Origin of the sequence: Rugamonas fusca, from assembly GCF_014042365.1 — a bacterium.
GTDB classification, from domain to species: Bacteria; Pseudomonadota; Gammaproteobacteria; order Burkholderiales; family Burkholderiaceae_D; genus Rugamonas; species Rugamonas fusca.
On the sequence record NZ_JACEZS010000029.1, the window covers coordinates 1 to 57,671 of the forward strand.

A 57,671-nucleotide genomic window follows, 5' to 3' on the forward strand; every position below is an offset into this window, starting at 1 on the left:
CGGCCGAGCACACCAGGATCGCGCCGTCCATCTGGGCCGCACCGGTAATCATGTTCTTGATGTAGTCGGCGTGGCCTGGGCAGTCAACGTGCGCGTAGTGACGGGTAGCCGTTTCGTACTCGACGTGGGCGGTGTTGATGGTGATGCCGCGTGCTTTTTCTTCAGGCGCAGCGTCGATCTGGTCGTAGGCTTTCGCTTCGCCGCCGAATTTCTTCGACAGTACGGTTGCGATCGCAGCGGTCAGGGTGGTCTTGCCGTGGTCAACGTGGCCAATGGTGCCGACGTTCACGTGCGGCTTGGTCCGTTCGAATTTCTCTTTTGCCATTTTATTCTTCCTTAAAACAATGTGTTAAAGGGGCCGGAGGATCTCCCCGGCCACCGATCTTTAAAATTACTTGGCTTTCGCGGTGACGATCGCGTCGATCACATGCTTAGGCGCTTCGGAGTAGTGCTTGAATTCCATCGTGTAGGTCGCGCGGCCTTGCGTTGCGGAACGCAGGGTGGTCGAGTAACCAAACATTTCCGACAGCGGTACTTCGGCTTTGATGATCTTGCCGCCGCCGCCCGGGATTTCGTCCATGCCCTGCACCATACCGCGGCGGGACGACAGGTCGCCCATCACGGTACCGGCGTAGTCTTCCGGCGTTTCCACTTCCACGGCCATCATAGGCTCCAGGATGACGGGGTTGGCGCGCTTGCAGCCTTCCTTGAACGCCATCGAACCGGCCATACGGAACGCGTTTTCGTTCGAGTCCACGTCGTGGTACGAACCGAAGGTCAGGGTGACTTTCACGTCAACCACTGGGTAGCCGGCCAGCACACCGTTCTGCAGGGTTTCGCGCACGCCTTTTTCCACCGCAGGGATGTATTCGCGAGGAACCACACCGCCCTTGATGGCGTCGACGAATTCGAAGCCCTTGCCTTGTTCCTGCGGTTCCACCGTCAGCACGGCGTGGCCGTACTGGCCGCGACCACCGGACTGCTTGACGAACTTGCCTTCCACGTCCGACACCGACTTGCGGATCGTTTCGCGGTACGCCACTTGTGGCTTGCCGACGGTCGCTTCCACGCCGAATTCGCGCTTCATACGGTCGACGATAATTTCCAGGTGCAGCTCGCCCATACCACCGATGATGGTCTGGCCCGACTCTTCATCGGTCTTGACGCGGAACGAAGGATCTTCCTGTGCCAGGCGGTTCAGGGCCAGGCCCATCTTTTCCTGGTCAGCCTTGGTCTTAGGCTCGACGGCCTGCTGGATCACAGGCTCAGGGAACACCATCTTTTCCAGGGTGATGATGGACGCTGGATCGCACAGGGTTTCACCGGTGGTCACGTCTTTCAGGCCCACGGCGGCGGCGATGTCGCCGGCGCGCACTTCCTTGATCTCTTCACGCTGGTTGGCGTGCATCTGCAGAATACGGCCCAGGCGTTCCTTGCGGCCCTTGACCGAGTTGTAGACGGTGTCGCCGGCGTTGATCACGCCCGAGTACACGCGGAAGAAGGCCAGCTGGCCGACGAACGGGTCGGTCATGATCTTGAAGGCCAGTGCCGAGAACTTCTCGTCGTCAGCCGCTTTACGGGTGGCTGGCTCTTCGTGCTCGTCGGTGCCCGACACGGCAGCGATGTCCACTGGCGATGGCAGGAACTCGATCACGGCGTCCAGCATGGCTTGCACGCCCTTGTTCTTGAACGCGGTACCGCACATCATCGGCACGATTTCGGAAGCGATGGTACGCTCGCGCAGTGCTTTCTTGATGTCGGCTTCGGACAGGTCGCCCTCTTCCAGGTACTTGTTCATCAGCTCTTCGCTCGCTTCAGCGGCGGCTTCGACCATCTTCTCGCGCCATTCGGCGGCCGAATCGGCCAGCTCGGCTGGGATGTCGACGTAGTCGAACTTCATGCCCTGGGAAGCGTCGTCCCAGATGATGGCTTTCATCTTGACCAGGTCGATCACGCCCTTGAAGTTTTCTTCGGCGCCGATCGGAATCTGGATCAGGACCGGGTTGGCCTTCAGGCGCGCGCGCATCTGGTCGTAGACCTTGAAGAAGTTGGCGCCGGTACGGTCCATCTTGTTGACGAAGGCCAGACGTGGCACTTTGTACTTGTTAGCCTGACGCCACACGGTTTCCGACTGTGGCTGCACGCCGCCCACGGCGCAGTAAACCATGCAAGCGCCGTCCAGCACGCGCATCGAACGCTCCACCTCGATGGTGAAGTCGACGTGGCCCGGGGTGTCGATGATGTTGATGTGGTGTTCTGGGAAGTTGTTGGCCATGCCTTTCCAGAAGCAGGTGGTCGCCGCGGAGGTAATGGTGATACCGCGCTCTTGTTCCTGCTCCATCCAGTCCATGGTGGCGGCGCCGTCGTGCACTTCACCAATCTTGTGGTTCACGCCGGTGTAGAACAGCACGCGCTCAGTGGTGGTGGTCTTACCTGCGTCGATGTGAGCGGAAATACCGATGTTGCGGTAGCGCTCAATGGGGGTCTTGCGGGCCATAATTAATCCTAAATCTTTGAATGGACAAAACCGAGCACCATTTTTTAGCTAAAAAAAATGAGCCCGGCCTCGAACAACAGATAACAGCCGGACCGCACAGGGTCCGGCCGGTTTTATTAGAAGCGGAAGTGCGAGAACGCCTTGTTCGCTTCTGCCATGCGGTGCACTTCATCGCGCTTCTTCATCGCACCGCCGCGGCCTTCAGCCGCTTCCATCAGCTCGCCGCCCAGGCGCTGTGGCATGGACTTCTCGCTGCGCTTGTTGGCAGCTTCACGCAGCCAGCGCATCGACAGGGCCATACGGCGCACCGGACGCACTTCGACTGGCACCTGGTAGTTGGCGCCGCCGACGCGGCGGGATTTCACCTCAACCAGCGGCTTGGCGTTGTTGATGGCGGTGGCGAACACTTCCAGCGGGTCCTTGCCCGACTTGGCGGCGATGTGCTCGAAAGCACCGTAGATGATGTTTTCTGCGACCGATTTTTTACCGGACAGCATCAGCACGTTAACGAACTTGGCGACATCCGTGTTGCCGAATTTAGGATCTGGCAAGATTTCGCGCTTGGGTACTTCACGACGACGTGGCATATCAATTCCTTTCAATCTTCAGTTGAGGTGCGCAGATATGGGTTCGCACTCTCACGGAAGGCCATCATAGCCATCCACTTACTCGACCCGTTGCGGTCGATTACATTCACTTAGCTCTTACTGCCACTGAGCGAAACTTGGGGGTTTACTTCTTACCGGCCTTGGCACGCTTGGTACCGTACTTCGAGCGGGCTTGCTTACGGTCTTTCACGCCTTGGGTATCCAACGCGCCGCGGACCATGTGGTAACGCACACCTGGCAAGTCTTTGACACGACCGCCGCGCAGCAGCACAACGCTGTGCTCTTGCAGGTTGTGGCCTTCACCGCCGATGTACGAAATGACTTCGAAACCGTTGGTCAGACGCACTTTGGCGACCTTACGCAAAGCCGAGTTAGGCTTCTTAGGAGTGGTGGTGTACACACGGGTGCAAACGCCACGTTTTTGCGGGCTGTTTTCCAGCGCCGGCGACTTGCTCTTCACGGTCGAAGCGACGCGTGGGTTGCGAATCAGTTGATTGATGGTTGGCATCGTTCTAAATCCAACAAAGTTACAACGTTGATAACCCGGGCAGTTGCCCGGGGGCGAAAACTGAGTCCCATTCACACGGACAGCGGAGGCGCGAAAAGCCACTCACAACAGGAGCGGCTACCAGAGCGTATACGATGTGCAGAATAAAATGAGAACTCGCGAGTATAGACGTGGTCTTGGGGCCAGTCAATCTATTTCGCGGCAGGGGCGGTTGGCGTGCGCCACGCGCAGCGCGCGCGCCGGGCCAGCAAAAACTACCTGTATGATCAGGAAACACTTGATAATAGCAGACATTTTTTCCGCTCTTCCCTTTATGTCATCCCTGTTGCGTCCCGCCAACCTGTTCCTGCTCGTCACCTATCTGCTGCTGTCGGCCGTGCCCTATGTGCCCTGGCTGCTGGGCAAACCCGTGGAGCAGGCGTGGCAGATCGCGGCCGTCGAGGCGCTGGGCTGGCTCGCGGCGTGGACCGTGTTCAAGCGCCCGGCCTGGTTCCACTGGCTGCTGCTGCCCGCGTTCGTGGCGCTGCCAGCCGAGCTCTACCTGTTCGTGTTCTATGGCCAGGGCATCTCCACCCACCACCTGGGCATCATCGCCGAGACCAGCCCGCGCGAGGCGATGGAATTTCTGGGCCAGAAAGTGTGGCTGCTGGGCGGCGCCATGGCCGCCGTGCTGGCCTGGTGGCTGGCGGCCCAGGTGGTGGCCGTGCGCTGCCGCGCGCTGGACTTCGCCGGCCGCGGCCGCCACGGCGCGCTGGCGGCCCTGCTGGTGTTGGGCGGCGTGGGTGGCTGGGGCTATGAATTCGGGATCCAGGCCAAGCCGTCCGCATCGGCCAGGACAGCGCCCAAGGCGTCGCTCCGGCCGGCGCCGGCGGCCAGCGCGTCGGCCGCGCCAGGCTCGGGCAGCGTGGCCGCCTCCGGCTTTGGCGACGGCGCCAGCGACGACGAGGAGGAGGACGCCGACGAGGACAGCGGCCCGTCGCTGCCGGCCGTGCCGGCGGCCGGCCACCTGGGCTGGAAGCTGGCCGCCCTGCCCTACTGGGCCCGCTCGCCGGTCGATGGCGACGCCTTCACGGCCAGCTGGCCATTCGGCCTGGCGGCCCGCTTCGCCGACTTCTGGAAGGAGCGCCGCTACCTGAGCGAACTGGGCGAGCGCAGCCGCAGCTTCCGCTTCCAGGCGCACCAGGCCACGCCGGGCCAGGAACGGGAGATCGTGGTGCTGGTGATCGGCGAATCGTCGCGCTACGACCGCTGGAGCCTGAACGGCTACCCGCGCGACACCAACCCGCTGCTCAAGCAGGAAACCAACCTGGTGACGCTGCCGGACGTGATCACGGCCGTGTCGGCCACGCGGCTGTCGGTGCCGGTGATCATTTCGCGCAAGCCCGCCACGCAAAGCCTCAAGGATGGCTTCTCGGAGAAATCATTCCTGACGGCCTACAAGGAAGCCGGTTTCAAGACGTGGTGGCTGTCGAACCAGGTCTCGTTCGGGCAGTTCGACACGCCCGTGTCCGTGTTCGCCAGGGAGGCCGACGTGATCCAGTTCCTCAACCTGGGCGGCTTTACCAACCGTTCCAACTTCGACGCCGTGCTGCTGGAACCGCTGCAGCGGGCCATCGACGACCCGGCGCCGAAAAAGCTGATCGTGCTGCACTCGCTGGGCAACCACTGGAACTACAGCCAGCGCTATCCGAAGACGTTCGACAAGTGGCAGCCGTCGCTGTTCGGGGTCGACAAGCCCGTCTACACGGACACCAAGATCAAGCCGCAGCTCAACAACAGCTATGACAATTCCATCCTGTACACGGACTGGTTCCTGTCGCAGGCGATCGACACGCTCAAGCAGACGCACCAGCTGGGCGCGCTGGTGTACGTGGCCGACCATGGCCAGACCCTGTACGATGGCAGCTGCAACCTGGCCTTCCACGGCCACAACACGCAGTTCGAATTCCACATCCCGGCCTTCGTCTGGTATTCCGACCAGTACCGCGAGCGCTATCCGGACAAAGTGCGGCAACTGCTGCGCCACCGCAAGGCCAGGCTGGCCACGGAAAACATGTTCCACACGCTGCTGGACCTGGGCGACATCGCCTACCCGGGCGAGCGGCTCGACTGGAGCTTCGTCAACGCCCACTTCAAGCAACACAAGCGCTACGTGGACAGCTACGGCTGGACCAACTACGACAACGCCATCATCAAGGGCGATTGCCGCGAAGTGATCGACAAGGACAAGCCGCTCAGGCAGGAGAAGTGAGCCGTTGCGCGCCCGGCGGACGGTGCGAGGACCACACCGCCGCCGATTTCAAAACAGCAATCTGTTGTTTTTTGCACCGCCGCGCGATCTTCAACGGGTTTCATAGCCCCCCCTCATGAGCTCACGCCCCGCGTTTAGTCGCAGGCTATGGCTCAAGGATTCCGATTAAAAAATAGCGAATTGACATCATTTTGTGTCCCTTGTAACTTGGTTCTCAGCACTCGGATCTCACCGGGTGTTTTTTGCCATAGGGGATTAAAATGAAACTAAGATCACTACTCTTGGCGGCGATGTTAGCCGCATCGACTGGCACAGCACTGGCCGAAGACCTCACCCAAAACGTGGCCTTGTCCACCGTTTCGGCCGGCAGCTACACCGCCCACTACGGCGCCACGCACAACGTGGCAGGGCTGTTCACCGACACGTTCACCTTCAATCCGGCGGTCGGCCCCAGCATGGCGAACGCCGTCATCCAATCGATCTCATTGTTTGGCAACAACGATCTGAATTTGACCTCGGCGTCATTGAATGGCCATGCACTGACCTTGATCCCGAGCGGCGGCTACGAATTCGGCCTGCTGTCGCCGGTCGCAGTGTCCGGCACGTTGACGCTGACCGTCATGGGTAACGTCCTCACCCCCTCGGCCAGCTATTCGGGCGACATCAACGTGGCCGCCGTCCCTGAACCAGAAACCTACGGCATGCTGCTGGCCGGCCTGGGCATCGTCGGCTTCCTGGCACGTCGCCGCAACGCCAGCTGATGTTTGACGTACTGCCCCACACGATGGGGCGACACCGTACCGCCGACCATATCGGCCAGCCCCGGTCAGCCAGAAGCGCACCGGGGCTATGAGAGGCGCACCCGCGTCTCTTTTTTTGCCCGCTCACTTCTTTGAAACCCCGCCACTCCGGCTGGTAAACTAGCGGGATGAAACCTGCCGCCTCCCCCACCATCGCCGCCACCGGCCTGCGCTTCGACCAGCCCGGCCACCCACCCGCCACCATCACGGAATTCCAGGGCGTGCGCAGCCTGCACCTGGGCACCTCCTGGGTACAGGGCGCCATGCGCCTGGCGCGCCCGGACGCGATCGAACTCGAATACGTGCAAATGATGATGATGTGGCTGCTGTTCGTGCCGCGTCCGCGCCACGTGGTGCAACTGGGCCTGGGCAGCGCCGCGCTGACCAAGTTCTGCTACCGCCGCCTGCCCGACACGCGCGTGACGGCCGTCGAACTCAATCCCAACGTGATCGCCATCTGCCGCTCGCTGTTCGGCCTGCCCGACGACGACGCCCGGCTGCAAGTGCGCGAGATGGACGCGCTCGACTTCGTGCTCGACCCGGCCAACCATGGCACGGTGGACGCGCTGCAGGTCGACCTGTACGACGAGGAGGCGCGCGGCCCCGTGCTCGACACGCCCGAGTTCTACCAAGCCTGCTACGACTGCCTGGGCGAGGATGGCGTGATGACCACCAATGTGTTCGGCGAGTTCAGCAATTACGACAAGAACCTGCTGGCCATGGAACAGGTGTTCGACGCCGTCGTGTGGCTGCCCGAGGTGCACGACGCCAATATCGTCGTGATCGCGTTCAAGCGTGCGCCCGTGCTGGACTTCAGCGTGCTGTACGAGCGGGCCGGCGCCATCAAGAAGGAATGGAATTTGCCGGCCAAGTCGTGGGTCAACGGCCTCAAGGCATGGATGCGCGACCACCAGTGAGCCTGGCCAGGGCGGCCGGCCGGCGGTGCGAAAAACGACAGAAACTTGCCGCGCCGAAATGAAAAAGGCGTTGCCGATCGACAAGCGTACGCGAAATTCCCTTATAAAGCACGCACTATTGCACGGGCTGCTCATTATGCAACATCTTGGTGCATGCAAGTTTGTCTAGACCAATTGTGCACTGTAGTATTTTCTCGGTGGTGAATACCCTTCGCCAGCATGCAGGAAAGCCGTCACCCCTCGGCTGTTTGTTCAGATAAAAACCACACGAGAGAATGACCTATGAAGAGAGCCCCCGGCAGTACCCGCATCCGTCCCGCCCACTCCACCCAAGTACCCCATTTCCAACGCACCCTGCTCGCCAGCGCCCTGCTGCTGGCCGCCGGCGCCAGCTACGCGCAGACGGCCGCGCCGGATGCGCCCGCCGAACAAACGGTGGTGGTGCTCGGTTCCCGTTCCGCCGCCAAGACGGCGCTCGACACGTCGGCCCCGGTCGGCCTGATCAGCCTGAAGGACATGCAGACGGCCGGCCCGCTGGAGCTGGGCAAGCTGCTGCAGACGCTGGACCCTTCGTTCAACTTCTCCACCACCTTCGTCAGCGACGGCACCGACAGCATCCGCCCGGCCACGCTGCGTTCGCTCGGCCCTGACCAGGTGCTGGTGCTCGTGAACGGCAAGCGCCGCCACCAGCAGGCGCTGGTGAACGTGCAGCAAACCGTGGGCCGCGGCTCGGCCGGTACCGACATCAACGCCATTCCGCTGGCGGCCATCCACCACATCGAAGTGCTGCGCGACGGCGCGGCCGCCCAGTACGGTTCGGACGCCATCGCCGGCGTGATCAACATCGTGCTCAAGAGCCAGGTCAAGGAAACCACCGTCAGCGGCACCGTGGGCACCACCTCCGAAGGCGACGGCGACCTGTACTCGGGCAGCGCCAACACCGGCTTCGCGCTGGGCCAGGACGGCGGCTTCATCAACCTGACGGCCGAAGCGCGCAAGCGCGGCGAAACCAACCGCGCCGGCCCCGACACGCTGCGCGTGAACCCGCCCCGCGTGACCCAGCACATCGGCGACGGCGAGGCCAAGGATGGCTACCTGTGGTGGAACGCGGCCCTGCCGGTGGACAAGAATGGCGAATTCTATGCGTTCGGCGGCCTGTCCAAGCGCAAGGGCAATTCCTACGGCTTCTTCCGCTCGGCCGGCGACGACCGCACCGTGCCGGAAGTGTACCCGAACGGCTTCCTGCCCAACATCCAGACCACCATCAAGGACAATTCGTTCGCCTTCGGCTACCGCCGCGACCTGGCCAACGACTGGAAGGCTGACCTGTCGATCAACCACGGCGAAAGCGAACTGGACTTCCACGAAGCCCACTCCATCAACACCAGCTACTGGTACGAGCCGAAACCGGGCGGCGGCATCTACGCCGAATCGCCGCGCGAAGCGGACACGGGTAACCTGAAATTCACCCAGACCACCATCAACGCCGACCTCAAGGGTCCGCTGGCGGTGGGCGCCGGCAGCGTGTTCCTGGCCACGGGCTTCGAATACCGCGCCGACAACTACCAGATCGAAGCGGGCGACCCCGTGTCCTACCAGTACGGCCGCACCAACAACCCGGCCATCGCCATCCTGAACCAGAATGGCGGCACGGCCGCCGCCGGCATCCAGGGCTTCCCCGGCTACACGCCAGGCACGGCCGTCGATTCGGGCCGCCACAACATCGCCCTGTATGTGGACGCCGAGCACAAGCCGGTCGACAACCTGACGCTGGCCGGCGCCGTGCGCTGGGAAAAATACTCGGACTTCGGCAGCACCACCACCGGCAAGCTGAGCGCGCGCTGGGATCCGAGCAAGCAAGTGGGCCTGCGCGCCAGTGTCTCGACCGGCTTCCGCGCCCCCAGCGTGCAGCAAGAGTTCTACAGCTCCGTGTCGACCAACCTGAACAATGGCGTGCTGACGGAAACCCTGACGGCCCGCCAGGGCAGCCCGGTGACCCAGGCGTTCGGCATCGCCCCGCTGAAAGAGGAAACCTCGACCAGTGGCAGCGTCGGCATGGTGCTGCGCCCGGCCAAGAACATGTCGCTGACGGTGGACGCCTACCAGATCAAGATCAAGGACCGCATCGTGTTCTCGAGCGAGATCGGGCCTGAGGCCAACGGCGGTCCGATCGCCAACATCCTCAAGCCGCTGGGCGTGGGCCAGGCCCAGTTCTTCACCAACGCCGTCGACACCCGCACCCGCGGCCTGGACATCGTGGCCGACCACACGACGCACTTCTCGAACGCCAAGCTGGTGCTGTCTGGCCAGTTGGGCTTCAACAAGACGGAAGTGACGGGCCGCCATTCGTCGTCGGCCGTGCTGACGGGCGAACAGCTGTTCGACCAGTCGCAAGTGACGCTGCTCGAGCATGGCCAGCCACGCCAGCACCACGTGATCGGTGCCGACGTGACCACCGGCCCATGGGACGTGAACGTGCGCGCCAACTACTTTGGCGAAGTGAAGGCCGAGAACTTCAGCCCGCTGCAAACGTGGGGCGCCAAGTGGCTGGTGGACACCTCGGTGCGCTACGCGTTCACCCAGCGCACCTTCCTGAGCGTGGGCGTGAACAATATGTTCAACACTCTGCCTGACGAATGGACCAACGGCGGCGTGTTCCCGAAACTGGGCTTCACCCGTTGCTGGGAAACCTGCCCGATCGGCGTGAACGGCCGCTCGATGTACGTGCGCGTCGATTCGGCGTTCTAAGCCTGCATACGGCACCGCCGGACAGCCCGGCGGTGTGAGGCAAGCGATGGGGTCAGACTTTCGGGTCTGGCCCTTTTTTCATGTTGCGGCCGCCATGCGCATACGCGGCCAGATGCAGCAGCGCCGCCAATTGCCTGACCAGCTCATCCATCCGCTCGGCCGGCACTTGCGCATAGCCCAGCATCAAGCCCTGCCAGCCTGACTGCCCCTGCACCGCGTGTTCGCTGAGCGGCCGCGCGACGATGCCGTGCGCGCGCGCCTGGGCGCTGAGGGCCGTATCCGACAAGGTGGGATCGGTGACGCGCAGCGCCAGGTGCATGCCGGCCGAACCGCCATGCACCGTGGCCACCGAACCCATGTGCTGTTCCAGCGCCGCCACCAGCGCGTCGCGCCGCTGCCGGTACAGGCGGCGCATGCGCCGCAGGTGCAGCGCGAACTGGCCACTGCGCAAAAATTCCGCCAGCGCCAGCTGGTCGGCCACGCGCCCGCGCGCGCTGGCCTGGCCGCGCACGCTGGCCAGGGCTGCCGCCAGTCCCGGCGGCACGACGACGAAGCCGATCCGCAGCGACGGGAACATGGTCTTGCTGAACGTGCCCAGGTACAGCACGGGCGCGTCCGGCTCCAGCCCCTGCATGGCCGACAGCGGCGCGCCGTCGTGGCGGAACTCGCTGTCATAGTCGTCCTCGATGATCAGGGCGCCGGCCGCGCGCGCTGCCGCCAGCAGCGCCAGCCGGCGGCGCAGGCTCAACACGGAGCCGGTCGGGTACTGGTGCGACGGCGTCGTGTACACCAGCCGCGGCGGCCGGTCGCGCCAGTCGGCCACCTGCGGCGCCATGCCTTCCTCGTCCACGGGGATGCCCTGCACGTCGAGCCCGGCCGCGCGGAACGCGGCCAGCGCGCCCGCGTAGCCGGGATGCTCGTGCCATACCGTGTCGCCCTCGTCGGCGAAGGCGCGCGCGCACAGGTCCAGGCTGCTCTGGGTGCCATCCGTGATGAACACCTGATTGGCCTCGCACACGACGCCGCGCGCGGCCCGCAGATGGTCGGCGATGGCGCTCCGCAAGGCCGGTTCACCGGCCGGATCGGCGTAGTTGAGCTGCGCCACCGTCAGGCCGCGCCAGGCCCGTTCCAGCATACGGCGCCACAAGCTGAGCGGAAACTGGTCCAGCGCCGGCACACCGGGCACGAAGGCGCCCGATTCGTCGCTGGCCGGCGCCACGGGCAGCTGGCGCATGCGGCGCGCCAGGCCCGCGCGCGCGGCCGGCACGGCAGCAACAGGCGGGCGTTCCGGCGCCACGGCCGCCACCACGGTGCCGCGCCGGTCCGTGTGCAGATAGCCTTCGCTGGCCAGTTGCTCGTAGGCGTACAGCACGGTGTTGCGGGCCACGCCCAGTTCCTCGGCCAGCGCGCGCGTGGCCACCAGCCGGGTGCCGGCGGCCAAGGTGCCATCGCGGATGGCGGCCCGCAGGCATTCGTGCAGCAGGCGCTGGCGCGGCCAGCCATGCTGGCGGTGCCGTTCCGTATAGCGGGCGATCAGGCGGGCGTAATCCATCGGTGGCTCCATGAAATTGCGTGACGCTGGACCTGTTGTCAGGGCCAGCACGCCATTATATTGAGTACTCAACAATTTTTCCGGATATGCCCCGATGAAAGACTCCGCCGCCCCTGTCCCGCCCAGCGACCGCACCCGCGTGCGCCGCATCGCGGAAAACGCCCGCTACGATGAAGCCACGCTGCATGCGATCGTCGACGATGCCTACCTGTGCCACATCGCCTTCAGCGACGACCATGGCGCGCACTGCATTCCCACGGCCTGCTGGCGCAGCGGCGGCCACCTGTACATCCACGGCTCGAACGGCAGCCGCTTGCTCAAGCAGCTGGTGCGGCAGACGTGCTGCGTCACCATCAGCCACCTCGATGGCCTGGTGCTGGCCCGCTCGGCCTTCAACCATTCGATGAACTACCGCTCGGCCATGGTGTATGGCCGCTTCGAGGCGGTGGACGATGAGGCGGGCAAGCACGCGGCGCTGGAGGCGTTGATGGACAAGCTGGCGCCGGGCCGCCAGGCCGAGATCCGTCCCGGCAACGACAAGGAATACGCGGCCACCACGGTGCTGCGCATCAGCCTGGCCGAAGCGGCGTGCAAGGTGCGCGCGGGCGGCCCCAACGACGATGCGCAAGACCTGGCCTGGCCGGCCTGGGCCGGCGTGCTGCCGTTCACCCACGCGCGCGTGGCGCCGGTGGCCGATCCCACTTGCGCCGTGGCGGCGCCGGCCTATGTGCGGGACTGGCCGACCCGGCAGGAGGAGCTGGCGCCGATCTACTAGAAGTGGGTGAAATGCGCCTCGTCCGGTCCGCTGGCCACGGCCAGCGCGGCGCCGGGCTTGGCGGTGGTCGCGGGCCGGCGCGCGGCGCCCGGCTTGAGCGTCACGGGACGGCGCGGCCCGCCACGGCGCATGGGGTCGGCCGAGGCGTACTGCTTGAACACGGCCATCAGCTGGTCGAGCTGCTCGGCCTGGGCGCTCATTTCCTCGGCCGTGGCGGCCAGTTCCTCGGAGCTGGCCGCGTTGACCTGGGTGGTCTGGCTCAACTGGCCCACGGCGCTGTTAATCTGGCGCACGCCCGACGATTGCTCCTCGGACGCGGCCGCGATCTCCTGCACCAGGTCGGATGTCTTGCGGATGTTGGGCGCCATCTGGTCGAACATCTGGCCGGCCTGCTCAGCCAGCTCCACGCTGTCGGCCGCCACCTTGCCGATCTCCTGGGCCGCCACCTGGCTGCGCTCGGCCAGCTTGCGCACCTCGGCCGCCACCACGGCGAAGCCCTTGCCATGCTCGTGCGCACGGGCCGCCTCGATGGCCGCGTTCAACGCCAGCAAATTGGTCTGGTAAGCGATGTCGTCGATGATGCCGATCTTGTCGGCGATCTGCTTCATGGCCGTGGCCGTCGCCTTGACGGCGTCGCCGCCGCGCGTGACGTCGTGCGCGGCCTGGGTCGCCATGCCGTCCGTGATCTTGGCGTTCTCCGCGTTCTGCGCGATCGAGGCCGTCATCTGCTCGATCGAGGCGCTGGTTTCCTCGACCCCGGCGGCCTGTTCGCTGGCCGCCTGCGACAGCGACTGGGCCGTCGCGTTCACTTCCTGCGCCGCCGCGCCCAGCGTGCCCACCACCCCCTGCACGTCGCGCACGATGGCCGACAGGCTGCGTGAGATCCACACGGCCAGCGTGCAGCCCAGCACGGCGATGACGACGTCGAACGACATGATCCACACCTTGGCCTGGTTGGCCACCGAGCTCATGTGGGCCGAAGCGGCCTTGGTATCGGCCTCGTTCAGCTGCGCCAGTTTCTCGGTGGCGGTGGAGATGGCCGTGGCGGCGCCCTTGACGGCCTTGTCCAGCTCGGCGACGCTGGCGCCCTTCTCACGCAGGGCCTCGAGCTGGGTCATGGCATCGTTGTAGGCACGGGTGGCGGCCTGCAAGGCGTCGAGCTGCAGCAACTCGTCGCGGCCCGGCTCGCCGGCCGCGCGGTACGCCGCCACATGCTTGTCGATGGCGGCCAGGTCGTTGCGGAATTCGGTCGCGGCGTTCCCGCCGCGCAGGATGTAATTCTTGAAGTCCTGCATCGCGTCGCCGTTCCATTTGGTGATGCCCAGCACCGCGTCCTTGCGCACCAGCGTGACATTTTCGACATTGCCCCACGTGCCTTGCAGGGCCGACAGGTTGGTGAACGCGACCAGGCCCAGCGCGATCACCAGCACCACGATCGCGCCCATGCCGAAGTGCAGCCGGGTTTCCATTTTCATGTTCTTGAGCATGCTTTACTCCTGCTCGCCGGGCGGCCAGCGCACGGCGCGGTAAAGTTGGTTGGGCCGGCCCGGCGGCGCGGCCGCGGGGCTGATGGACGTGGCCCGCGATGGCGCGCGGTGGAGCGACGCGCCGGGGCTTGCGGCCTATTGTGACGGATTAAATCGCCCCAATACTCACAGATTCTTGCCTTGCAGGACGCAAGGCAGCGCTGTTCAGGACCGCATCAGGCCAGCGCCGGCGCCAGCCCGGCCATGGCGCCGATGTCGCTGGCCGACACCACGTGCTGCACGTTGAGCAGCAGCACGAAGCGGCCCTGCACCTTGCCGATGCCTTGCAACAGGTCGGCCCGCACCTGGGCGCCGAAGGCGGGCGCCGGCTCGATGTCGTCCGCCGCGATGTCGAGCACGGCGTTGACGGCATCGACCAGGATGCCGATCACGAACGGCCCGTCGTCGGCGTCCACTTCCACCACGATGATGCAAGTGCGCTTGCCCACTGGCGACGGGGTGCGTTCGAGCCGGCGCGCCAGGTCCATGACGGGCACGGCCGTGCCGCGCAGGTTGATCACGCCGCTGATGCAGGCCGGCATTTGCGGCACGCTCGTCACCCCCTCGTACTCGATGATTTCCTTGATGGCCAGGATGCCGATGGCGAACATGTCGCCGCCCAGCATGAAGGTGAGAAACTGGGCCGGGCCGGCATCGGCCGGCGCGTTGGAAGTGACCGACAGTGCGCTCATGGCAAGCTCCCCTCTTCAGAATTTGACGAAGTGCGATTCATCGGGATCGCTCATCTCGCTCATCTGGCGCGCGCCACTGAAACCGCGCCCCAGCTTGATGGACGGCTTACCCGTCTTGCGCGCGGCGCCCGGCTGGTAGCGGTTGCCACCCTGGAGCTTGAAGAACGACATGGTCTGCTGCAACTGCTCGGCCTGGCCGCTCATCTCCTCGGCCGTGGCGGCCAGTTCCTCGGAACTGGAGGCGTTCTGCTGGGTGGTCTGCGACAGCTGGGTGACGGCCGAGTTGATCTGGCCCACGCCCGACGATTGCTCCTCCGAGGCGGCCGTGATCTCCTGCACCAGGTTGGAGGTGCGGCGGATGTTGGGCACCATCTCGTCGAGCAGCTTGCCGGCCTTTTCGGCCAGTTCCACGCTGCTGCTGGCCACCTGCTCGATCTCCTGGGCCGCCACCTGGCTGCGCTCGGCCAGCTTGCGCACTTCGGCCGCCACCACGGCGAAACCCTTGCCGTGCTCGCCCGCGCGGGCCGCCTCGATGGCCGCGTTCAGGGCCAGCAGATTGGTCTGGTAGGCGATGTCGTCGATGATGCTGATCTTGCGCGCGATCTGCTGCATGGCCGCCACCGTGGAGCGCACCGCCTCGCCGCCTTCGGCCGCCTCCTGGGCCGCCTTGCTGGCGATACCGTCGGTAACCTTGGCGTTCTCCGTGTTCTGCGAAATGGAGGCCGTCATTTGCTCCACCGAGGCCGAGGTCTGCTCGGTGCCGGCAGCCTGCTCGCTGGCCGCTTGCGACAGCGACTGGGCCGTGGCCGACACTTCCTCGGAGGCGCTGGCCAGCGCCTCGGCGCCATTGTTCACTTCCTGCACCACGTGCGACAGCTTCTCGATCATGCCCTTCATGGCCGCCAGCAGGCTGGTGGTGTCGCCGGCCTTCAGCTCCACTTCGGCCGTCAGGTCGCCATCGGCCACGCGGCGCACGATCTCGGCCGCGTAGCCGGGGTCGCCGCCCAGCTGGCGCAGGATGCCGCGCAGGATCAGCAAGCCCAGGCCCAGCAGCAGCACCAGCGCGACGGCCGAGGCCATGTACATCTGGCTGGTGGCGCGGGCCGAGGCGGCGTCCGCTTCCTTGACGGCGTCGTCGCCGTATTGCACGTTCAGCTCCACCAGCTTGGTCAAGCTGGCCTCGGCCGCCGAGAAGCGGTCCTTGTTGTCGAGCACGGCGCGGTGCAGGTCGTCAAACAGGGCCTTCTTCCTGGCCGCCCCGTCGGCGCTGCCGATCTGGGCGGCGATCTGGTCCACCTTGGCGTCGCCTTCCTTCCACGCGCCCCACTCCTTGACGAACTGGTTCCACACCCGTTCCTCTTCCTGCGTCTGCGGCAGCGGTTCGTAGATCTTCCAGCCCTTGTCGACGCGCGCCCAGATGTTGGCCTTGCGCTTGAGGATTTCGCCCACCTCGGCCCACTGCTCGGGATAAGGCGCCAGCGCCTCGATGCCACGGTCGGACGAGCGCAGCGCCGTCTGCCCCTCGTTCACCATCTGCAAGCCCTGCACGGACGGCATGCGGTTGCGCCCCACCTCGGCCAGCATCTCGCTCTGCTTCTTCAAGCCCATGAAGGCCACCATCATCACGGCCACCAGCGCCAGCACGGCCACGGCCAGCAAAGCGCCGATCTTGGCCTTCACCGTCATATTTGCAAACATGCTCACCTCCCCAGTTCTGGACTTACGTCCTGTTATCGTATTTTTTGCTGGCCAGCCACCGCGTTCAACCCGTGTTTCCATGGCCTTCCGCCAGCGCCCGCAAGCGCCGCCGCTCGGTGCGCATCCACGTCACCAGCGCGTCGGCCGGCATGGGGCGGGCCAGCAGGTAGCCTTGCGCCAGGTCGCACCCGAGCGCGCGCAGCAACTGCCAGTCGGCCTCCGTCTCCACGCCCTCGGCCACGGTGGCCACGCCCAGCCGCTGGCCCAGCTCCAGCGCGCTTTTCAGCACCACGTGACGGTTCGGCCACTGGGCCGCGCCGTTGACGAAGGCGCGGTCTATCTTCAATTCCGTAAACGGGCAGCGGGCGAACTGCTGCATGGACGAATAGCCGATGCCAAAGTCGTCCATCGCCAGCCCGAAACCCATCAGGCGCAAGCGCCCCAGGTTGGTCAGCGCCTGCGACAGCTGGCGCATCACGCTCGTTTCCGTCACTTCCCACACCAGCGAGGCGGGCGCCACGCCGGCCGCCTGCACGGCCGATGCCAGCAAGTCGACGAAGGCGCGGTCGGCCAGGTTGTCAGCCGACAGGTTGACCGACACCGACAGCGGCGGCAAGCCGGCCCGCTGCCACTCGGTCAGCTGGGCCAGCACCTGGCGCACCAGCGCCAGCGTGAATTGGGCCATCAGCGGCGTGCCTTCCAGCGCCGGGATGAAATGCTGGGGCGACAGCAGGCCGCGCGCCGGATGCTGCCAGCGCGCCAGCGCCTCCAGCCCTTTCAGGTGGCCGCTCTGCATGGTGACCTTGGGCTGGTAGTGCAGCAGGAACTGGCCCCCGGCCAGCGCCTGCTCCAGCTCGCCGGCGGCCGGCAGCGCGTGCTCGGGCAGCGCGGCCTGGGCCGCCTCGCCGCGTCCGGCCCGGGCCAGCAACGCTTCCAGCGCGTCGCGCTGGACCGGCTTGAGCAGCGTGCCCAGCAGGCCGATGGCCGCATCCTCCGAGCCCATGTTCTCGATGATTTCCAGCAGCCGCGGGTCGCGCGCGCTGACCACGATCAGGTGCCGGGCCAGGCGCCGTTCGCGCAACTGGCAGGTCAGTTCGATGCCATCCATGCCCGGCATCTCGAGGTCGGTCAGCACCAGGAACAAGGGCACCCCCTGTTCCCCCTCCAGCAGGCGCAAGGCCTCGTTGCCATCGGCCGCCTCCAGGATGGCGCCGCAGCCGAGGTCGCGCAGCAGACTCACCAGGTAGCTGCGCTGGACGGCGCTGTCGTCCACCACCATCACGCGCTGGCCATGCCACGGCGCGCCCGGCTGGATGGCCGCTGGCGCGCTGAGTTCGTTGGTGGTGGCGGTCATGGCGGCACCGTCAGTTACCGAATCCAGCCAGCTGGGCCAGGATGTCGCGGTAGATCAGGTTCAGCGGCACGGATTTCTCCACCCCGCCCCGTTTCACGGCTTCCTTGGGCATGCCGTACACGACGCAGCTGGCCTCGTCCTGGGCCACGGTGCGGGCGCCAGCCTTGAGCATTTCCAGCAGGCCGGCCGCGCCATCGTCGCCCATGCCCGTCATGATCACGCCCAGCGCGTTGGCGCCGGCGCAGCGGGCCACTGAACGAAACAGCACATCCACCGAGGGCCGGTGGCGGTTCACCAGCGGGCCGTCCACCACTTCCACGTAATACTGGGCGCCCGTGCGGCGCAGCAGCATGTGCTTGCCGCCGGGCGCGATCAGGGCCTGGCCCTGCAGCACGCGGTCGTTGTTGGCCGCCTCCTTGACGCGGATCTGGCACACGCTGTCGAGCCGGGCGGCGAAGGCAGCCGTGAATTTCTCCGGCATGTGCTGCACGATCACCATGCCCGGCGTCACACGGGGCAAGGCCGTCAAGACTTCCTCCAGGGCCTGGGTGCCGCCGGTGGAGGTGCCGATGGCCACCACCCGCTCCGTGGTCTGCACCATGGCGCGCGTGTGCTCGGCCGGCGGCAGGATCACGTCGGCGTTGTGCTTGACGGTGGGATGGGCTGGCGCGGCCGCGCGCCCGGCCAGGCGGCGCACGTTGGCGCCGGCCGCGGCCCGCACGGCCGACACCAGTTCCTCGGCGCTGTCGTGCAGGAATTGCTTGAGGTCCAGGCGCGGCTTGGTGATGATGGCCACGGCGCCGGCGCCCAGCGCCTCGACCGAGGTCTGGGCCCCCTTCTCCGTCAGCGTGGAGCAGATCACCACGGGCGTGGGGCGCTCGGCCATGATCTTGCGCAGGAAAGTGATGCCGTCCATGCGCGGCATTTCCACGTCCAGCACGATCACGTCCGGCCACTGGCTCTTCATGCGCTCCATGGCCAGGATGGGATTGGCCACGGCATGGGTAACGGTGATGCCGGGCGCCGCGTTGAGCAGCGCGCTCAGCACCTGGCGCACCACGGCCGAATCATCCACGATCATCACTTCGATGGCCTTCATGCCTGCTCCTTGTTGCGCGGGTTCACAGCGAACTCCGGCGGCACCTGGCGGCTCAGCACTTCGCCGGTGCGGATGGTGAATATCAATTGCCGGTGGCCTTCGCCAAACAGGCTCTCGGAGACGATGCGGATGCCGTGCTCGTGCATCAGGGTGCGCGCGCAATCGCCATTCTGCATGCCGATGTCCTTGACGCGCGCGTGGCGCGGGAACATGGCGCCGCCGCCGAAGATCTTGCCCTCGCACTGGGCCAGCGGCACCCCGCGCCGGGCCAGCTCGGCCAGCAGGTAATCCATGGCGTCCACGCCATAGGTACCGGCCGCCGCACCGGGCCGGTCGCGCTGGCGGCCCGTGCCCGGCAGCAGGAAGTGCGACATGGCCCCCACCCGCAGCCGCGGATGCCACAGCGTGATGGAGACGCAGGAGCCGACCAGCGTGCGCACCCGGTACTGCTCATCGCCGACGAAGCAGTCGCCGGGCATGAGGAAGATATCGATGCACTTCTGATCGGGCATGGTCAGCTCTTGCGGTAGATCGACGGCGCCACGGCCTGCACCGTGTCGCAGATATCGTTCAGGGTTTCCGAATGGCCGATCAACAGGTGGCCGCCCGGCTTGAGCTGGTTGAGCAGGCGCGCCACCACCTGGCGCTTGGTCTCCAGGTTGAAATAGATCATCACGTTGCGCAGGAAGATCACGTCGAAGCTGCCCAGCTTGGGCAGCGGTTCGTTCAGGTTCAGGTGCTGGAACTGGACCCGTGCCCGCAAGGCGCGCTCGATCAGCAGCGTGCCCGCCTCGCGCTGCTGGCCCTTGAGGCAGAAACGCTTGAGATAGGCTTGCGGCAGCTGGCTGGCCCGCTCCATCGGATAGTGGCCGCAGCGGGCCCGCTCCAGCACCCGGGTGCTGATGTCCGTGCCCAGCACTTCCCAGGCGCCGTCGCCCAGCACGTCGGCCAGCACCATGGCGATGCTGTACGGCTCCTCGCCGCTGGAACAGGCCGCGCTCCACACGCGCAGCGCGCGGCCCCTGGCGCGGGCCTCCTGCGCCAGCTCGGCCAGCAGCTTGAAGTGCTTGGGCTCGCGGAAGAAATAGGTCTCGTTGGTGGTCAACAGGTCGACGGCCACCTGCAGTTCGGCGGGCTGGGTCCGGCTTTCGAGCAGGCGCAGGTAATCGCTGTAGCTGGCCAGCTGGTAGTGCGCCAGGCGCTTGGCCAGGCGGCCGCTGACGAGCGCCTGCTTGCCGTTGGCCATGAAGATGCCGGCCGCCTCGTAGATGAAGCGCTGGAACTGGCTGAATTCGCGATCGGTGATCGTGATGAGCGACATGGGCGGGCCCCGGGACTGGCGTTTCAGTTGCGGCTGGCCAGGTTCTGGCGCGCCAGTTCCACGATCTCGCCGGAGGACAGCACGCGCTCGATGGCCAGCAGGCTGACGAACTTGCCGTTGACCTTGCCGATGCCGGCGATGAAATCGGGCCGGATCCGGGTGCCGAACGCGGGCGCCGCTTCGATGTCGGCCGCCGCGATGTCGACCACGGCGTTGACGGCGTCCACCAGCATGCCCAGCACCTGCTGGCCCTCGCCCTCGGCCTCCTGCACTTCGACGATGACGATGCAGCTGCGCTTGGTGATCGGGCTGGCCGGGCGGCCGAAGCGGGCCGCCAGGTCCATCACGGGCACCACGGCGCCGCGCAGGTTGATCACGCCGCGCACGCACTCGGGCATCATGGGCACGCCGGCCAGGCTGCCGTATTCGATGATTTCCTTGATGCCCAGGATGCCGACGGCGAACTGCTCCTCGCCCAGCATGAAGGTCAGGTACTGGCTGGGCAGCGGGGCCGCGCCCTGCTGCAGCGCCACCACGGCGCGGCCACCGGCGGCGGCCGGGTTGCGATCGACGACTTGGTTCATGGTTTGCTCTCCGATGGTGGGCGGCGGCTGGCGTCAGGCGGCCAGCTGCGCCAGGCCCTTGCCGGTGACGGTGGCCATCAGCGCGGCCACGTCCAGGATCAGGGCCACGTCGCCGCTGCCCAGGATGGTGGAACCGCTGATGCACTTGACTTCGCTGAACATGGGGCTGAGCGGCTTGATCACGGTCTGGAACTCGCCCAGCAGCGTGTCGACCACCAGGCCGGCGCGCTGGTTGCCGTACTTGAGCACGACGATGCTCTCGCGCCGGGTGGCCGTGCCGGGCAGGCGGAACAGGTCGCGCAGCCGGATGAAGGGCAGCACCTGGCCCCGCAGGTTGCAATAGTCCTGGCCCGGCTCGGCCGCGTATTCGATGCATTCCTCGATCATGTCGAGCGGGATCACGAACACGGAACCGCTCAGCTGCACCAGGAAGCCGTCGATGATGGCCAGCGTCAGCGGCAAGCGCACGGTGACGGTGGTGCCGGCGCCGGCCACGCTGCCCACGTCCACGCTGCCGCGCAGGGCCGAGATGTTGCGCTTGACCACGTCCATGCCCACCCCGCGGCCCGACAGGTTGGTGATCTTGTCGGCCGTCGAGAAGCCGGCCTCGAAGATCAGGTTGTAGATTTCCGCGTCGCTGAGCTTGCGCTCGGGATCGACCAGGCCCCGCTCGATGGCCTTGGCCAGGATTTTTTCCTTGCGCAAGCCGCCGCCGTCGTCGCTGACCTCGATCACGATGTTGCCCGACTCGTGGAAGGCGTTCAGCTTGATCATGCCCTTGGCCGGCTTGCCGGCCGCCAGCCGCACCTCGGCCGGCTCGATGCCGTGGTCCATGGCGTTGCGCACCAGGTGCATCAGCGGGTCGCCGATCTTCTCGACCACGGTCTTGTCCAGTTCGGCGTCCTCGCCATCGACGATCAGGCCGATGTCCTTGCCCAGCTCGCGCGCCACGTCGTGCACCACGCGCTGGAAGCGGTTGAAGGTGGCGCCGATCTTGACCATGCGCAGCTCGAGCGCCGCGTCGCGCACTTCCTCCACCAGGTTCGACAGCACGCCCGTGCATTCGAGCAGTTCCGCGTTGTGGATCTGCTGGCCGATCATGTTGGCGCGCGCGCCGGCGATGATCAATTCGCCCACCAGGTCGATCAGGCGGTCCAGCTTGTCCGAATCGATGCGGATCGAGCGGCTCTCCTGGGCCTTCTGTTCCGACACCTGCTTTTGCTTGGCCAGCGCCGCTTCCACCACCACGGGCGGCACATTGCCCCCTTCCACCAGGATGGAGCCCAGCTGCTGCGGCTCGCTGCTGGCCTGCTGGTTCAGGGCGCTGTCGAGTTCGCGGGCCGTCACGCTGCCGCAGCGCACCAGGATTTCACCGAGGCGCGCGTCGCGCTCGGGCAGGGCGCGGATCAGGTCCACGTATTCGGACACCTTGCTGTGCGGCGGCAGGATGCGGATCTCGCAATCGTCCTGCACGAACTCGAACACGCCTTCGATGGCAGCCTTGTCGGCCGTGGTGTCGAAGGCGATCTCGAAGCCCAGGTAGCACAGCTCGGCGTCCATCTGGTCCGGGTTGGCCGGCAGCGCGTCGGGCACGGTGGCGATGCCGACGATGGTGCCCAGCCTGGCCAGGTAGCGCAGGAAGGCGATCGGGTCCATGCCATTGCGCAGCACCTCGCGCCCGAAGCGCAGCGAGATGTGCCAGTGGTCGCGCGCGTCCGTGGCCGCGCCGATGCGCTCGACGGCCGGCTCCACCGTCGCCAGCGGGGCCGCCTGCGCCTCGGCCGGTGGCGGCGTGCCGTCGCCATGGGAGGCGGCATCCATGTGGCGCTTGAGCTGGGCCACCAGCGCCTCGCCCTCGGGCGCGCTGTCCGGGTCCGCCTCGAGCTGGCCGGCCGCCAGCGCCTCCGTCATGCCCGACAGGAAGTCGCAGCACGACAGCAGCAGCACGATCATCTCGTCGGTCAGCACCACGCGGCCGTCACGCACTTCGTCGAGCAAGCTTTCCACCACGTGGGTGAAGGCGACGATGTGGTCCAGGCTGAACAGGCCGGCCGAGCCCTTGATGGTGTGGGCGGCGCGGAAGATGGCGTTGATGGCCTCGCCCTGGTCGCCCGCCAGGTCGACGTTGAGCAGCGCGTTCTCCATCTCTTCGAGCAGTTCGCGGCTTTCCGCGATAAACGTTTGCAACGCTTGGTCCAGGTTCATGGCGTGGCCCCCAGGGTTGGATACATGGTTAGATGCGCCAGGTTCAGGCGGTGGCGTGGATCAGCAGGGCGTCGCCGAAATAGCCGCCCAGGTCCAGCATTTCGAACACGTCCACCACGGCCGGGCTGTGGCCCACCAGCCGCAGTTCGCGGCCGTCGGCGGCGGCCACCTGCTTGGCCAGCATCAGCACTTGCAGGCCGGCCGTGTCCAGTTCCGTCACGCCGGACAAGTCCACTTCCAGCAAGGCGGCCTGGCGCAGCGCGTCGAGCAACTGGGTTTTCAGGTCGGCGGCGCGGTAGATCGTCAGCTCGCCCGCGATGGCGAAGCGCACGGGCAAGGCGGTGGCGGAGGATGCGGACATGGTGACTCTCCCGGTGGGCGGTGGGCGGCGCGGGGCGGCGGCCATAGGCCGGCCGCCGCGCGCCAGGAAACGATCAGGGCAGGACCAGCTTGGCCACGGCGCCCAGCAACACTTCCGGCTTGAACGGCTTGGTGACCCAGGCCTTGGCGCCGGCCGCCTGGCCTTCGCGCTTCTTCTCTTCCTGCGACTCGGTGGTGAGCATGATGACGGGCGTGAAGCGGTAATTGGCCAGCGCCTTGAATTGCTTGACGAAGGTGATGCCGTCCATATTGGGCATGTTGACGTCGCACACGACCAGGTGAATCTTCTGGCCCGTGCACTTGGCCAGCGCGTCCACGCCATCGCGTCCTTCGATGACGTCATAGCCGGCGCCCTTGAGCGCGATGCCGACCACTTGCCGCAACGAGGCGGAGTCGTCCACTACCATGATGGTCTTTGCCATAGTGATCCCTTAGAAGAACGTGATTTCGTCGGCCGCCGCCGGCTGTTGCTGGCGGGTGGTCATTGCGCCGCCATGGACGGCGTGCTCGTCCGCCATGGCATAGGTCTTTTGCAATTCGGCCAGCAGCGGCGCCGCCTGCAGCGGCTGCAGCGCCTGGTCCTGCTCGTAGTGGGCGCGGTTGTCGCGCAGGATGGCGGGCAGGCGTTCCATGTTCTCGCGCACGTGGGTCATGACCTGGCTGACGCGGTCCTGGAACTGCAGTTGCACCAGCGCCTCGCCGACCTCGCTCTGGATGGCCACCGATTCCTGCTTGAGCAGTTCGGACGATTGCAGCAGCGCGTCGGTGACGTGGCGGAAGTCGCGCAGCACTGATTCGATCATGCCTTCGGCCGACAGCATGGAGGCGTCCTCGGCCGCGCTGGATTGTTCGGCCGCCGCGCTGGCCGACAGGATGGCGGCGCTGATCTGGCCGACGCGGTCGGCGATGTTGCGGCCCGTCTCGGCCGAGCGGTTCGACAGGTTGCGCACTTCCTGCGCCACCACGGCGAAGCCGCGCCCGGCCGGGCCGGCGCGGGCCGCCTCGATGGCCGCGTTCAGCGCCAGCAGGTTGGTCTGGGCCGCGATGCTGGCCACGCCTTCGGCCATGTCGCGCAATTCGCGCGTGAAGCGTTCCAGCTGCTGGATCTGTTCGAGCATGGTCTGCTTGGAGGCCATGGCCGACTTCATGGACGCCACCACGGAACCGAGCTGGTTCTCGCTGCTGGCGAACACGTCGATCAGGGCCGGGCCGCCGCCGCCCTGCTGGTCCAGGCTGGACACGTGCAGTGCGTTGTCGAGCTTGTCGACGATGTTGGAGAAGCGCCCGGCCAGGTCGGCCACGGCTTCCTCCATCTGGCTGCGCGACGATTCGATGTGGCGGCACCAGATCGGCAGCACGGCGTCGCCGAACTGTTCGCGCCCGTCGAGGTAGCGCGCTATCATGCGCTGGCGCGCCGCCTCGGCCGCGCCCAGCTGGCGCGCGGCCAGCGCGCCGGCCGCCAGCAGCAGCACGGCGAACAGGACGGCAACCAGGCCGGCGCCGCCGGCGATCAAGGTCGCCGCCGCGCCGGCCAGCGCCAACCCCAGCGGAAGAACTGTCGTGCTGCGCAAACCGGACAATCGATTCATTGGACCCCACCGGAAAATAGTCAGTCGGTACCGCCGCGACGCGACGCGTCGTCGTCGTCAAACTGTATCGCAAAATGCGGGTCCGTTGCTCACATGTTTTAAATAAAATACTGCCCGCCGCCCCTCTGGTGCCGCCGGTCAATTCTAGCGGGGCGCACCGCCAGCGCTGTTCAAATTGATTCATGCGCGAAACAATTAGATGCGCAAAAAACAGTGCGCCATCCGCCCACGTTGTGAAACTGCAACTTCACGGCCGCGGCCGCCACGGTGGACTTTTCAGTTCACGCAAGGTAAATTGCCAACGTTGCTTAGCAGCTAATTCAATCGCGGCCCGCGGGCCGCACCTCTGTAAAGGAATCACATGAAAGCATATGGCGCGGAATTCTTTGGAACCTTCTGGCTGGTGCTGGGCGGCTGCGGCAGCGCCGTGCTGGCGGCGGCCTTCCCCGGCGTGGGCATCGGCCTGCTGGGCGTGGCGCTGGCGTTCGGCCTGACGGTGCTGACCATGGCCTACGCCATCGGCCACATCTCCGGCTGCCACCTCAATCCGGCCGTCTCGATCGGCCTGTGGGCCGGCGGCCGCTTCCCCGCCGCCAAGCTGCTGCCCTACATCGTGGCGCAGGTGCTGGGCGCGATCGCGGCCGGCGGCGTGCTGTACCTGATCGCCAGCGGCAAGAGCGGCTTTGAACTGGCCGCCGGGTTCGCCTCGAACGGCTACGGCGCCCATTCGCCGGGCGGCTACTCGCTGACGGCCGCGCTGGTGACGGAAGTGGTGATGACGATGATGTTCCTCTTGATCATCCTGGGCGCCACCGACGCGCGCGCGCCGGCCGGCTTCGCGCCGCTGCCGATCGGCCTGGGCCTGACCCTGATCCACCTGATCAGCATCCCGGTCACCAACACCTCCGTCAATCCGGCCCGCAGCACGGGCGTGGCGCTGTACGTGGGTGACTGGGCCACCAGCCAGCTGTGGCTGTTCTGGGTGGCGCCGATCGCCGGCGCCCTGCTGGGCGCGGCCGTGTACCGCGTCATCGGCAGCAAGGACTGAGCGGCACTGGCAGGGCGGTCCCGCCGCCGGCGGCCGCCCTGCCATGCACGACGCGCTTACGCGGCCAGCCGGCGCGCGTGCGCTACGGATGGAGATGGGCCGGCCGCGCGGGCCTGGCCGTCCACGCCGTCGAGCTTGAACACACTGACGGCCTGGGCCAGCCGGACGGCCTGCTCCTGCATGGCCTCGGCCGCCGCCGCGGCCTGCTCCACCAGCGAGGCGTTCTGCTGCGTGACCGTGTCCATCTGGGCGATGGCGTCGTTGATCTGCTCGATGCCCTCGGTCTGGGCGCCGCTGGCCGCACTGATCTCGGCCATGATGGCCGTGACCCGGCCGATGGCCGCCACCACCTCCTCCATCGTGCTGCCGGCCTGGTCCACCAGGCGCGTGCCGGCCGCCACCTTGCCGACGGAATCGTCGATCAGCTGCTTGATCTCCTTGGCCGCCGCGGCCGAGCGCTGGGCCAGCCCCCGCACCTCGGACGCCACCACCGCGAAGCCACGGCCCTGCTCGCCCGCGCGGGCCGCTTCCACGGCCGCGTTCAAGGCCAGGATGTTGGTCTGGAACGCGATGCCATCGATGACGCCGATGATGTCGACGATCTTGCGCGAGGAGGCGTCGATCGAGGCCATGGTCTGCACCACGTCCGACACCACGGCGCCGCCGCGCTGGGCCACGTCCGAGGCCGAGGCGGCCAGCGTGTTGGCCTGGCGCGCGTGCTCGGCGTTCTGCTTGACGGTGGCCGTCAGCTGCTCCATCGAGGACGCCGTCTGCTCCAGCGAACTGGCTTGCTGCTCGGTGCGGGTGGACAGGTCCAGGTTGCCGCTGGCGATCTCGCCGGAGGCGGTGGCGATGGTTTCCGTGCCCTGGCGCACTTCGCGCACGATGCGCTCGAGGTTGCCCGACATGCGGTGCAAGGCCTGCAGCAAACGGCCCGGCTCGTCGCGCGCGAACTGGCGCGTGACGCCGGCGGCCGACAGCTGGCCCTCGGCCACGCGCTGGGCCACCCCCACCGCCTCCTTGATGGGGCCGGTGATGCCGCGCGTGAGCCACCACGCGAACACGACGCCAAAGCTGACCACGAGCAGCGCCAGCAACAGCAACTGGTTGCGGCTGCGCTCGGCCACCTGGTCGATGGCGCGCGCCGCGCCGTCGATCGCCTGGCGCTGGTGCTCCAGCATCTGTTGCAGCTTGGCTTCATAGTCGCGCGAGGCGGGCAGGTATTGCTGTTCCAGGATGGTGTGCGCGCCTTGCGCGTCGCCGCCCGCCTTGGCCTTGGAGACGGCGTCGCGCGCGGCCATGTAGCGGGCCCGCACTTGCTTCATCTGGGTGATCAGGGCCTGGTCATCGGCGCCGGCCAGCGCCTCGATCTGCTTGACCAGCGCCTGGGCGCTGCGGGTGGAGCTGGCGATGTCGTCGGCGAAGAAGGCCACCAGGGCCGGGTCGTCGCTGCGCGCGATGGCCGACGTGCGGCGGATGCCGGCGAACACCAGCCGGTACCAGTCGGCGATCATGCGCTCCTTGGCCAGCGGCACCTCCATCATGGTGCGGGTGGCGGCGGCCACGCCCTGCAGCCGGTAGATGCCCAACCCCGTGTTGACGATCAGGATGGCCAGCACCACCGCGAACCCCAGCGCCAGCCGCTGCCCTATGCCCAGATTAGCCATCTTCATGCACCATTCTCCCCGTTGTTGGTATGCGATCTGGCGCAGCGGCGCCAGCCGCCCGCTGTGCGCAGGGCAAACCATGCGCGCGGGCCGTGCCATGGTAGCTTGAATCGAGGGCAATAGAACAGCGTGGATGGGGCGCCTGCGAGCGGGCCCAGCAGTATAGGAACAATCGCGCGTAAGCGGGTTCACTTACTTTAAGTTTGAAATAAAATTACAAAAACAATTCCAAATTGCAACACATTGCACCAATGGGCAATTGTTTTCGCGATTTCATTCAATTATATTGCTTATCAGCTTGTTACTGGATGTAGCAAAAAGACAATTAATTGACCACCCGCGCCGCCGGGTTCAGCACGCACAATCATGAGACACGGATTCCTGGAACAACGAGAGAAATACAAAGCGCTGGTGATGCGCCACTACGGCGTTACCGAACAGATGTATGACGCCATCAACCACCTGATCGCGCCGCTGGTCGTTCCCATCAGCGCGCGCAAGGGCGAGGTGCTGCAGCGCAGCGGCGAGGTGGCGCAATCGTTCCACTGGATCTACAGCGGGGTGGCGCGGGCCGGCTTCGTGACGGAAGGCGGCACGGAGGTGACGCTGCGCTTCTGGTGCGAAGGCGAAACGGTGGCGTCGCACGAGGACTTGCTGCGCGCGCGCGATGGCTTGCCGGCGCGCCAGTTCGTGGTGGCCGAAACGGCGCTGCACGGCTTTCGCATGGACTGGGCCGACGTGGGCCGCATGTGCGAACTGCACGAGGTGGTGCGCGCCTATTACCTGAAGGTGTCCGAGGCCAGCATCCTGCGCCAGGGACGCAGCATCTACAACAACAGCGCCACCTCGGCCCAGGCCAGGCTGGAAGCGTTCCGCGACGAGTATCCGGGGCTGGAGGCGCGCGTGTCGCAAAAAGTGATCGCCTCCTTCCTGGGCATCACACCGCAATACATGTCGCAGTTGCTGCGGCAGGATGCGCTGCAGAAGGCGGCATAAAAAAAACGGCGCTCCACTGAGCGCCGTTTTTCTGTAGCCTGACTACTTGGGGGCCGTGCTTACTGCTTCAGGCCCGTGATCTTGTTGTTGCCATCGACAAACACAATCTTGGGCTCATAGGTGGCGATCTGCTCTTCCGTCATCGGCGCGTAGGTGCAGATGATGAGCAGGTCGCCCAGCTGGGCCCGCCGCGCGGCCGCGCCGTTGAGCGAGATCTCGCCGCTGCCGCGCAGGCCGGGGATGGCGTAGGTGGCGAAGCGCTCGCCATTGTTCACGTTGTACAGCTCGATCTTTTCATTGGGCCGGATATCGGCCGCATCCAGCAGATCCTGGTCGATACCACAGGAACCTTCGTAGTGGAGGTCCGCTTGCGTGACCGTGACCCGGTGCAGCTTGGCACGCAGCATAACTCGTTGCATAGACATCACTTCATCCTTCGTTAAATGGGGGTTCAAGGCTTGCCTCAAAGCAATCCCGGAGGCCGGTGGGCCCGCCGGCCGGACCCGAGGACCGTTCCGCCTTGATGCGCGGTCGCAATCGTACCACTACTGGAGCGCCGCGTCCCATTTCCGCCCATCCGGGGGCGACAGCGGCCAGCGCTTATGGCATATTGCAAGTTGGAAAATCGCTGCGCCGCGTACCGCGCGGCAGGCAGCGGCAAGGAGCGCTGGAGAAATGAGACTGACCCGCATGTTCGCCGTGTCCATGGCCATCCTGGCGCTGCTGGTGGGCGCCATGCTGGGCCGGATATTGTGGGGAGAATGGAACAGCTACCGGGCCGCCCGCGGCGGCCTGCACGCCCTGCAACTGGTGCAGCAGGGCATGGTGGCGGCCGAGAAACTGTCGTTCGAGCGGGGTCCCATGAACGCCGTGCTGGGCGACGCCGTGCCGCCCGATCCGGCCAAGCGGGCGCGGCTGGCCGTGGCGCGCGCCGCCAGCGACCAGGCGCTGGACAGCCTGGCGGCCGCGCTGGCGGCCAGCCAGGACCAGAGCGCGACGGTGACCTCGATCCGGGCCCAGCTGATCGCGGCGCGGCGCGAGGTCGATGCCGTCTCCGCCTTGCCGCCGGCCCAGCGCACGCCGCAGCGGCTGACGGCGGCCGTGGAAGGCATGTTCGCCCTGATCCCGGTGGTGCTCGACGATGTGACCGGCTACGCGGGCGCGGCCGAGCAAGCCTACCCCAACCTGGCCAAGATCCTCATGAAGGCGCGCTTCGCCGTCGAGCTGCGCGAATACGCGGGCCGGCTCGGCTCGCGCCTGACGGTGGCGCTGGCCTCGGGCCAGCCGCTGGCCGAGACCGAGCACACGCAAATCCAGTTCCTGCGCGGCCAGATCGAACAGCTGCGCCACCTGATCGTCATGTCCACCAGCGCCATCGACCGCGACCCGCGGGTGCTGGCGGCGCTGCGCACGATGGACGAGCGCTATTTCACCAGCGGCCTGGCGCTGGTGACGGGCGTGGAACGCGACAGCCGGGCGCACCAGCCCTACGGCATGGACACGGCCCAGTTCGCGCAGCGCTACGTGCCGTTCATGTCGCCCATCCTGGCCGTGCGCGACGTGCTGCTGGAAGCGGCCCTGGACCAGGCCCGGCAGGACTACGATACGGCCCAGCGCGAACTGCTGCTGGCCTGCCTGACGGGCGGCGCCATCGTGCTGGCCATGATGCTGTTGATGGTCATCCTGCAAAAGCGCGTGATGGTGCCGCTGGCGCGGACCACGCGCGCCCTCGTCAAGCTGGGCAACGGCGACTTTTCCATCCGCGTGCATGAGACACGGCGCCACGACGAGATCGGCGACCTGCTGCGCGCCGTGGGCCAGTTGCGCGCGGCCGGACTGGAAAAGCAGCAGCTGGAACAGGAACGCCAGCGCCTGATCGAGGAACTGCGGCTGCGCGCCGACACCGATTACCTGACGGGCATCCTGAACCGGCGCGCCTTCACGGCGGCCGGCAACCAGCGGCTGCGGCGCGCGCGCGAACACCGGCTGGCGCTGGCCGTGATCCTGTTCGACGTGGACCGCTTCAAGGCCGTCAACGACAGCCATGGCCACGACGCCGGCGACCAGGTGCTGATCCGCATCGCCGCGCTGGCGCGCGAGCAATTGCGCGACGGCGAAATCCTGGCCCGCTACGGCGGCGAGGAATTCGTCATCATGCCCGGCAACTGCGACCTGGAAGGCGCGCGCGTGGTGGCCGAACGGATGCGGCGCGCCATCGAGGCGGCGCCGCTCACGCTGGCCAACGGCCACGTGCTGCACGTGACGGCCAGCTTCGGCGTGGCCGCCTCGGAAGGCCCGCACCTGGCGCTCGACAGCCTGTTCCACGCGGCCGACCTGGCGCTGTACCGCGCCAAGCACCAGGGCCGCAACCGGGTCGAATGCGAGGCGGCGTGAGCGGCCTTGGCCGGCCTTAGCAGTCATTTCGACCTGACCATGGCGAGGCGTGGCGCCGAAGACAGTGCGCCTGCACGGCAAGGCGCCACAACGACGCCATGGGCTGGTTGAAATGACTGCTTAGCCGCCGGCCTTGGCCTGGCCCTGTTTCGCAGGTTTGACGGGCTTGAAATCCAGGTCCGCGAAGTCGAAACTGAAATCCGTCTCGCTCGACACGGGCGCCATCTTCATGCGCGCGATGCTGCCATCGGGGTTCAGCGCGAACGTGACGTAGGCGTCCGCGTTGAAGTTGCGGGCCTGCCAGCGCACGATGAAGGTGTCGTGCTGGAAGTGCTCGAGCGTGCCCGTGAGATCGGGCGAGCGGCTGAAACTGAGCACATGCTTGCCGTCCTGCGCGCGGATGGTCACCTCGCCATACCAGGCATCGCGGTACTGGCCATCGTAGGCGGCCAGCGGCAGCGAGGGCGCCGAACGGGCCGCACGCGCCGCCACGGCCTGGCCCTGGCGCGCCAGTTCCTCGCGGTGGCTGCGCGCCTCGTCGTCCGCATACAGCCGTATCCAGTCGCTGGCCGGCACCTGCAGGTAGTGGTCGAGGATGCGCCACTGCAGGGCCGAGATGGCGGGGCTGTTCTCGGCGTTGGTGAGGATGGCGATGCCGAGTTTCTCGTCCGGCACCATCAGCACGCGCGAATAGAAGCCTTGCAGCGCGCCGCCGTGCAGCGCCAGCTTGCGGCCATGGTAGTCGCGCAGGTTGAAACCGAGGCCGTAGCCGGCGAAATTGGGACGGGTGGCGGCCAGCGCGGGCGGCGGTTCGCTGATCTTCATCGGCGTGGTTTCGGTCCACAGTTCGCGCGCGCGCTCGGCGCTGAACAGCTGGCGCCCGTCGGGCAGCTTGCCGCCGGCCAGCAGCAGATTCATCCAGCGCGCCATGTCCGTGGCGCTGGTGTCGATGCCGACGGCGCCCACCGCGTTCTCGGCCAGCATCGGCTCGACCACGGTCTGGCGCTCGCCGACCTTGCTGTGCGGCGCGGCGTAGTTGCCGCTGGCGCGCATGCGGGCCACGCTGGTGACGGTGCCGTCCATGCCCAGCGGCGCCAGGATGCGCTCGCGCACGGCCTCGCCCCACGGCTTGCCGGCCTTGTCCGCCACGATCTTGCCGGCCGCGATGTAGAGCAGGTTGTCGTAGGCGTAGCTGTCGCGGAAGGTGGTGGCGGGCTTGATGTAGCGCAGCCGGTGGATGATGTCGTCGGCGCTGAAGGTGCTGGTGGGCCACCACAGCAAATCACCCGCGCCCAGCCCCAGGCCACTGCGGTGGGTGAGCAGGTCGCGCACCGTCATGGCGCCGCTGGCGTAGTCGTCATACATGCGAAAGCCGGGCAGGTGGTCGGTGACGCGGTCCTCCCAGTTCAGCTTGCCCTCGTCCACCAGCATGGCCAGCGCGGCGGCCGTGAAGGCCTTGGAATTGGAGGCCACTTCGAACAGGGTCTTGCCATCGACCGGCGTCGGCTCGCCCAGGCGGCGCACGCCGTAGCCCCGCGCGGCCAGCACCTGGCCATCCTTGACGATGGCGATGGCCATGCCGGGCACGCCAAAGGTCTTCAATGCCTGGTTGACGTCGGCGTCGAGGTCGAACGCGGGGACGGGTGCGGCCGCGCTGTTGGCGACCACCGGGACGGCCGCGATCGATGGCAGGGCAATGCCGGCGAAGGCCAGCAGCAAGGCTGCGGCCAGACGAGTCTTCAAATGCATGTCTGTATTGTGATAAACGATTTATACGATATAGCCCATTCATGGCACGGCGGTCGCGCCGCGCCATGGGGCGCCTCACTGGTCGGCGAACTTCTTGTCGACGGCCGCTTGCGTGACGGGGTGGTAGCGTTCGCGCGCCCTGGCGTACAGCGCCTGCGCCCAGGCCCGGTCGTCCGGACGTTGCAGCAAGGCGGCGTACAGGGGCACGACGAACTTCTGCCGTCCCACACTCATCAGGAATGCCTGCAGCGGCTGGCGCACGTCATAGCCGGCCTTGATGGCGCTGAGGAAGAAGCGGTAGGCGATTTCATTGTTGCCGCTCTTGCCCAGGCCGAACGCCTGGTCCAGCTCGCGCATCTGGCCGGCGCTGGCCTTGCCGTCGATGTCGTTCAGGAAGTGCATCCATTCGAGCGCGATCCAGTGCCTGGCGTCCAGCTTGTCGGTGGCCAGTTCGCCGCGCAGCCAGCTGCTGCGCTGGGCGTCCACGGCCGCCAGCCGGGGCGAGGCCACCCGCACGGCGCTGGCCGGGATGCCCTGGCCATACAGCCAGTCATCGAGCTCGGCGTCCGTCATCAGGCCGGGATGGCTGTCGAGCAGGTTGCGGTGCAAATAGGCGACGAATTGTTCCGTGGTGGCCGACTCGAAGGCGTGCTGGTCGAACCAGCCACGCAGGAAGGGGTCGAACACGGCGCGGCCGGCGCGCTGCTCGAGCGTGCGCAGCAGCCAGGCGCCCTTGGGATAGGCCAGTTCCTCGTCCGTGTAGGTGGCTTCGGGGTCGGTGTCCGGCCCGCGCGTGAGCAAGGCTTGTTTGGCCGGCGCGATCGAGGGCAAGGACGCCAGCGCTTCCTCCTGCTCCACCTGCAGGTTGATGTCGGCCACTTGCGCGCCGTACAGGCTTTCGACGATGCGGGTGGTGACGTAGTTGGTGAAGCCTTCGTTGAGCCACCAGTGCTTCCAGGTGGCGTTGGTGACCAGGTTGCCCGACCACGAGTGGGCCAGTTCGTGGGCGATCAGGTCGACCAGGCTGCGGTCGCCCGCGATCATGGTCGGGGTGAGGAAGGTCAGGCGCGGATTTTCCATGCCGCCGATGGGGAACGATGGCGGCAGCACCAGCATGTCGTAGCGCCCCCAGCGATAGGGGCCGTACAGCGATTCGGCGGCGGCGATCATCTTTTCCGTGTCGGCCAGCTCCCAGGCGGCGGCGTCGATGCGGGCCGGTTCCGCGTACACGGCCGAACGGGGGCCGACGCTGCGCACTTCCAGTTCGCCGATGGCGATGGCCAGCAGATAGGCCGGCACGGGCTGGGGCATGCGGAAGTTCCAGCCGCCCACGCCGGTGGCCTTGGGATCGTTCTCGGCGCTCATCACCACGCGCAGGCCGGACGGCGCGTCGATGTGGGCGCTGTAGGTGAAGCGCACGGCCGGCGTGTCCTGCACCGGCGCCCACGAGCGGGCGTTGATGGTTTCGGACTGGCTGAACATGAAGGGCCGCTTGCCGGACATGGTTTGCTGCGGCGTCATCCACTGCAGGGCCGCCGCGCCGGGCGCCGTGCGGTAGTAGATGCGCACCTTGCGCGGCTGGCCGGCCAGCGCGATGCGCAGTGCGCGGCCCTTCTCGGCCTGGCCCGGCTCGGGCGGGTCGAGCAGGTAGGACGCGGGCGCCCAGCGGCCATCGGGGCGCTGGATGCGCACCTGGGCGATGCGCAGGTCGCGCGTGTCGAGCGCCAGGCTGCGGGCGCTGGGCGCCAGCCAGTCCAGCGTCAGTTCGGCATAGCCGGACAGGGTCTTGTGGCTGAAATCGGCCTTCAGGTCCAGGTGCAGGTCGGTGGTGCGGACCTGGTCGTATTGGGCGTAGCTGAGCGGGTCGGCCCAGGCGCAGCAACAACAGCAGCAGCACAGCAGTGCGGATAACACGGCGCGCGGGATGGTGGCGATAGGCATGGTGGTCGGTTCGGTGGATGGCAAAGTGGGGCGCCAGCGGCGGCGCAGTGCAGACGCGGCGCGGACGCGGTGCAGAATACCACAGGCGTTTCTGGACCGGCCCGGCCGTTGTGGGTTATCATGCGGGCAGTTGTGGGGAGTAGTCGTCCTTCGCCCGCGCGAAGGAAGCTGTATCAACATCATCGGCCCGCAGGCCGTGGTACAGCTGGTGGATCACTTGACGAGACCATGAACCAGGGGCGGCCGCATGGGCCGGAGTCGCCCATGGCTCATCGGTTAACCATCCGGCCCACGTACCAACACCACATCATGGAAGCTTTCCTCGTCTCCAGCGGCATCGTCGCGCTCGCCGAAATCGGCGATAAAACCCAGTTACTCGCTTTTATCCTGGCCGCCAAGTTCCGCAAGCCGCTGCCCATCGTGCTGGCCATCTTCGTGGCCACGGTGGCCAACCACGCGTTCGCGGCCGCCGTCGGCAGCTGGCTCACGGCCCTGATGGGGCCGGATGTGCTGCGCTGGGTGCTGGGCCTGGGCTTCATCGCCATGGCCGCCTGGACCCTGGTGCCGGACCAGATCGACGAGGACGACGCCAAGCTGGCCCATTACGGCGTGTTCCTCACCACGCTGGTGGCCTTCTTCGCCGCCGAGATGGGCGACAAGACCCAGGTCGCCACCGTGGCGCTGGCGGCCCGCTACCACAGCCTCGTGTCCGTGGTGGCCGGCACCACCTTCGGCATGATGCTGGCCAATGTGCCGGCCGTGTACCTCGGTGGCCGGATCGCCGGCAAGGTGCCGCTCAAGCTGGTGCATGGCGTGGCCGCCGCCGTGTTCGCCGTACTGGGCGTGCTCACGCTGCTGGGCGCGGGCGCCGGCGTGGGGCTGTGAACCCGCGCCGGCACGCCCGCCCAGCACGCTGATCGGCCCCGCCACGCTCAACCCTTGGCGGCCGGCGCCACGCGCAGTTCCACGGCATGGCTGCGGCCATCGTCGATCAGGGCCACGGTGTAGCCGGCGAGGGCCTGCCCATCGACGGTCAGGCCCGGCGCACGCTCCGGCCCCAGCCCGTCCACGGCCGGCGTCACCCGTATCGTGTAGGGCGTGGCGCCGAAACGGTAAGTGACCGTGTAGCCATCCCAGCCGGCCGGCAGCAAGGGCGCCAGCGCCAGCGCGGGGCCACTGCGCGTGAGCCCCAGCAGCGATTCGAGCAGCAGCCGGTACATCCAGCCGGCCGATCCCGTGTACCAGGTCCAGCCGCCGCGCCCCACATGCGGCGGCACGGCGTACACGTCGGCCGCCACCACGTACGGTTCCACCTTGTAGCGCTGGCAGGCGGCCGGCGTGGCGCCGTGGCGCACCGGGTTGATCATGCGCGCCAGCTCCCAGGCGCGCGCGCCATCGCCCAGGCGCGCGAACGCCATCGCGGTCCAGATGGCCGCGTGCGTGTACTGGCCGCCGTTCTCGCGCACGCCGGGCACGTAGCCACGGATGTAGCCGGGGTTGGGACCGGCCTGGTCGAACGGCGGATCGAGCAGCTGGACCAGGCCCGCCTCGCGCCGCACCAGGCGCTGGTCGACCTGCTCCATGGCGCCGCGGGCCCGCACCGGGTCGGCCACGCCGGACAGCACGGCCCAGCTTTGCGACAGCGAATCGATCTGGCATTCCACGCCGCTCGCCGAGCCCAACGGGGTGCCATCGTCGAAATACGCGCGCCGGTACCATGCCCCATCCCACGCCTGCTGCTCGACGCTGGCGGCCAGCTGGCGCGTCTCGTGGCGGCAGGCGGCGGCGAACTCGGTGTCGCCGCGGCGCTCGGCCAGTTCGGCGAAGCGCTGCTGCACCTCGCACAGGAAGAACGCCAGCCACACGGACTCGCCGCGGCCCTGCTCGCCCACCTTGTCCATGCCATCGTTCCAGTCGCACGAGCCGATCAGCGGCAAGCCGTGCACGCCGTAGCGCTGGCCGTGGCGGATGGCGCGCACGCAGTGCTCGTACAAGGTGGCGCCGTAGGGCGCGACCACGGGCAGGTCGTAGTACGCATCCTCCTCCGGCTTGACGGCCCGCCCTTCCAGGAACGGCGCCTGCTCGTCGAGCACGCCCACGTCGCCCGTGACGGCCACGTAGTGGGCCGCGGCCAGCGGCAGCCACAGGTAGTCGTCCGAGCAATGGGTGCGCACGCCGCGCCCGGTGGGCGGATGCCACCAGTGCTGCACATCGCCTTCGATGAACTGGCGACCCGCGCACAGCAGCAGTTGTTCGCGCAGCAGCTGGGGCGCCGTGTGGACGGCCGCCATCGCGTCCTGCAGCTGGTCGCGGTAGCCGAACGCGCCGCCGGACTGGTAGTAGCCGCTGCGCGCCCACAGCCGGCAGGCGATGGTCTGGTACATCAGCCAGCCGTTGACCAGCACGTCGAGCGCCGGCTCGGGCGTGGCCACCTGCACCGCGCCCAGCGTGCGCTGCCAGTGCGCGCGCACGGCCGCCAGCGCCTCGCGCGCGGCCTCCACGCCGCGGTGCTGTTGCACCAGCACGCTCACGTCGGCGGTGCGGCGCCCGCCCACGCCCAGCACGAACACGATCTCGCGCCGCTGGCCCGGCAGCAGCTCGAACGGCACCTGGATCGCGCCGCAGGGATCGAGCGCCGGCCCGACCCGGCCCGACAAACGGGCCCGGCGCAGCGCGGCCGGCGCCGCCAGGCTGCCGTTGCGGCCGACAAATTCCGTGCGGTCGCCCGTCACGCTGCGCCCGGTGCCGCCGTCGGCGTTGAAGAACGCCACCCGGCCCGGGAATTCCGTGTTGTAGGCGTTGCGCGCGAACAGCGCGCCGCTGGCGCCATCGAGTTCGGTCACCACGTGCATGGCTGTCTTGGGGCGCAGGTCGCCCAGCACCCATTCCACGTAGCCAGTGGCCGACAGGCGGCGCGCCACGGCGCCGTCGTTGCGCACCTCCAGCACCGTGTAGCGGATCGCCGCGTCGAGCGCGACGAAGGTGGTGAGCGTGGTGGCGATGCTGCCCTCCACGTGCTCGAACACGCTGTAGCCGAAACCGTGGCGGGTCAGGTAGGGGCCGGTGCCGGGCGCGGGCAAGGCCATGGGCGACCAGAACTGGCCGCTCTGTTCGTCGCGCACGTACCAGGCCTCGCCGCTGGCGTCCGTGACGGGATCGTTGTGCCACGGCGTAAGCCGGTATTCGTGGGCGTTCTCGTGCCAGGTGTAGGCCTGCCCGCTTTCCGAGATCACGCTGCCGAACTGGGGATTGGCCAGCACGTTGCACCACGGCGCCGGCGTGCTCTGGCCGGGCGCGCTGACGATCACGTACTCGCGCCCGTCCTCGGTGAAGCCGCCACTGCCATTAAACAGCAGCAGCGGCGGCGTGGCCGGCGCGGTGGCGGCGACGGTGTCGGCGCCACCGCGCTGGTCGGCCACCAGCGCCGGCACCCGCAGCGGCGGCGGCACGGCGCGCTTGACCTGCTCGGCCAGCGTGCCGCGGCTGTCACTGATGATCACGCGCGCCACCGATTGCAGCAGCACCCGGTCCTCGGGCGCGATCTGGTCGGCCAGCCGCACGAAGATGCCGCCCGGACGGTCGATGGCCTGGGCGTCGCTGCCCGAGGCGATCAAGCCCATGATCTGGTCGTGCAGCGCCTGGCGGTAGCCGCCCTGGTCCTCGTACCAGATCACCAGGTCCACCTCCAGCCCTTTCAGGCGCCAGTAGGCGTGCGCCTGCACCAGCTGGCGCGCCAGCTCGATGTTGGCCGGGTCGCGGATCTGCAGCAGCACGATGGGCAAATCGCCCGAGATGGCGTAGGCCCACAGCCCGGACTGGCCGCGCCCGTTGCGCAGCAGGATGGCCGGCTCGGCCCGCAGCGCGCCGTGCGGATAGAGCACGCTGCCGGCCAGGCGCGCGTACAGCTGGGCGTCGGCCTCGCTGGCGTTGAGCTGGCGCAGCACCACCTGGCTGTGGGTCCAGGCCAGCTCGAACACCCGCTCGGCCAGGTGGCGGTCCTGGTATTTGTCCACCAGGTGCAGGGCCGCCTCGCGGGTGTCGGCCATGCCCGTGACGAGGTCGATGGTGGCGCTCTGGTCGGGCGCCAGCGTGATGCGGTGGCGGATCGCCACCACCGGATCGAGCACCGAGCCATGGCCGCCGGCCAGCGGCCCGGCCACCCGCAGCGCCTGCGGCGCCTGGGTGCCGCGGCCACGGCCGAGGAAGGCGGCGCGGTCGGTCTCGTAGGACACCTCGAGCACGGTGGCGTCATGCACGGTCATCAGGTGCAGCAGCGACGGCGGGTGCTCGTCCTTGCCGCGCGGCCGGCGCGTGCACAGGATGGCATGGCGCGGGCCCAGGATTTCCGTCTGCACGAACAGCTTGGTGAACGCGGGATGGGCCGCCTCGGCCGCCGCCGGCGCCATCACCACTTCCGCGTAGCTGGTCAGCTCGATGGTGCGTTCGCGGTCGCTCTGGTTGGTCAGCCGGTGGCGCCGCAATTCGATGTCGTCCTCGGGCGAGACGACGATTTCCGTGTACAGCTCCAGCCCGTGGTCGCTGCGGCGGAACTCGGCCCGCCCTTCCGAGAAGATCACCTCGTACTTGCGCGGCTCGGCCAGCGTGGGCTGCCAGGCGCCCGACCAGGTCAGGCCGCTGTCAACGTCGTGCAGGTAGAGGAAGCTGCCCCAGTGGTCGCGCGTGCCATCCTCGCGCCAGCCGGTCACGGCCAGGTCCTTCCAGCGGCTGTAGCCGCCGCCGGCGTTGCTGACCATGACGTGGTAGCGCCCGTTCGACAGCAGCTGCACTTCGGGCAGCGGCGTGGCCTGGTTCAGCATCCGCATCGGCATGGCCTGCTCGGCGCCGGCGGCCGGCGCGGCCAGCTGCTGCTCGATGGCCGAGTGGAACGCCCCCACCTGGGCGCTGCGTTCCTGCAGCACCAGCAAGGCCGATTGCAGCAGCGGGTCGGCCATGAAGCGGCGCTGCATGGGGCGGTCATGCAGCAGGTAGTCCAGCGCCAGCAAGCCCATGCCCTGGTGGTGCACCATGAACGAGCGGATCACGGCCGCCGCCTGGCCCCGCGGCAGCCGGGCCGGCGTGTAGTCGATCGCTTCGTAGCAGCCGTAGCGGCCCAGGTAGCCCAGCGCGGCCATCTTCTGCAGGTTGGCGCAGGCCGCCTCGGGCCGCACCATCAGGCCCAGCATGGCGGCGTAGGGCGCCACCACCAGGTCGTCGCCCAGGCCCCGCTTCATGCCCAGGCCCGGCACGCCGAACGCCCGGTACTGGTAATTGAGGCTGGCGTCGACCGTGTTGTAGCCCGACTCCGAAATCCCCCACGGCACGTTGCGGCGCCGGCCGTAGTCGATCTGGGCGTCCAGCATGGCGTGGTAAGTCTGGTCCAGCAGCGTGCTGGCGTAGGTGGGCATGACCAGGAGCGGCATCAGGTATTCGAACATGGAGCCGCTCCACGACAGCAGCACCGGCTTGCCGGCCACGATGCACAGCTGGCGCCCCAGCGCGAACCAGTGCTCCTGCGGCAGCTGGCCCTGGGCGATGGCGACGAAGCTGGCCAGCCGCACTTCCGAGGCCAGCAAGTCGTAATAGCTGGCGTCGAGCCGGCGTTCGCTGAGGTTGTAGCCGATGGCCAGCAGCTTGGTGGTGGGGTTGTACAGGAAGCTGTAGTCGGGCTGGGCGCAGGCCGCGCAGCGCAGCAGCAGCGTGTCGATGGCGGCCATGCGGGCGCGCGCACGGGCACTGCCCTGCTCCAGCAGCGTGGCCAGCCGCTGCTGGCGTGCGCGCTCGTCAGGCGCCAGGTCGGACGGCGCCGCTTCCATGCCGGGCCAGGTGGCCAGCGCATGCAAGGTGGGCATGCGCGCCAGCCGGCTGTCGCACAGCGCGTCCGGGCCCAGCGCCAGCCACGGCGCGTACGCCTCCAGTTCCTCGCGCAGCGCGCGGCACTGGGCCGCCAGCGCCGCGCCCCATTCGCGCACGGCTTCGTCGCCATGGGCGGCGATGGCGTCGAGCAGCGTGTCGGCGCTGCCGCTGGCGCGCGCCAGCCAGTCGTGCAGGGCGCCCATGTCGGCCGGGTCGGGCCGGCCGGCCGGCACCAGCAAGCCATCGAGCGCGCGCAGCGCCGGCGCGCCCGTCAGCGCGGGCGCGGCCGGCTCCATCGCGGCCAGCGCTTCGTGCAGCACCCCGAGCGTGGCGGCCAGGCCATCCATGCATTGCGGTCCCAGCAGCGGCTGGTCCGCCAGCGCGGCCAGCCCGGCCCGCAGCGTGAGCAGGTGGCCGGCCAGGTTGCCGCTGTCGACGGTGGAAATGTAGATCGGGTGCAGCGGCTTCAGGCTCTGGGTGTCGTACCAGTTGTAGAAGTGGCCCTGGTAGCGCTCCAGCAATTCCATCGCGCCCAGCGCGCTGCCGGTGCGCTCCAGCAACTGGCCCGTGGTCAGGTAGCCGAAGTCCCAGGCGCTCAGGTTGGCCAGCAGCGACAAGCCCATGTTGGTGGGCGAGGTGCGGTGCGCCACCACGGCCACCGGATGTTCCTGCATGTTGTCGGGCGGCAGCCAGTTGTCGTCCGGCCCCACGTAGCGCTCGAACCAGGCCCAGGTGCGGCGCGCCAGCTGGTGCAAAAAGCGCAGCTGGGCCACGCTCAGGCGCACGGGTGGGCGCGGCACGGGCCGGCTGATCCACCAGGCCAGCAGCGGCGCGGCCAGCCACGCGGCCAGCAGCGGCGCGGCCAGCGCCATGCCGGCCGGATGCCACAGGGCCAGCACGGCGGCGGTGGCCACGGCCAGCAGCGAGGCGCTGCGCATGGTGCGCCAGCAGTCGGCCAGGCCGGCGCCGGCGCGCGCCAGGCCCGACGCGCGCCATTCCAGCAAACGCTGGCGCGACACCAGCAGCCGCCACAGCGCGCGGACGATGGCGTCCAGCGCGAACGCGGCCTCGTAGGGCAGCCAGGCCAGCGTCAGCAGCGCGTGCGAGAAGTGGATGTTGGCCAGGCGCAGCACGTTCCACAGGTGTTGCGGCCACAAGGTGTCGCGCGGGCGGCGCGCCGCGTGGTACAGGGCGCCCACCAGCGGCGGCAGCAAGGGCACGGCCAGCACGGCGGCGGTCCACAACCACGGGTCGGGCAGCGCGCCCCACGCCACCAGCAGCGCCAGCAGCAGCACCGGCGCCGTCAGGCTGCGGCGCAGGTTATCGAACAGCTTCCAGCGCGACAGCGCCGACAGCGGGTTGCGCTCGCGCCGCCCGTCGGCGCGCCGCACGGGGCCGGCCAGCCAGCCGCACAACTGCCAGTCGCCGCGCAGCCAGCGCTGGCGGCGGCTAACGTCGTCGGGGTAGGTGGCCGGCCACGCTTCGTACAACTGCACATCGCTGAGCAGGCCGGCCCGCAGGTAGCAGCCTTCGAGCAAGTCGTGGCTGAGGATCAGGTCGTCGGGCAGGCGACCGCCCAGCACCCGCTCGAACATGTCGACGTCGTAGATGCCCTTGCCGATGAACGAGCCTTCGCCGAACACGTCCTGGTAGACGTCGGACACGGTCCGCGTATAGGGATCGATGCCCGGCTCGCCGCCGCCGAGGCGCTCGTAGCGCGACGCCGTCTCGCCCGGCAGGCTGGCCGCCACGCGCGGCTGCAGCACGCCGTAGCCTTCCACCACGCGCCCGCGCGTGGCGTCGTAGCGCGGCTGGTTGAGCGGGTGGCGCATGGTGGCGATGCACTGGCGCGCCGTGTCGCGCGGCAGCTGGGTATCGGTGTCGAGCGTGATCACGTAGCGGATGCCCTGCACGCGCTCGCTGTCGCCTTCGATGAGCGAGAACGCGTCGCGCGCGCCGCCGCGCAGGTAGCGGTTGAGCGCATGCAGCTTGCCGCGCTTGCGCTCGTACGCCATCCACACGCCCTGGCGCGGATTCCACAGGCGCGGCCGGTGCAGCAGCAGGAACGGCGCGCCTTCATAACGCACGTTAAGCGCGCGCATGCGCTGTTGCAGGTGGGCCAGCACGGCGCCATCGTCGGGCAAGGTTTCCGCGCTGGCGTCGGGGAAGTCCGTGAGCAGGCAGAACACGAGGTTGGGATCGCGGTTGGCCAGGAACCGCACCTCCAGCTGTTCGCACAATTCGTCCACGTTGTCGCGGCTGTAGATCAGGGTGGGCACGGCCACCACCGTGCGCGCGTCGTCCGGCACGCCGGCGCGAAAGTCCATGCGCGGCAAGGGATGGGGTGCCGTCAGCACGGTGGCGCCCCAGTTCACCAGGCTTTGCGCCAGCTGGCCGCTGCCCAGCAGCGCCAGCACGCCCAGCGCCGCCAGCAGCCATGGCTGGTCCACGCCATCGCGCGCCGTGCGTTCCAGCAGCCAGGCGCAGCCGCCAGCCGTGAGCAGGCCGATGGCGCCCAGGTAGTACGCCAGTGGCGCGCGCCGCGCCAGCTGGCCGATGCGCTGCGCCAGCGGCAGCCGGACCCCGGCCAGCCGCGCCAGCTCGGCCGAACCGGGCCCCACCAGATAGTAGCCCACGTGGCGGTGGCGCGCCTCGGCGTCGCCGGCCGCGTCCTGGGCCAGCCGCACGGCCCGCTCGGCCACCTGCTCCTCGGTGGCCGGCGCGTGACGGGCCAGCATCTCGACCACGTGGCGGTACTGGTCACGGGTGGCGAAGTCCATGCCCGTGTAGATGCCGGCCGGATCCTGCCGCAACGCGCGCTCGACGGCGCTGCTGTTCTCGACGAATTCCTGCCAGTCCATGGTGCCCAGGAAGCGCAGGCTGCCGATGCTGTTGGCGATCGACACCTGCTCGCCGGCCTGCAGCTGGATCTCGGCCTGGATCAGCTGTTCGATGGTCTGGCCCGTCTCGGCCAGCCGGTGCGACAGCCAGGTCAGCGCCAGCGTCAATGCCGGGCTCTGGCCTTGCAGCCGGCGCGCCAGCTCGGCCACGAAGGCGCTCGTGATGGGCGGATTGGAGCGGGCCATGTCGGCCACCAGCAGGATCAGGCCGCTGGGGTTCTGGTCGGCCACTTCCACCATGCGGTCGGCCCACTGGGTGGCCTGGTCGCGCTGCCCGCGGTTGTCGGCCACGCGCGCGGCCACCCGGCGCAGGTTCTCGATCAGGGCCAGGCGCAGCATGATGGGGATGGCCCACAGTTCGCCCAGCTGCAGCGTGGCCACCTCCTGGTAGGCGTCGACGAAGCGGCACAGGCTTTCCGGATCGACGCGGCCGTCGCCGTGGGCGATGATCTCGAGCGCGATGCGGTACACGCGCGGCACGCCGTTGCCTTTGCCGGCGCCGCCTTTCAGCCGCGGCAGTTGCCGGCTGTAGTGCTTGGGCAGGTGGCGGCGCGCTGTGCGGATCTGGTCTTCGATCAGGTAGTAATTGTCGAGCAGCCATTCCGAAGCGGGCGTCACCTGGCGGCCGGCCTGGATGGCTTCCGTCAGGCCATCGCAGGTGGCGGCGATGACGGCGGCGTTATCGGCCAGCCGCGCCAGCAGGCGGTCGCGGCCGCCGCCGGGGCTGGGCTCGTGCTGGGCCGCCAGCGCGCGGCCATGGGCGGCCATCTGCGCCGCGCTGAACAGTTCAGCCCGCAGGGGCATTTCCTCCTCCTCGTCGGCGCGCAGGGCGCCGGACGTGGCGGCGTGAAAGCCCAGCATCAAGCTGGGCAGCAGAGTGGTGTGCTTTTTCATCGGACCCCGCTAGCTGAACTAACGAACGAACACGACGCCGCTCCCCTGCCGGGGCACGGCGCGTGCGATGAAAAATTATCTGCCGTTCAAGCGTACAAGGGCGCACGGCTGACGCAAATTGTGCAGTTCGGCACGGCGCTATGGCGATGGGGCGCTACGGATGGCGCACGGGCGCGCGGGCCGGCGCGTCCGACGGAGCAGGCGATCAAGCGATCAGGCCGCTGGCGCGGGCGAGGCCAACGCCAGGCCGCCGTCCAGGCTCCAGGCCAACGGGTGGCCAAGCCGGCGCAGGTATTGCGCGGCCTGCATGCTACGGTTGCCGCTGCGGCAATAGAACACCAGCGGCACCTGCGGCTCGCGCAGCCACTGCTCCGCTGGCCCGGCCAACTGGCCGAGCGGCACGCTGAGAGCGGGCTTATCCCCCGGCACGGCGCTGATCGTGGCCGCGCATTCGTACGGTTCGCGCACGTCGATCATACGCGCGTGTGGATGAGCTTTCAAGACGGCAGCCAGCGCGGCCGGATCCAGCCGCAGCGCGCTGTCGCCGCCGGCGCCGGGGCCGGTCGCATCCGGCGCCAGCCAGCCGCTGGCGCCATCCACGGCTGGCGGCGGCAGGCCATCGCGGGCGGCCGCGATGCCGTCCGATGCCAGCAGGCCGGCGCTGCGCAAGGCCGCGCCGCAGCGGGCGATGCGCGCGCAGGCGGCGGCGATGGTCGCCGCATCCGTCAGCGGGCCGAACGACATGCGGATGGCGCCGCTGGCGCGCCAGTCCGGCACGCCCATCGCCACCAGCACGTAGCTGGGCGCGGCCGCCTTGGCCGAACAGGCGCTGCCGGAACTGACGCGCACGCCGGCCGCGTCGAACACATCCATCAACGCGCGGCTGCTGACGCCGGGGACGGAAAAATTGAGCGTGGTGGGCAGCGAGGCCGCGAAGTCATGGTTGAACACGATGCCGGGCAAGGCCGTGCGCAGGCTGTCGGCCAGGCGCACACGGAAGGCGGCCAGTTCGGCGTGGCTGCGGAAGGTGCCGCCCTGCTCCAGCGCTTCCAGCACGGCGCCCAGCGCGGCGATGCCGGCCATGTTTTCCGTGCCCGAGCGCAAGCCCGCCTCCTGGCCGCCGCCCATGATCAGCGGTGTGAATGGCGCGCCATCGCGCACGTATAGCATGCCGATGCCCTTGGGCGCGTACAGCTTGTGGCCGGAGAACGGTGCGTAGTCGATGCGGGTGCGTGCCAGGTCCAGCGGCAGCTTGCCCAGCGCCTGCACGCAATCGACCAGCCAGCAGGCGGCGCTGGCCGTTTGCGTCAGCACCGCTTCGATGCCGGCCAGGTCGGAGATGACGCCCGTTTCATTGTTGGCGGCCATGGTGCACACGAGCGCGGCCCGGGGTGCCAGCGCACGCAGCGCGGCCAGGTCGTGGCGGCCTTCGCCATCGACGGGCAAGGCATGCAGCTTGAGGTTCAGGCCCAGCAGGCGGTTCCAGTGGTCCAGGCTTTGCGGCACGGCCTTGTGTTCGGTGGCGCCGAACACGAGCAGGTCGCCGGTGGCCTCGCCGCGCGACTGGCGTTCGCGCAACGCGCACAGGGCCGACAGCACGGCCGTCTGGATGCCTTCGGTTGCGCCGCTGTTGAACATGAGCCGGCCGCTGCCCACGCCAAGCAGGCGCCTGGCGCAGGCGCGGGTGCGCTCCAGCACATCCCTGGCGCGCAGGCCGGCGCTGTGGCTGCTGCTGGGGTTGCCGAATCGCTGGGCCATGACGTCCACGGCGGCGGCAATGGCGGCCGGCAGGACGGAGGTGGTGGCGTTGCCATCGAGGTAGATTTCAGTGGGCATGGTGGCGTGCGTTGCAGTTGCTGTCATGCCATATAGCTTACGTATTCCAGGGTGAAATTATGTTCTAAAATGACTGCTGAATTGCCTTATCTTGGAATGTTTATCCTCAATATGCGAGAAAAATAGCATGGAACATCTTGATCGCTACGATTACGCTATCCTCGCGGCGCTGCAGGCCGACGGCACGCTGTCGATCGCCCAGCTCAGCGAGAAGGTTAGCCTGTCCAGCACGCCCTGCTGGAAGCGGGTGCGCCGGCTGGAAGAGGAAGGCTATATCGAAAGCCGGGTGGCCATCGTCAACCGGCGCAAGGTGGGCTTGCCGGTGACGGTGTTCGTCAGCGTGCGCACCAGCCACCACGACGAGCAATGGCTGGCGCGCTTCGCCGCCGCCGTGATCGCGCTGCCGGAAGTGCTGGAATTCCATCGCATGAGCGGCGACGTGGACTACCTGCTCAAGGTGGTAACGAGCGATATCGACGGATATGACCGCTTTTACAAGAAGTTGATCAAGGTTTCGCAGCTGACTGGCGTGTCCTCGGCATTTTCGATGGAACAGATCAAGTTCACCACGGCACTGCCGCTGGAACTGCTGTCGCACGGCTTGCCGGGCTGAGCGCATCGCCACGCATCGTGGGATAATGCCCGCCTCCCCTCTTTTCACCTGACAATATGTTTGCCTTTTTGGAACGTTGGCTGCCTGCCCCGCACACGGCAAGCCGTAGCGAGCGCTTGCGCGCGTGCGCGGGCGCGGCCGCCGGCCTGCTGCTGACCGGACTGGTTGGCCATTTCATCCTGGCCCGTGACGGCATCAGCCTGTTCTTCGTCGCACCGATGGGCGCCTCGGCCGTGCTGCTGTTCGCCTTGCCGGCCAGCCCGCTGGCCCAGCCATGGTCGGTGATCGGCGGCAATGTCGTGTCCGGCCTGGTCGGCGTGGCCTGCGTGCACTGGCTGGGCGCCAGCGTGCCGGTGGCCGCGCTGGCCGGCTGCCTGGCCATCGCCGCCATGTTCGCGCTGCGCTGCCTGCATCCACCGGGCGGCGCCGTGGCCCTGACGACCGTGATCGGCGGTCCGGCCGTGCTCGGCGCCGGTTTCCATTTCCCGCTGGTGACGGTGCTGTTCAATTGCGTGGTGCTGGTCGGCGCGGCCGTGCTGTACAACAACCTGACGGGCCGCCGCTATCCCCACACCCAGCAAACCCCGCATCCCCATCCGCACGCGACGGCCGACGCCGTGCCGACCGCGCGCCTGGGCTTTGCGCCGGAAGACCTGGACGCCGTGCTGCGCGAATACAACCAGGTGCTGGACGTGAGCCGCGACGACCTGGAGGCGCTGTTCCTGCAGACGGAGCAGCGGGCCTACGGCCGCCGCTTCGGCATCATCAGTTGCACCGACATCATGTCGAAGGATGTGATCACGGCCGAGTTCGGCACTGGGCTGGACCAGGCCTGGCGCGACATGCGCGGCCACAAGGTGGCGTCGCTGCCCGTGCTGAACCGGGCGCGGCGCGTGATCGGCATCGTGACCCAGGGCGACTTCCTCGAACATGGAGGACTGGACGACTATCGCGGCGTGCGGCAGCGCCTGCGCCAGTTCCTGCGCCCCAGCGGCTTGACCCATACGGAAAAGGCGGAAGTGGTGGGCCAGATCATGCGCAGCAAGCCCGTCACGGCGCGGCTGGATACACCCATCGTCGACCTGGTGCCGCTGATGGCCGATGTCGGCTTCCATCACATCCCTATCGTCGACGAAGAGGAGCGATTTGCCGGCATCGTGACGCAATCGGACCTGGTCGCCGCGCTCTACGAGAGCCGCTTCGCGCGCGAGGCGGCCTGATCGCCGCGCCATAAATTGTTGGGCAGGCGGGACACGATGGCGTATGCTTAGCGCCGTTTTGACCTATCCCCGACAATTCAGATCAGGAAACGAATATGACGCACCACCTCCGCTTCATGCTTGCTCCCTTGGCCGCCGCCGTGGCCCTGGCCTGCGCACCGCTGGGCCATGCCGCCGAGCACGCCGTTACCCCGGCCGTGCAAGCCACCCAGGCCGTTCCCGCCACCACGCCAGCCGCCGTGCACAAGCAACTGCTGGCCCTGGCCGACAGGTACTACCAGGCCACGGCCCGCTTCGAGCCGATCGGCGCGACGGAAAACGGCGACAACCGCTTCGATGACCAGCTGGGCCTGAGCATCGCGCCCGCCAACCGCGCCAAACAGTTCGCGCTGTACCACCAGTACCGCAAGCAACTGGCCGCCATTCCGCGCGCGCAGCTGGACCGCGGCGACCGCATCAACTACGACATTCTCGCCTTCGAGCTGCATGGCCTGCTGGCGATGGAACGATTCCCCGAGCACCTGTTGCCGATCAACCAGATGGACAGTGTGCCCGTGATGCTGGCCAACTATGCGGGCGGCGAAGCATCGCAACCGATAGGCACCGTGGCGCAGTATGACGCCTACCTGAGCCGCGTGTCGCAACTGCCGGCCTGGATCGATCAAGCCATCGCCAACATGCGCGAAGGCATGCGCAAGGGCGTGACCCAGCCCAAGGCCATCATGGTGTCGGCCCTGCCGCAGTTCCAGAAACTGGTGAGCGCCACGCCGGAAACGAACATCTACTACACGCCCATCACCAAGCTGCCCGCCACGTTCGCCGACGCCGACAAGCAGCGCCTGACGGCCGCCTACCGCAGCACGGTGGCCGACAAGGTGATGCCGGCCCTGGCCCGCCTGGCCACCTTCCTGGAGAAGGAATACATCCCGGCCTGCCGTACCACGACCGGCCTCGGCAAACTGCCGGATGGCATGGCCTGGTACCAGGCCCGTGTCGCCAACCAGACCACAACGTCGCTCAACCCCGAGCAAATCCACGCGATCGGCCTGCGTGAAGTGGCGACCATCCAGCACGAATTCGAACTGCTGGGTCCGAAACTGGGCTATACCGGCCCCGCTTCCGGCCTGCCCGTGTGGGTGGCGCAGCAGGACAAGTTCCGCCCGTTCAAGACGGAAGAGGAAGTCCAGGCCGTCTACCACAAGCTCAATGACGTGCTCGACACCAAGCTGCCGCAACTGTTCACGCTGGTGCCCAAGGCCAAGCTGGACCTGCGGCTGGAACCGGAACTGAGCCGCGCGACGGCGTCCGACCACTACACGGCGCCGGCCGGCGACGGTTCGCGTCCGGGCGTGTTCTGGTCCGTCGTCAACGATCCGACCAAGTACGGCAGCACGGGCATGACGACGCTGTTCCTGCACGAAGGCAAGCCCGGCCACCACTTCCATATCGCCCTGATGCAGGAATTGAACCTGCCAGACTTCCGCAAGTACGGCGGCAACAATGCCTACACGGAAGGCTGGGCCTTGTATGCGGAAACGCTGGGTAAGGAAATGGGCTTGTTCGACGATCCGGCCCAATACTTCGGCCACCTGAACGATGCCCTGCTGCGCGCCGTGCGCCTGGTGGTGGACACCGGCATGCACGCCAAGGGCTGGACGCGCGAACAAAGCATCCAGTACATGCACGATACACTCGGTTACGATGAAGTGGCCAAGAGCGAGACGGAACGCTACATGGCGTGGCCGGCCCAGGCGCTCGGCTACCGGATCGGCATGCTGAAGATCGTCGAACTGCGCCAGCGGGCCGCCGCCGCGTTAGGCGACAAGTTCAGCCTGCCGAAGTTCCACGAAGCCGTGCTGGGCGATGGCACCCTGCCGCTGGCCTTGCTGGAACAGAAGATCGACAACTGGATCGCGAGCCAGAAACAGGCGCAACAACAGGCGCAACACTAAGCTGCCGCGGCGCGACGGGAACGGTTTCCGACAGGGACCGTTCCTTTTTTTATGGGCAGGCGATTACCAGCGCACGCGCCCCGTCAACATATCGCGGAACATGACCCAGTCGCCCAGCAGGCTGTAGAACGGATAGGTGAATGTGGCGGGCCGGTTATGTTCGAAGAAGAAATGGCCGACCCACGCGAAACCATAACCAATCACAGGCAGCGACCACAGTAAAGCCAGATCGCCGCTGGCCGCGCTGATACCCACCATCAGGATAATCAAGCTGGAACCGATAAAGTGCAGGCGGCGGCAAATGGGATGGCGATGCTCGCTTAAATAGTAGGGATAAAACTCACGGAAAGTCTTGTAGCGCGTTTGCGGCAAATCTGCTTCCATTTATATTCCCGGTGGCTGGTTAATATTCTGAAATTGACGCCATTTCGCATCCGCTTCGATTCCTGCATCACCCAGTATTATCTTGTCCAGGTCGGATTCATCACCCAGTACAAATAACTTCTTGTCCCGCAGCACCTGAATAATAAAACCCTGCTGCTCGCGCAGGCGGCGACGGAAATCGGGCACGGAATAAAGATTGGGGTTGATCTTGCGGCGTAATAAGCGCTCAGCCATAGGCAGGCGCGATAACAATTCACCGTAGCTGGTGTTATCGCCGATTAATAGTAACTCGACCGGCGTATCGAGCACCTCCTGCTCCTTGGCCGTAGCGCCATATACAAACGCGACATTCAACACCCGTTGCAACGGCACCAGCGCCGCGCGCAGTACGCTGACCAGGCCGAAGCTCTTTTTAACCAGGCTGCTTAATTCCTCATAGACCGGCGATTCCTTGTTCGGCCGGAACCGGCGCACGTTGCCAATGCGCTCGGAGACGATCAGACCCGCATCGTGCAAGCGCTTCAACTCGCGCTGGGCCGAGGCGCTGCCCAGCCCGGTCAGCCGCATGATCTCGTTCAAGTGAAAACCGTCGTTGACGCGGACAAACAGCAGTCCCAGCAGCTTTTGCTGGGCGGGCGTGAAGAGGGCTTGGGCGATCATGCGCCAAATCTTAGCATGGATATACCAGTATCTAGCACAACGGCCGTGCATTTATCGCAAAAGCGCATAGACCCGCGTTGCGCGTGCACCAGCACTGAAGGCGGCGACGGCGAGCCGATCACCAGCCCCCCTGGCCCGTGGCGTAGCCTACAGGACGTGCCTGGAAATCGGCCCTCGGACTAATCCGGTCTAATTCAATGGGATTTCGGCTAATTGAGTCTAGAATCCGCAGATCGCAATCTAAACCAGTCCCAAAAATCGGAGCCAGAATCTAATTCAGACGATTTCCAGGACACGAAAATCTAAAACGCACCACAATATCGTTCTGTTGTTCAAGTTTTAGACAATTTTCGGCTGCACGCCCCCGCGCCTTGTGTTTTCTTTAGTAAATATTTTCAATGAAACACTAGGCAAAATCAGTCTAAAAATTTAATTTCGGAACGGATTTATAGACGCTTTTAGATTTTCGCAGTCAAAAATGAGACCGAATTAGATGCACTGACCTATTTTATGGACCATTTTAGACCGGCGTCTCCAAATTTCAGCGCGAATTAGACTATAGCCGCGCGGATTAGACTGAATTGGTACTAGCCTCGGAATCGGCACGGTACACCCTCTGCTATTCTTAGGCACGCCACCCGCCGTAAAATCAGACGAAAAAAAACGGCACCCGCAGGTGCCGTTTCTTGTTTGCCGTGAAGCGCGATTACGCTTCGTCGCTGTGCGGGCTGACCGGTTCGGTCGGTTCCGCTTCGGCGCTGGCAGCCATCGAGGCCTTTTCCGCCAGCAGCAGTGCCTGACGCTCTTCCACTTCCCACGCTTCCTTCTCTTTGCGTGCGCGGTGGAAGGCCAGACCCGTACCGCCAGGGATCAGACGACCGACGATGACGTTTTCCTTCAGGCCGCGCAGACCGTCGCGCTTGCCCATGATCGCCGCTTCCGTCAGCACGCGGGTGGTTTCCTGGAACGATGCGGCCGAGATGAAGGAGTCGGTCGACAGCGATGCCTTGGTAATACCCAGCAGCACGTTTTCGTAGGTCGCAGGGATCTTGCCTTCGGCGATCACGCGATCGTTTTCTTCCAGCAGTTCCGAACGCTCCACCTGCTCGCCAACGATGTAGTTGGTGTCGCCGGCGTTGGTGATCTGCACGCGGCGCAGCATCTGGCGCACGATCACTTCGATGTGCTTGTCGTTAATCTTCACGCCCTGCAGACGGTACACGTCCTGCACTTCGTCAACGATGTAACGGGCCAGCGCTTCGATACCCAGCAGGCGCAGGATGTCTTGCGGATCGGCCGGGCCGTCCACGATCATCTCGCCCTTGTTCACCACCTGGCCGTCGTGCACCAGCACTTGCTTGTCCTTGGTAATCAGGAACTCGTGCTTGTTGCCGTCCATGTCCGTGATTTCCAGACGCTGCTTGCCCTTGGTTTCCTTACCGAAGGCAACCGTACCGGTGACTTCCGCCAGCATACCGGCATCCTTCGGCGAACGGGCTTCGAACAGCTCGGCCACGCGTGGCAGACCACCGGTAATATCGCGGGTCTTCTGCGATTCGGTCGGGATACGTGCCAGCACTTCACCGACGGACACTTGCTGGCCGTCTTTCACCATGATCAGCGCGCCGACCTGGAAGCCGATCGCCACCGAGTGCTCGGTGCCGGCGATCTTCACTTCGTTGCCGTCGTCGTTCAGCAGTTTCACTTGCGGACGCATGGTCTTGGTCAGCGAACCGCGACGTTTCGCATCGATCACCACCAGCGTGGCCAGACCGGTCACTTCGTCCACCTGGCGGGCCACGGTCACGCCTTCTTCGACGTTCTCGAAACGCACCGTACCGGCGTACTCGGTAATGATCGGACGGGTCAGCGGGTCCCACGTTGCCAGCGCCGTGCCGGCCTTGATGACCATGCCATCCTTGACGATCAGGGTGGCGCCGTATGGCACCTTGTGACGCTCACGCTCACGGCCGTGGTCGTCGCAGATGAGCACTTCGCCGGAACGGGAAATGACGATCTGTGCGCCCTTGCCGTTGGTGACGTAACGCATGGTCGAGGTGAAGCGGATGGTGCCGTTCGATTTCGCTTCCACCGACGAGGCCACTGCCGCACGCGATGCCGCACCACCGATGTGGAAGGTACGCATGGTCAGCTGGGTACCCGGCTCACCGATCGACTGCGCTGCCACCACACCGACGGCTTCGCCGGCGTTGACCAGCAGGCCGCGGCCCAGGTCGCGGCCGTAGCACTTGGCGCACAGGCCGTAGCGCGTGTCGCAGGTCAGCGGCGTGCGGACCTTGACTTCGTCGATCGACAGGCGCTCGATCTCTTCGACCATGTCCTCGTCCATCAGCGTGCCGGCTTCGTACAGCGTGGCCTGGGTTTCAGGATTGACCACGTCGTTGACCACCACGCGGCCCAGGATACGGTCGCGCAGCGCTTCGATCACTTCACCGCCTTCGACCATCGCCTTCATGATGGTGCCGTTGGAGGTGCCGCAATCGTCCTCGATCACCACCAGGTCCTGGGTCACGTCCACCAGACGGCGGGTCAGGTAACCGGAGTTTGCCGTCTTCAGCGCCGTATCGGCCAGACCCTTACGGGCGCCGTGGGTCGAGATGAAGTACTGCAACACGTTCAGGCCTTCGCGGAAGTTCGCGGTAATCGGGGTTTCGATAATCGAACCGTCCGGTTTCGCCATCAGACCACGCATACCGGCCAGCTGACGGATCTGGGCCGCCGAACCGCGGGCGCCCGAGTCGGCCATCATGTAAATCGCGTTGAACGATTCCTGGGTCGACTTGGTGCCGTCACGCTTGATGACGTCTTCCACTTTCAGCTGGTCCATCATGGCCTTGCCGACTTCGTCGGAGGTCTTGCCCCAGATGTCCACCACCTTGTTGTAGCGCTCGCCCGCCGTCACCAGACCGGAAGCGTACTGCTGTTCGATCTGCTTGACTTCCGATTCGGCCGTCGAGATCAGGGTCACCTTCTGAGGCGGCACCAGCATGTCGTCCACGCAGATCGAGATACCGGCGCGCGTTGCCAGGCGGAAGCCCGACTGCATCAGCTGGTCGGCGAACACGACGGTGGCGCGCAGGCCGCACTTGCGGAACGAGGTGTTGATCAGGCGCGAGATTTCCTTCTTCTTCAGCGCGCGGTTCAGCACGGAGAATGGCAGGCCCTTCGGCAGGATTTCCGACAGGATGGCGCGGCCGACGGTGGTCTCGTAACGGGTCACGGTGCGGACGAACTCGCCCGTCGCCGGATCCTTTGGATTCTCGACGATACGGACCGTGATACGGGTGGTCAGTTCCACTTCCTTGTTGTCGTAGGCACGGATGACTTCCGACACGTCAGGGAACAGCATACCTTCGTTCTTGGCGTTGATCGCCTCGCGGGTCGCGTAGTACAGACCCAGCACGATATCCTGCGACGGCACGATCGACGGTTCGCCGTTCGACGGGAACAGGATGTTGTTCGAGGCCAGCATCAGGGTACGCGCTTCCATCTGCGCTTCGATCGACAGCGGCACGTGGACTGCCATCTGGTCACCGTCGAAGTCGGCGTTGAATGCCGCGCAGACCAGCGGGTGCAGCTGGATGGCCTTGCCTTCGATCAGGACCGGCTCGAACGCCTGGATACCGAGACGGTGCAGCGTAGGCGCACGGTTCAGCATGATCGGGTGTTCGCGGATCACGTCTTCCAGGATGTCCCACACCACCGGCTCTTGAATCTCAACCAGTTTCTTGGCGGCCTTGATGGTCGTCGCCAGGCCCATCAGTTCGAGCTTGTTGAAGATGAAGGGCTTGAACAGTTCCAGCGCCATCAGCTTCGGCAGACCGCACTGGTGCAGTTTCAGCTGCGGGCCCACCACGATCACGGAACGGCCCGAGTAGTCGACGCGCTTACCGAGCAAGTTCTGACGGAAGCGGCCGCCCTTACCCTTGATCATTTCAGCCAGCGACTTCAGCGGACGCTTGTTGGCGCCGGTCATGGCCTTGCCGCGGCGGCCGTTGTCGAGCAGCGAGTCGACGGCTTCCTGCAGCATGCGCTTTTCGTTGCGCGTGATGATCTCTGGAGCGCGCAGCTCCATCAGGCGTTTCAGACGGTTGTTACGGTTGATGACGCGGCGATACAGGTCGTTCAGGTCGGAGGTCGCGAAGCGGCCGCCGTCCAGCGGCACCAGCGGGCGCAGTTCCGGCGGCAGCACGGGCAGCACTTCCATGATCATCCACTCAGGCTTGATGCCCGAACGCTGGAACGCTTCCAGCACTTTCAGGCGCTTGGCGTACTTCTTGATCTTCGCTTCGGACTTCGATTCCTTCAGTTCCACGCGCAGGGTTTCGGCATCGCGGTGGATGTCGATCGAGCGCAGCAGTTCACGGATACCTTCGGCGCCCATGAAGGCGGTGAAGTCGTCGCCGTACTCTTCGTACTTGGCGGCGTAATCGTCTTCCGACATGATCTGGCACTTCTTGAGCGGGGTCATGCCGGGATCGGTCACGACATATGCTTCGAAGTACAGCACGCGTTCGATGTCGCGCAGGGTCATGTCCAGCACCATGCCCAGGCGCGAAGGCAGCGACTTCAGGAACCAGATGTGGGCGGTAGGCGAAGCCAGTTCAATGTGGCCCATGCGCTCGCGGCGCACCTTGGCCAGCGTCACTTCCACGCCGCACTTCTCGCAGATCACGCCGCGGTGTTTCAGGCGCTTGTACTTGCCGCACAGGCACTCGTAGTCCTTGATCGGGCCAAAGATTTTTGCGCAGAACAGACCGTCGCGCTCAGGCTTGAAGGTGCGGTAGTTGATGGTTTCCGGCTTCTTGACTTCGCCGTAGGACCACGAACGGATTTTCTCAGGCGACGCCAGACCAATCTTGATCGCGTCGAAAGTTTCGTTTTGCTGAACTTGCTTGAATAGATCGAGCAGTGCTTTCATGTATCACTCCAGAGGTGATTAAATTTCGTATTACCTGAGACTACATTGCCGGGCAGGAAAACCGGGGACGGACCCCGATTTCCTGCGGAAATTGGGGTCCGTCCCCGGTTTTCCTGCCCCTTGTGCATCTCAAACCAAATGACAGTCGCCTCAGCAGGCTGTCGTTTAGTTGCGTTCGAGGTCGATGTCGATACCCAGCGAACGGATTTCCTTGACCAGCACGTTGAACGATTCCGGCATGCCAGCGTCGATCACGTGGTCGCCCTTGACCAGGTTTTCGTACACTTTGGTACGGCCATTGACGTCATCGGACTTCACGGTCAGCATTTCCTGCAGCACGTACGAGGCGCCGTACGCTTCCAGTGCCCACACCTCCATCTCACCGAAGCGCTGGCCACCGAACTGGGCCTTACCGCCCAGCGGCTGCTGCGTCACCAGCGAGTATGGACCGGTGGAACGGGCGTGCATCTTGTCGTCGACCAGGTGATGCAGTTTCAGCATGTGCATCACGCCCACGGTGACCTTGCGCTCGAACGCTTCGCCGGTGCGGCCGTCGTACATGGTGACCTGGTTCTTGGACGGGGTCATGCCCAGCTTGGTGGCGATCTCGTCCGGATACGCCAGGTCCAGCATGCGGCGGATTTCCGATTCGTGCGCGCCGTCGAACACCGGGGTCGCGAACGGCACCCCCTTCTTCAGGTTGTGCGCCAGCTTCATGATCTCGTCGTCGGAGAAGTCCGACAGATCCTCGCCACGGCCCTTCTCGTTGTAGACGGTGGCCAGGAACTTGCGCATTTCCTCGACCTTGATCTGCTGCTGCAGCATTTCGCCGATGCGGATGCCCAGGCCCTTGGCGGCCCAGCCCAGGTGGGTCTCGAGAATCTGACCCACGTTCATACGCGATGGCACACCCAGCGGGTTCAGCACCACGTCGGCCGGCGTACCGTCGGCCATGTACGGCATGTCTTCCACCGGCACGATACGGGACACCACACCCTTGTTACCGTGGCGGCCGGCCATCTTGTCGCCCGACTGCAGGCGGCGCTTGACGGCCAGGTAGACCTTGACCATTTTTTGCACGCCAGGCTGCAGCTCGTCGCCCTGGGTGAGCTTCTTGCGCTTCTCTTCGAAGGCCAGGTCGAACTGGTGGCGCTTCTCGTTGATCGATTCCTTGATCGCTTCCAGCGCGGTGGCCATGGCGTCGTCGGCCGGACGGATGTCGAACCAGTGGTACTTGTCCAGATCGGCCAGGTATTCCTTGGTGATCTTGGCGCCCTTGGCCAGCTTCTTCGGACCGCCGTTGACCACTTGGCCGATCAGCATCTTTTCCAGACGCTGGAAGGCGTCGCCTTCGACGATACGCATCTGGTCGTTCAGGTCCAGGCGGAAGCGCTTGAGTTCATCGTCGATGATCTGCTGGGCGCGCTTGTCGCGCACGATGCCTTCGCGGGTGAACACTTGCACGTCGATCACGGTGCCGACCATGCCCGACGGCACGCGCAGCGAGGTGTCTTTCA

The 57,671-nt window shown here is 66.5% G+C and carries 39 protein-coding genes and 1 riboswitch (1 of these 40 running past the window's edge); of the genes, 12 read left to right on the forward strand and 27 right to left on the reverse strand.

Annotated features, from left to right (window positions below; translation table 11 throughout):
• The 4 genes from H3H36_RS23410 to rpsL form a co-directional block, all read right to left on the reverse strand.
• A partial coding sequence (locus tag H3H36_RS23410; protein WP_229220042.1) for a GTP-binding protein occupies window positions 1–325 on the reverse strand: 325 nt, incomplete at its 3' end.
• A 66-nt stretch (window positions 326–391) separates the two neighbouring features.
• Complete coding sequence (gene fusA, locus H3H36_RS23415) at window positions 392–2,497, reverse strand: elongation factor G (protein WP_182161855.1); 2,106 nt, start codon at window positions 2,495–2,497, stop codon at window positions 392–394.
• A gap of 116 nt (window positions 2,498–2,613) precedes the next feature.
• Window positions 2,614–3,084, reverse strand: a complete 471-nt coding sequence (gene rpsG / locus H3H36_RS23420; protein WP_008444271.1) for a 30S ribosomal protein S7 — start codon at window positions 3,082–3,084, stop codon at window positions 2,614–2,616.
• 145 nt (window positions 3,085–3,229) lie between these two features.
• The gene (gene rpsL / locus H3H36_RS23425) at window positions 3,230–3,613 is read right to left on the reverse strand and encodes a 30S ribosomal protein S12 (protein ID WP_182161853.1); all 384 of its coding nucleotides are present in this window, start codon (window positions 3,611–3,613) and stop codon (window positions 3,230–3,232) included.
• Between the two features lie 313 nt (window positions 3,614–3,926).
• Between rpsL and H3H36_RS23430 the strand changes: the two genes are divergently transcribed.
• The 4 genes from H3H36_RS23430 to H3H36_RS23445 all read left to right on the forward strand — a co-directional run bounded on the left by H3H36_RS23430 (window position 3,927) and on the right by H3H36_RS23445 (window position 10,329).
• Window positions 3,927–5,864, forward strand: a complete 1,938-nt coding sequence (locus tag H3H36_RS23430; protein WP_182220481.1) for a phosphoethanolamine transferase — start codon at window positions 3,927–3,929, stop codon at window positions 5,862–5,864.
• Between the two features lie 260 nt (window positions 5,865–6,124).
• Window positions 6,125–6,625, forward strand: coding sequence for an FxDxF family PEP-CTERM protein (locus H3H36_RS23435; RefSeq protein WP_182220482.1), 501 nt, complete (start codon window positions 6,125–6,127; stop codon window positions 6,623–6,625).
• A gap of 167 nt (window positions 6,626–6,792) precedes the next feature.
• On the forward strand, window positions 6,793–7,581 hold the full coding sequence (locus H3H36_RS23440; RefSeq protein WP_182220483.1) for a spermine/spermidine synthase domain-containing protein: 789 nt from the start codon (window positions 6,793–6,795) through the stop codon (window positions 7,579–7,581).
• 282 nt (window positions 7,582–7,863) lie between these two features.
• On the forward strand, window positions 7,864–10,329 hold the full coding sequence (locus H3H36_RS23445; RefSeq protein WP_182220484.1) for a TonB-dependent receptor plug domain-containing protein: 2,466 nt from the start codon (window positions 7,864–7,866) through the stop codon (window positions 10,327–10,329).
• Window positions 10,330–10,381: 52 nt separating this feature from the next.
• Here the strand turns inward: H3H36_RS23445 and pdxR are convergent, their stop codons facing one another.
• Complete coding sequence (pdxR, locus tag H3H36_RS23450) at window positions 10,382–11,881, reverse strand: MocR-like pyridoxine biosynthesis transcription factor PdxR (protein WP_182220485.1); 1,500 nt, start codon at window positions 11,879–11,881, stop codon at window positions 10,382–10,384.
• Window positions 11,882–11,975: 94 nt separating this feature from the next.
• On the opposite strand from pdxR, the gene H3H36_RS23455 reads away from it, so the two are divergent.
• Complete coding sequence (locus tag H3H36_RS23455; protein WP_182220486.1) at window positions 11,976–12,656, forward strand: pyridoxamine 5'-phosphate oxidase family protein; 681 nt, start codon at window positions 11,976–11,978, stop codon at window positions 12,654–12,656.
• Here H3H36_RS23455 and H3H36_RS23460 read toward each other — a convergent pair.
• From H3H36_RS23460 to H3H36_RS23515, 12 genes are all read right to left on the reverse strand, one after another.
• Complete coding sequence (locus tag H3H36_RS23460; RefSeq protein WP_182220487.1) at window positions 12,653–14,143, reverse strand: methyl-accepting chemotaxis protein; 1,491 nt, start codon at window positions 14,141–14,143, stop codon at window positions 12,653–12,655. The two genes, H3H36_RS23455 and H3H36_RS23460, sit on opposite strands and share 4 nt — an antisense overlap.
• A 215-nt stretch (window positions 14,144–14,358) precedes the next feature.
• The gene (locus tag H3H36_RS23465) at window positions 14,359–14,874 is read right to left on the reverse strand and encodes a chemotaxis protein CheW (protein WP_182220488.1); all 516 of its coding nucleotides are present in this window, start codon (window positions 14,872–14,874) and stop codon (window positions 14,359–14,361) included.
• Window positions 14,875–14,889: 15 nt separating this feature from the next.
• On the reverse strand, window positions 14,890–16,572 hold the full coding sequence (locus tag H3H36_RS23470; RefSeq protein WP_182220489.1) for a methyl-accepting chemotaxis protein: 1,683 nt from the start codon (window positions 16,570–16,572) through the stop codon (window positions 14,890–14,892).
• 64 nt (window positions 16,573–16,636) lie between these two features.
• Window positions 16,637–17,926, reverse strand: coding sequence for an EAL domain-containing response regulator (locus tag H3H36_RS27180; RefSeq protein WP_311196681.1), 1,290 nt, complete (start codon window positions 17,924–17,926; stop codon window positions 16,637–16,639).
• A 10-nt stretch (window positions 17,927–17,936) separates the two neighbouring features.
• The gene (locus tag H3H36_RS23480; RefSeq protein ID WP_182220490.1) at window positions 17,937–19,025 is read right to left on the reverse strand and encodes a protein-glutamate methylesterase/protein-glutamine glutaminase; all 1,089 of its coding nucleotides are present in this window, start codon (window positions 19,023–19,025) and stop codon (window positions 17,937–17,939) included.
• A complete protein-coding gene (locus H3H36_RS23485) occupies window positions 19,022–19,537 on the reverse strand; it encodes a chemotaxis protein CheD (RefSeq protein ID WP_182220491.1) in 516 nt (171 codons plus the stop codon). Before H3H36_RS23485 ends, H3H36_RS23480 begins: the two co-directional genes overlap by 4 nt.
• A 2-nt stretch (window positions 19,538–19,539) precedes the next feature.
• A complete protein-coding gene (locus H3H36_RS23490; protein WP_182220492.1) occupies window positions 19,540–20,346 on the reverse strand; it encodes a CheR family methyltransferase in 807 nt (268 codons plus the stop codon).
• A gap of 23 nt (window positions 20,347–20,369) precedes the next feature.
• A complete protein-coding gene (locus H3H36_RS23495; RefSeq protein WP_182220493.1) occupies window positions 20,370–20,930 on the reverse strand; it encodes a chemotaxis protein CheW in 561 nt (186 codons plus the stop codon).
• 33 nt (window positions 20,931–20,963) lie between these two features.
• The gene (locus tag H3H36_RS23500; RefSeq protein ID WP_182220494.1) at window positions 20,964–23,135 is read right to left on the reverse strand and encodes a chemotaxis protein CheA; all 2,172 of its coding nucleotides are present in this window, start codon (window positions 23,133–23,135) and stop codon (window positions 20,964–20,966) included.
• 43 nt (window positions 23,136–23,178) lie between these two features.
• On the reverse strand, window positions 23,179–23,496 hold the full coding sequence (locus H3H36_RS23505; RefSeq protein WP_182220495.1) for an STAS domain-containing protein: 318 nt from the start codon (window positions 23,494–23,496) through the stop codon (window positions 23,179–23,181).
• Window positions 23,497–23,569: 73 nt separating this feature from the next.
• On the reverse strand, window positions 23,570–23,938 hold the full coding sequence (locus H3H36_RS23510; protein WP_182220496.1) for a response regulator: 369 nt from the start codon (window positions 23,936–23,938) through the stop codon (window positions 23,570–23,572).
• 9 nt (window positions 23,939–23,947) lie between these two features.
• Window positions 23,948–25,105 carry a methyl-accepting chemotaxis protein gene (locus H3H36_RS23515; protein ID WP_182220497.1) on the reverse strand — a complete coding sequence of 386 codons (1,158 nt, stop codon included), beginning with the start codon at window positions 25,103–25,105 and terminating at the stop codon, window positions 23,948–23,950.
• Between the two features lie 361 nt (window positions 25,106–25,466).
• Between H3H36_RS23515 and aqpZ the strand changes: the two genes are divergently transcribed.
• Window positions 25,467–26,153 (forward strand): aquaporin Z, encoded by a 687-nt coding sequence (aqpZ, locus tag H3H36_RS23520; protein WP_182220498.1) that lies wholly within the window; start codon window positions 25,467–25,469, stop codon window positions 26,151–26,153.
• A 56-nt stretch (window positions 26,154–26,209) separates the two neighbouring features.
• On the opposite strand, the gene H3H36_RS23525 is transcribed toward aqpZ, so the two are convergent.
• Window positions 26,210–27,826, reverse strand: a complete 1,617-nt coding sequence (locus H3H36_RS23525; protein WP_182220499.1) for a methyl-accepting chemotaxis protein — start codon at window positions 27,824–27,826, stop codon at window positions 26,210–26,212.
• 360 nt (window positions 27,827–28,186) lie between these two features.
• Here H3H36_RS23525 and H3H36_RS23530 point away from each other — a divergent pair, with 360 nt between their 5' ends.
• A complete protein-coding gene (locus H3H36_RS23530) occupies window positions 28,187–28,816 on the forward strand; it encodes a Crp/Fnr family transcriptional regulator (RefSeq protein ID WP_229220069.1) in 630 nt (209 codons plus the stop codon).
• 59 nt (window positions 28,817–28,875) lie between these two features.
• Here the strand turns inward: H3H36_RS23530 and panD are convergent, their stop codons facing one another.
• Window positions 28,876–29,235, reverse strand: coding sequence for an aspartate 1-decarboxylase (panD, locus tag H3H36_RS23535; protein ID WP_182220500.1), 360 nt, complete (start codon window positions 29,233–29,235; stop codon window positions 28,876–28,878).
• 256 nt (window positions 29,236–29,491) lie between these two features.
• On the opposite strand from panD, the gene H3H36_RS27590 reads away from it, so the two are divergent.
• Window positions 29,492–31,210, forward strand: a complete 1,719-nt coding sequence (locus H3H36_RS27590; protein ID WP_182220501.1) for a GGDEF domain-containing protein — start codon at window positions 29,492–29,494, stop codon at window positions 31,208–31,210.
• A 120-nt stretch (window positions 31,211–31,330) separates the two neighbouring features.
• Here H3H36_RS27590 and H3H36_RS23545 read toward each other — a convergent pair whose 3' ends face one another.
• Window positions 31,331–32,959 carry a serine hydrolase gene (locus H3H36_RS23545; RefSeq protein WP_182220502.1) on the reverse strand — a complete coding sequence of 543 codons (1,629 nt, stop codon included), beginning with the start codon at window positions 32,957–32,959 and terminating at the stop codon, window positions 31,331–31,333.
• Window positions 32,960–33,034: 75 nt separating this feature from the next.
• Window positions 33,035–34,900 (reverse strand): M1 family metallopeptidase, encoded by a 1,866-nt coding sequence (locus tag H3H36_RS23550; protein ID WP_182220517.1) that lies wholly within the window; start codon window positions 34,898–34,900, stop codon window positions 33,035–33,037.
• A gap of 119 nt (window positions 34,901–35,019) precedes the next feature.
• Window positions 35,020–35,198: riboswitch (yybP-ykoY riboswitch) on the forward strand.
• An 11-nt stretch (window positions 35,199–35,209) separates the two neighbouring features.
• Here H3H36_RS23550 and H3H36_RS23555 point away from each other — a divergent pair.
• A complete protein-coding gene (locus H3H36_RS23555) occupies window positions 35,210–35,785 on the forward strand; it encodes a TMEM165/GDT1 family protein (protein ID WP_182220518.1) in 576 nt (191 codons plus the stop codon).
• Between the two features lie 47 nt (window positions 35,786–35,832).
• Here the strand turns inward: H3H36_RS23555 and H3H36_RS23560 are convergent, their stop codons facing one another.
• Window positions 35,833–44,547: a glycoside hydrolase family 94 protein gene (locus tag H3H36_RS23560; RefSeq protein WP_182220503.1), complete on the reverse strand. Its 8,715-nt coding sequence runs from the start codon at window positions 44,545–44,547 to the stop codon at window positions 35,833–35,835.
• A gap of 213 nt (window positions 44,548–44,760) precedes the next feature.
• Window positions 44,761–46,383 (reverse strand): aminotransferase class V-fold PLP-dependent enzyme, encoded by a 1,623-nt coding sequence (locus tag H3H36_RS23565; RefSeq protein ID WP_182220519.1) that lies wholly within the window; start codon window positions 46,381–46,383, stop codon window positions 44,761–44,763.
• A gap of 127 nt (window positions 46,384–46,510) precedes the next feature.
• Between H3H36_RS23565 and H3H36_RS23570 the strand changes: the two genes are divergently transcribed.
• The 3 genes from H3H36_RS23570 (at window position 46,511) to H3H36_RS23580 (ending at window position 50,168) form a co-directional block, all read left to right on the forward strand.
• Window positions 46,511–46,996, forward strand: a complete 486-nt coding sequence (locus tag H3H36_RS23570) for an Lrp/AsnC family transcriptional regulator (RefSeq protein ID WP_182220504.1) — start codon at window positions 46,511–46,513, stop codon at window positions 46,994–46,996.
• A gap of 56 nt (window positions 46,997–47,052) precedes the next feature.
• On the forward strand, window positions 47,053–48,216 hold the full coding sequence (locus H3H36_RS23575; RefSeq protein ID WP_182220505.1) for an HPP family protein: 1,164 nt from the start codon (window positions 47,053–47,055) through the stop codon (window positions 48,214–48,216).
• Between the two features lie 95 nt (window positions 48,217–48,311).
• Window positions 48,312–50,168: a DUF885 domain-containing protein gene (locus H3H36_RS23580; protein ID WP_182220506.1), complete on the forward strand. Its 1,857-nt coding sequence runs from the start codon at window positions 48,312–48,314 to the stop codon at window positions 50,166–50,168.
• A 63-nt stretch (window positions 50,169–50,231) separates the two neighbouring features.
• On the opposite strand, the gene H3H36_RS23585 is transcribed toward H3H36_RS23580, so the two are convergent.
• From H3H36_RS23585 to rpoB, 4 genes are all read right to left on the reverse strand, one after another.
• Window positions 50,232–50,552 (reverse strand): Mpo1-like protein, encoded by a 321-nt coding sequence (locus H3H36_RS23585; RefSeq protein WP_182220507.1) that lies wholly within the window; start codon window positions 50,550–50,552, stop codon window positions 50,232–50,234.
• Window positions 50,553–51,212, reverse strand: coding sequence for a winged helix-turn-helix domain-containing protein (locus tag H3H36_RS23590; protein WP_182220508.1), 660 nt, complete (start codon window positions 51,210–51,212; stop codon window positions 50,553–50,555).
• 706 nt (window positions 51,213–51,918) lie between these two features.
• Complete coding sequence (gene rpoC / locus H3H36_RS23595; protein WP_182220509.1) at window positions 51,919–56,154, reverse strand: DNA-directed RNA polymerase subunit beta'; 4,236 nt, start codon at window positions 56,152–56,154, stop codon at window positions 51,919–51,921.
• 165 nt (window positions 56,155–56,319) lie between these two features.
• Window positions 56,320–57,671, reverse strand: partial view of a DNA-directed RNA polymerase subunit beta gene (gene rpoB / locus H3H36_RS23600; protein WP_182220510.1) — the final stretch only. 2,755 nt of this gene lie beyond the right edge of the window; only the last 1,352 of its 4,107 coding nucleotides appear in the window; its start codon lies off the right edge, out of view; the stop codon is at window positions 56,320–56,322.

Coding starts and splice junctions, on each gene's coding strand:
- H3H36_RS23465 (WP_182220488.1), bottom strand. CDS start 14,874: ATGAGCGCACTGTCGGTCACTTCCAACGCGCCGGCCGATGCCGGCCCG.
- H3H36_RS23495 (WP_182220493.1), bottom strand. CDS start 20,930: ATGAACCAAGTCGTCGATCGCAACCCGGCCGCCGCCGGTGGCCGCGCC.
- H3H36_RS23470 (WP_182220489.1), bottom strand. CDS start 16,572: ATGTTTGCAAATATGACGGTGAAGGCCAAGATCGGCGCTTTGCTGGCC.
- H3H36_RS23445 (WP_182220484.1), top strand. CDS start 7,864: ATGAAGAGAGCCCCCGGCAGTACCCGCATCCGTCCCGCCCACTCCACC.
- H3H36_RS23565 (WP_182220519.1), bottom strand. CDS start 46,383: ATGCCCACTGAAATCTACCTCGATGGCAACGCCACCACCTCCGTCCTG.
- H3H36_RS23530 (WP_229220069.1), top strand. CDS start 28,187: ATGAGACACGGATTCCTGGAACAACGAGAGAAATACAAAGCGCTGGTG.
- H3H36_RS23545 (WP_182220502.1), bottom strand. CDS start 32,959: ATGCATTTGAAGACTCGTCTGGCCGCAGCCTTGCTGCTGGCCTTCGCC.
- H3H36_RS23575 (WP_182220505.1), top strand. CDS start 47,053: ATGTTTGCCTTTTTGGAACGTTGGCTGCCTGCCCCGCACACGGCAAGC.
- H3H36_RS23510 (WP_182220496.1), bottom strand. CDS start 23,938: ATGGCAAAGACCATCATGGTAGTGGACGACTCCGCCTCGTTGCGGCAA.
- H3H36_RS23455 (WP_182220486.1), top strand. CDS start 11,976: ATGAAAGACTCCGCCGCCCCTGTCCCGCCCAGCGACCGCACCCGCGTG.
- H3H36_RS23585 (WP_182220507.1), bottom strand. CDS start 50,552: ATGGAAGCAGATTTGCCGCAAACGCGCTACAAGACTTTCCGTGAGTTT.
- H3H36_RS23485 (WP_182220491.1), bottom strand. CDS start 19,537: ATGCCCGATCAGAAGTGCATCGATATCTTCCTCATGCCCGGCGACTGC.
- H3H36_RS23550 (WP_182220517.1), bottom strand. CDS start 34,900: ATGCCTATCGCCACCATCCCGCGCGCCGTGTTATCCGCACTGCTGTGC.
- H3H36_RS23440 (WP_182220483.1), top strand. CDS start 6,793: ATGAAACCTGCCGCCTCCCCCACCATCGCCGCCACCGGCCTGCGCTTC.
- H3H36_RS23515 (WP_182220497.1), bottom strand. CDS start 25,105: ATGAATCGATTGTCCGGTTTGCGCAGCACGACAGTTCTTCCGCTGGGG.
- H3H36_RS27180 (WP_311196681.1), bottom strand. CDS start 17,926: ATGACCGCCACCACCAACGAACTCAGCGCGCCAGCGGCCATCCAGCCG.
- H3H36_RS23560 (WP_182220503.1), bottom strand. CDS start 44,547: ATGAAAAAGCACACCACTCTGCTGCCCAGCTTGATGCTGGGCTTTCAC.
- H3H36_RS23590 (WP_182220508.1), bottom strand. CDS start 51,212: ATGATCGCCCAAGCCCTCTTCACGCCCGCCCAGCAAAAGCTGCTGGGA.
- aqpZ (WP_182220498.1), top strand. CDS start 25,467: ATGAAAGCATATGGCGCGGAATTCTTTGGAACCTTCTGGCTGGTGCTG.
- H3H36_RS23580 (WP_182220506.1), top strand. CDS start 48,312: ATGACGCACCACCTCCGCTTCATGCTTGCTCCCTTGGCCGCCGCCGTG.
- fusA (WP_182161855.1), bottom strand. CDS start 2,497: ATGGCCCGCAAGACCCCCATTGAGCGCTACCGCAACATCGGTATTTCC.
- pdxR (WP_182220485.1), bottom strand. CDS start 11,881: ATGGATTACGCCCGCCTGATCGCCCGCTATACGGAACGGCACCGCCAG.
- H3H36_RS23505 (WP_182220495.1), bottom strand. CDS start 23,496: ATGTCCGCATCCTCCGCCACCGCCTTGCCCGTGCGCTTCGCCATCGCG.
- H3H36_RS23460 (WP_182220487.1), bottom strand. CDS start 14,143: ATGCTCAAGAACATGAAAATGGAAACCCGGCTGCACTTCGGCATGGGC.
- H3H36_RS23480 (WP_182220490.1), bottom strand. CDS start 19,025: ATGAAGGCCATCGAAGTGATGATCGTGGATGATTCGGCCGTGGTGCGC.
- H3H36_RS23570 (WP_182220504.1), top strand. CDS start 46,511: ATGGAACATCTTGATCGCTACGATTACGCTATCCTCGCGGCGCTGCAG.
- H3H36_RS23500 (WP_182220494.1), bottom strand. CDS start 23,135: ATGAACCTGGACCAAGCGTTGCAAACGTTTATCGCGGAAAGCCGCGAA.
- rpoC (WP_182220509.1), bottom strand. CDS start 56,154: ATGAAAGCACTGCTCGATCTATTCAAGCAAGTTCAGCAAAACGAAACT.
- H3H36_RS23490 (WP_182220492.1), bottom strand. CDS start 20,346: ATGTCGCTCATCACGATCACCGATCGCGAATTCAGCCAGTTCCAGCGC.
- rpsL (WP_182161853.1), bottom strand. CDS start 3,613: ATGCCAACCATCAATCAACTGATTCGCAACCCACGCGTCGCTTCGACC.
- rpsG (WP_008444271.1), bottom strand. CDS start 3,084: ATGCCACGTCGTCGTGAAGTACCCAAGCGCGAAATCTTGCCAGATCCT.
- H3H36_RS23430 (WP_182220481.1), top strand. CDS start 3,927: ATGTCATCCCTGTTGCGTCCCGCCAACCTGTTCCTGCTCGTCACCTAT.
- H3H36_RS23555 (WP_182220518.1), top strand. CDS start 35,210: ATGGAAGCTTTCCTCGTCTCCAGCGGCATCGTCGCGCTCGCCGAAATC.
- H3H36_RS27590 (WP_182220501.1), top strand. CDS start 29,492: ATGAGACTGACCCGCATGTTCGCCGTGTCCATGGCCATCCTGGCGCTG.
- panD (WP_182220500.1), bottom strand. CDS start 29,235: ATGCAACGAGTTATGCTGCGTGCCAAGCTGCACCGGGTCACGGTCACG.
- H3H36_RS23435 (WP_182220482.1), top strand. CDS start 6,125: ATGAAACTAAGATCACTACTCTTGGCGGCGATGTTAGCCGCATCGACT.
- H3H36_RS23525 (WP_182220499.1), bottom strand. CDS start 27,826: ATGAAGATGGCTAATCTGGGCATAGGGCAGCGGCTGGCGCTGGGGTTC.